The sequence below is a fragment of the Curtobacterium sp. MCLR17_043 genome (assembly GCF_003224215.1).
In the GTDB taxonomy this organism is placed as follows: domain Bacteria; phylum Actinomycetota; class Actinomycetes; order Actinomycetales; family Microbacteriaceae; genus Curtobacterium; species Curtobacterium flaccumfaciens.
In genome coordinates, this window is record NZ_QKLH01000019.1 from 1 (window position 1) to 57671 (window position 57671).

A 57671-nucleotide genomic window follows, 5' to 3' on the forward strand; every position below is an offset into this window, starting at 1 on the left:
CCCCACCCCCCGCACCACCCGTTCCCCCCGTTCCCCCCGAGGAGCCCGCTCCCGTCGTTCCCTCCGGAGCTCCCTCGCCCTGGTGGCGGCCTTCGCCGTCGCGGTGAGCGGCCTGACCTTCGGCACGGTGCTCGCGGAGCAGACCACGACCCAGTCGGCCTCGGCCGCGGTCGCCTCGGACTTCGACCCGGGCAACATCATCAGCGACGCGAACTTCTACAACGGCTCGGCGATGAACGCCGCCGCCGTGCAGTCGTTCCTGACGAGCGTCGCGCCGAACTGCCGGAAGTCGTCGAGCGGCCCCGCCTGCCTCAAGGACTTCTCGCAGAAGATGAGCTCGATCGGCGCCGTCTCCGGCCGGTGCGCGGCCATCGCGGGTGGCACCAAGTCGGCCGCGACGATGATCGCCCAGGTCGGTGCCGCGTGCGGCATCAGCCAGAAGGTGCTCCTCGTGCTCCTGCAGAAGGAGCAGGGCATCGTCACGACGTCCTCGCCGACGTCCTACATGTACCTGCACGCCACCGGCTTCGCGTGCCCGGACACCGCCCCGTGCGACCCGGCGTACTTCGGCTTCGGCCAGCAGGTCTACGCAGCGGCCCTGCAGTTCAAGCGGTACCAGGCGTCGCCGACCTCGTGGGCGTACCAGGCGGGCCGGACGAACTCGATCCTGCTCAACCCGAACGCGGCCTGCGGTCGGAAGTCCGTCTACATCCAGAACCAGGCCACCGCGAGCCTGTACATCTACACCCCGTACACCCCGAACGCCGCGGCCATGTCGAACCTCTACGGTTCCGGTGACAGCTGCTCCGCCTACGGCAACCGCAACTTCTGGCGCATGTACACCGACTGGTTCGGTGCTGCGGCCGGCGGCGGCAACCCCTACGGCGACGTCGACTCCGTGACCGCGACCTCCACCTCGTCGATCACGGTCACCGGCTGGGCGGCCGACCCGGACACCACCAACGCCCTGCGCGTCGCGTTCTACGTCGACGGCACCGGCGCGAAGACCGTCACGGCGGACACGACCCGGAGCGACCTGGCCGGCACCCTCGGCGCGAACAACACCCGGCACGGGTTCTCGGCCGAACTGACCGGGCTGAGCCTCGGCGCGCACTCCGTCTGCAGCTACGCCATCAACCAGGGCCGCGGGGCGAACACGCTGCTCGGCTGTTACACCCGGACCATCACGAGCGCGGCCCCCAAGGGCGTCCTCGACTCGGTGACCGGCGGCGTCGGCACGATCTCGGCCACCGGCTGGGTCCTCGACCCCGACTCGTCCAAGCCCGGCTCGTGGAAGATCCTCGTCGACGGCGTGAGCAAGGCGACCGGCACGGCGGACAAGACCCGCACCGATGTCGCGAAGGTCTACCCGGGCGTCGGGAGCACCCTCGGCTTCTCGAAGACGATCGGCGGCATCAGCGCGGGCTCGCGCGCCGTGACGCTGTACGTGATGGACAAGCCCGGCACGAAGTACGTGAAGGTCGCGTCGAAGTCGGTCGTCGTGGACGCCCCGACCACCGGCAAGACCGGCAAGACCGGTGCCGTGCGCGGCTCGTACGACTCCGTCACCGGCGGCGTCGGCACGGCCACCGTGCGGGGCTGGGCGATCGACCCGGACGTGTGGGACCCGGTCAAGTACAAGATCCACGTCGACGGGGTGAGCACGAACAGCGGGGTCGCGGACGCCACCCGCACCGACGTCGAGGCGACGCACCCGACGTGGGGCTCCGACGTCGGTCTGACGCTCCGGCTCACCGGCCTGAAGGCGGGCAAGCACACCGTGCGCGTCTACTTCCAGGACCTGCAGGGCGGCAAGTACGTCAGCTTCGGCACCAAGTCCGTGACCGTGACCGCCGCGTCGACCGCCGAACCCGACGCGTCGGGGACGACCGGCAAGACGGGCAAGACCGGTTCGCTCAAGGGTGCGTTCGAGTCCGTGGTCGGTGGCGTGAACAGCGCCACGGTGCGCGGCTGGGCGATCGACCCCGACGTCTGGGACCCCGTCGCCTACAAGATCCACGTCGACGGTGTCGCCATCGCCCCCGGGACCGCGAACGCGAAGCGGACCGACGTCGAGGCCGTGCACCCCGCGTGGGGCTCCGACGTCGGCCTCTCGCTGAAGATCCCCGGGCTGACCGCCGGCACGCACACCGTGCGCGTGTACTTCCGGGAGCTGCCGAGCGGCACGTACAAGAGCTTCGGCACGAAGAGCGTGACGGTCACCGACCCGCCGACCACCGGCAAGACGGGCAAGACCGGCTCGGTCAAGGGCCTGTACGAGTCCGTCACCGGCGGCACGGGCACCATCACCGTGGCCGGCTGGGCGATCGACCCGGACGTCTGGGACCCGGTCAAGTACAAGATCCACCTGGACGGCGTGGCCGTCTCGCCCGGAACGGTCAACGCGACCCGCACCGACGTGCAGGCCGTGCACCCGGACTGGGGTTCGGACGTCGGCCTGTCGCGGAAGCTCACCGGGGTGAAGAAGGGCACGCACACCGTGCGCGTCTACTTCCAGGACCTGCCGAGCGGCACCTACAAGAGCTTCGGCACGAAGACCGTCACCGTGCAGTAGACAGTCACCGTGCAGTAGACGGGCACCAGATGACGGACGGGAGGCCCGGTACCAGCTGGTACCGGGCCTCCCGTCCGTCTCCGGTCGCGTCGACCGCCGTCAGCGGCGCACGCGCCGCGCCATCAGGCCCACGCCGTGCAGCAGCCGGTACTCGGGGGAGCGCGTGAGGCCCTCGAAGCGGGCCGCGATCTGGTCGCGCTCCGCCTCGGCCAGGCGGCGGGCGGTGTCGTACGCGCCGACCTTCTGCTCCGACTCGACCAGGCGCGCGTTGATGTCGTGCACGCCGGCCAGGTGGACGTCGCGGTCGTGCTCGGTCTGCCGGAGCGTCTCGCGCTGGGCGGTGGCCCACCGCAGGAACGCGCCACGCTCGCCGCTCCGGCCCGAGGCGGCGGCGACGGCTGCGTCGAGCGACGGACCGACCTGCTCGGCTCGGCTGCGGAACGAGTGCCGCTCGACCACGACGGCGCGGAGCCGGGCGACCAGGGCGGTGCGCTCGTCGCGGGGCATCGCGAGCACGCGCTCGAGCGAGGCGGCGTCGTCGAACACCGGCACGTCGGACAGGCCGAGCTCGTCGAGCCCGAGCGCGCAGTCGGTGACGGGCAGCGCACCGGACGCGAGCGATTCGTACAGGCGGGAGTTCAGGGTGCCGTACTCGGCGGCCGGCTCGATGACGTCGTCGACGACGAAACCGGCGGCGCGGTAGACCTCGGGCAGGGCGAAGTAGGGCACGGCGGGGCGGAGTTCGACGCCCGCGGAGGCCTCGACGTGGTCGACGTTCGCGGCGAACCAGACGATCGGTTCGGCCGGGGCGACCTCGGCCAGGACGTCCTGCACACGGCGGCGGACGCCCCAGAAGTTGACCGTGGTCACGGCGCGGTCCGTGCGCTCGCGCGGTGCGGGGGCGTCGGTCGTGAACAGCTCGGTGTCGACGCCGATCGGCACCACCTCGACGGGGCCGGAGTACGCCGCCGCGATCGCGTCGCTGGCGATCCCGGACGAGGTCCAGACCGCGTCGAACTCGTCGAGGTACGGCAGGGCTGCCCACTTGGCGGTCCAGTTCCGCACCCACGCCACCAGGGCGGTGCCGGCGGGGACGTACCCGGGCACGAAGGACTCGATCATGCTGACCACGACGGCGGTGTCGGCGGGGAGCTCCTCGCCCCAGCGTTCGAGCGGCCACATCGCGACGCCCCAGCCCTCGGCCCGGAGCGCCCGCGCCAGCCCGAGCGCGACGAACAGGTCGCCCTTGCCCTCGGCCGGGTCGGCGGTCGACACCGCGAAGCGGATCGTGCCGCGGGGGCCCTCGGCGTGCTCGTCGGCCGCGAGGGCCGCGTAGTCCTCGCGGAGGGGAGAGGACATGGGGGTGCTCGGGATCACTGCGGTCACGCACGCCATTCTGCACGAATCCGCAGCGGCGGCAGGGAGTCCCTGGGCGCGCCTTGTAGGGTGTCATCGGCCCGCGGCACCCCGTCGGCCGACCCATCGACCCGCGCCCGGTGCGCGGCAGCTGCTGGAGGAACTCGCGTGACAGAGCGCAAGCCGGGAGTCGTGTCCGTCATCCTCGTGAACTACAAGGGCACGGACGACACCCTGACGAGCATCGCGGAACTCCGCAAGCAGGACTGGCCGCAGGACAAGCTCGAGGTGATCGTCGTCGAGAACGGTTCGGGCCCCGAGCACCTCGGGCGTCTGAAGGCCTCGAGCCTCGACTTCACCCTGATCGACGCGGGTGCGAACCTCGGGTTCACCGGGGGGTGCAACCTCGGCGTCGAGAAGTCCTCCGGCGAGGTCGTGGCGTTCCTCAACAACGACGCCCGCCCGGACACCGGCTGGGTGCGCGAGGCGATGGCCACCTTCGCCTCCGGTGCCGACATCGGCGCCGTCGCCTCGAAGGTCCTCGACTGGGAAGGCGTCAACGTCGACTTCACCGAGGCCGCGATGACCTGGTACGGCATGGGCTACAAGCCCTTCGCCGGGTCGCCGGACACCGGCCGGTGGGAGAGCGAGACCGACGTCCTGTTCGGCACCGGCGCCGCGATGTTCATCCGCGCGGAGCTCTTCGAGCAGCTCGACGGCTTCGACGACCGCTACTTCATGTTCTACGAGGACGTCGACCTCGGCTGGCGGCTCAACCTGCTCGGCTGGCGCTTCCGGTACCAGCCGAAGTCGGTCGCGTTCCACAAGCACCACGCGTCGATGAACAAGTTCGGCGACTTCCGCGAGACCTACCTGCTCGAGCGGAACGCACTGTTCACGCTCTACAAGAACCTCGGTGACGAGCAGCTCGCCGCGGCGCTGCCCGGTTCCCTGGCACTCGCCGTCCGCCGTGCCGTGGGCCGCGGGGAGCTCGACTCCACCGAGCTCGACCTGCGCAACCCCGGCGACGACAGCGTCCCGACCATCCCGGTGCCGAAGACGAGCATGGCGGGCATCTACGGTGTCGACCAGTTCGTCGAGCAGCTGCCGTCGATGACCGAGTCCCGCCGCCAGATCCAGGCGACCCGCGTCCGGTCCGACCGCGAGCTCCTCCGCCTGTTCGGCAACCGCGACGAGCCCGCGTACCCGATCGAGAACTACCTGGCCGGCTACGACAAGATCGTGCACTCCCTCGGCGTGCTCGAGGTCGGTACCCGTCGCCGCGTCCTCATCATCACGGGCGACTCGATCGGCGCGAAGATGGCCGGTCCGGCGATCCGTGCCACCCAGATGGCCAAGCAGCTGGCGTCCGAGCACGACGTCCGCGTGGTCAGCCTGACCCGCTCGTCGCCGATCGACCCGTCGTACGAGGTCGTCACGGTCCCGCACCGTCACCCGCGCCAGATGGTCGAGCACGAGGGCTGGGCCGACGTCATCATCGTGCAGGGCCACGCGCTCCGGCTGTTCCCGGTGCTCGAGTCGACCAGCAAGATCCTGGTCGTCGACGTCTACGACCCGCTGCACCTCGAGCAGCTCGAACAGGGCCGCAGCGACGACGTCGACAAGTGGAACCGCCAGATCCTCGACGCCTCGGACACGCTGAACCACCAGCTCGAGCTCGGCGACTACTTCATCTGCGCCTCCGAGCGCCAGCGGATGTTCTGGCTCGGGCAGCTCGCCGGCTCCGGCCGTGTGAACGCCCGCACGTACTCGCGCGACGCCGACCTGCGCTCGCTCATCGGCGTCGTGCCGTTCGGCCTGTCCTCGACGCCGCCGGTCCACGACCAGCAGCGTGTCAAGGGCGTCGTGCCGGGCATCGGCAAGAACGACAAGCTCGTCGTCTGGGGCGGTGGGATCTACGACTGGTTCGACCCGATCACCCTGGTCCGCTCGATCGCCCAGCTCGCCGAGCGCCGCCCGTCGGTGAAGCTCTTCTTCATGGGCGTGCAGCACCCGAACCCCGACGTCCCCGAGATGGACATCGTCGCGAAGGTCCGCGCCGAGGCCGACGCCCTCGGGCTCACCGGCAAGCACGTGTTCTTCAACGACCAGTGGATCCCGTACGAGGAGCGCGGCGCCTACCTGCTCGAGGCCGACGCCGGCGTCTCGACGCACTACGAGCACCTCGAGACCACCTTCTCGTTCCGGACCCGCATCCTCGACTACCTGTGGGCACGCCTGCCGATCGTCACGACGGCCGGCGACTCGTTCGGTGACCTCGTCGCAGAAGAGAAGCTCGGCATCGCGGTGCACGAGCAGGACATCGACGGTCTGGCCACCGCGCTTGAGACGGCGCTCTTCGACAAGAAGGCCCGCACCGAGTTCATCGGCAACGTCGACCGCGTGCGCGAGCAGTTCACGTGGGAGAACGTCCTGGCCCCGCTCGTCGAGTTCTGCCGGAACCCGATCCGCGCTGCGGACAAGTCGGTGCGCGACACCGCGTCGTCGATCGAGCCGCACAAGATGCGCGTCCGCGTCCCGGAGCGCAAGAAGCTCTCCGGCGTCCGCTACGACCTCGGCCGTGCCGTGCACTACCTGCGCACCGAGGGTCCGCGCAGCGTCGCCGGCAAGGTGAAGCGGCGCCTGAACCGGTGACCCCGGGGGAGACCACCGCCCTCGTCATCGTCCCGACGTACGACGAGGCCGAGAACATCCGTGCGATCACCGCCGCCGTGCTGGCGGCGGTGCCCGGTGCCCACCTGCTCGTCGTCGACGACGGCAGCCCGGACGGCACCGGGGACATCGTGCGGTCCCTGGCGGCCGCGGACGACCGGGTGCACCTGCTGCAGCGCTCCGGCAAGCTCGGGCTCGGCACGGCGTACGTCGCCGGTTTCCGGTGGGGTCTGGAACGCGGGTACCCGCTGCTGGTCGAGATGGACGCCGACGGCTCGCACCCGGCCGACCGGTTGCCGGCCCTGGTCGACGCCGTGACCGCGTCCGACGACGTCCTGCTCGCCATCGGGTCCCGCTGGGTCCCCGGTGGGTCGGTCGTCGACTGGCCGCTCCGGCGCCAGGCGCTCAGCCGCGGGGCCAACACCTACGCCCGCCTGGTGCTCGGGCTCGACGTGCGGGACATCACCGCCGGCTACCGCGTGTACCGCTCGTCGGCGATCGCGCGGATGGACCTCGGGTCGGTGGACTCGAAGGGGTACTGCTTCCAGGTGGACATGACGCTGCGCGTGGACGCCCTCGGCGGCCGCATCGTCGAGGTGCCCATCCGCTTCCGTGACCGCGTGCACGGCATCTCCAAGATGAGCCGGTCCATCGTCCTCGAGGCCATGCTCCGCGTCACCCAGTGGGGCGTGCAGCGCCGCCTCGGTCGCCGCACGCGCCCGTAGCGCGCTCGCGCGCTCGCTTCGTGAGCAGGAACGGTCGGGTCGCCTCCGCAGAAGCGACCGTTCCTGCTCACGATGCGCGGGCCCGGAACGCTGGGCGTGACGGCCTGGAGGCGCGGTGCGGGGCCGCCGCGGGCCTCCCGTCCGGCGGTGGGTCGCGCCGCACCGCCGCTTCGTGAGCAGCAACGGTCGGGTCGCCTCCGCAGAGGCGACCATTCCTGCTCACGAAGCGCCTCGGCGCGCAGCGCCCGCGCTAGACGCGCGGCAGGTGCCGGCGCCACGAGCGGCGCCGCGCGGCGATCACGAGGACCGTCACGAAGAACATCAGGCCCGCGCCGTGCAGCAGGTAGCTCTCCGCCGTGCTGGTGACGGCGAGCAGCACGAGCACGGCGGCCGGCCACACGTACGCCACCCCGGGGAACGTCGTCGCCGTCACCCAGGCGCGCGCGAAGGCGAGCAACGCGGTGATGCCGAGGATGAGCGTGCCCGCGAAGCCGATCTGCAGCCAGGCGTCCACGAAGGCGTTCAGGCCCGAGGTGAACCGGACGCCGGCGGGGTCGATGAGCGTGACGTAGGGCACGACGGGCTCGGTCGGCCACGTGCCCACCCAGCCCCAGCCCTGGATCGGGTAGCGCTCCACCAGGACCCGGATCTGCGACCACAGGTCCGTCCGCGTGGCGGTGCCGCCGGCCGCCCCGATCTCGGCGAGCAGACGGTGCCGGGCGAGCACCCCGACGGCGAGCGTCAGCAGGACGACCGCACCGAGGACGCCGTTGACCACCGGTCTGGTCGCCGGTCGTGCGTGCCGGAGTGACCAGAGCGCCAGCGCGGTGACGGCGAGCGCGATCATCGCGAGCCCGGTGATGGGGGACTGCACGAGCATCAGGGCGATGACGGCGAGCGAGGTCGAGGCGATCGCGCGCCAGACAGTGACCGACCGGGTGAGGAACTCGACCACGAAGGTGACCAGGGCCATCGCGGCGATGAAGCCCATGAAGTTGCGGGTGCCACCGATTCCCTGGATCGGGCCGCCGTACGCGATGTCACCGCGGATGCCGAACGCCGGGAACGGGACGTCGAGGACCAGGCCGGACAGGACCTCGAGTCCGAGGGCCGTCACGAGCAGGATCCGGAAGGCGTCGCCCGAGGCCCGGATCACCTGCACCAGGTCGCGGCCGAGGGCCAGGTACAGCCCGAGGCCGATGAAGCACACGGTCTGCACCAGTCCGCGGAGCGCCACCCAGGAGTACTCGCTCCAGAGCACGCTCAACGCGCAGTAGCCGACGAAGGCCAGCAGCGAGAGGGGGAGGACCCCGTGCCACTCGATCCGGTAGCGCTGGCCGAGCAGGCTCAGCCCCGCGAGCACGAACAGCGTCACGAGCACCGCCCAGGTCCCCGCCCGGCCGACCAGGGCCTCGACGGTGGGCTGGCCGAACCCGAACAGCACGATGACCGTCGCGAGCGCCTGGCTGAACCGTCCACCGGCCGAGAAGCCGATCCAGGCGGAGAGGTACCGGCGCCCGAGCACCTGTCTGCTCACCCGGCCGTCCGTCACGCGTCCATCTTGGCGCACGACCTTGTGACGAGCACACCGCATCGCGGTGTGGCTGTATCGACGATGCGCGATGACCGAACTATCCTCACCGGATGGACCTCGCGCGCAGGGTCGCCGGCGTCCCCCTCGTCGCGGTCGTCGTCGGCCTGCTCACGACCGCCCTGGCCTGGTACCGTCTCGGCCCGGTGCCGCGGAACACCGTCTGGGCCGAGGACGGTGGCGTGTTCCTGCGCGAACGGATCGCGATGGGGCCCGTCGACACCCTGCTGCACCCCTACGCCGGGTACGTGCACCTGCTGCCGCGCCTCATCGTCGACCTCGGGTACGCGCTGCCGCCCGAGCGGTACGCGCAGGTGGTGGCGCTCGCCGCGTGCGCGGTCGTCGGCGGGGTCTGCGCCCTGGTGTTCGTGCTCTCCCGCGACGTCGTCCGCCCGTGGCCGTTGCGGCTGGTGCTCGCCGCAGTCCCCGTCGTCCTGCCGCTCGCCCCGTACGAGATCAGCGGCAACGCGGCGAACCTGCACTGGTTCCTGCTCGTCCTGGTGCCGTGGGTCTTCGCGTGGCGCGCTCGGTCGTGGTGGGCGGCCGGGGCACTCGCCGTGGTCGCGGGTGCGGCCGTGCTCACCGAACCGCTCACCGCGCTGTTCGCGCCCCTGCTGCTCCTCGCCTGGACGCCGCGTGGCCGTGCGCCCGGGCCGGTCGGCCGGTGGACCGCGCTGCCGGTCACACTCGTCGTGGTCGTCGCCCTGGTGGTGCAGGGCGTGACGACCCTGACGAGTCCGCGCGCCCTCGCCACGGGGTCGCCGGCGGCGCGCGACGTGCTCGCGGGGTACCTGCTGCGTCCCGTGGCGGGCGCCTGGGACCCGGACCTCGGCGCGGTCCTGACGGCGGTGGTCGAGCACGGCTGGGCGGTGGTCGTGGTGCCCGCAGCCCTGCTGCTCGTCGTCCTGGTGGCGGCCGTCGTGGTCGGGCCAGCGCGCACCCGGTGGATGGTCGCAGCCCTCGCCGTCGGCTCCGTCGCGGTGTGGTGGGTTGCCCTGCTCGTGAACGGCGGCGACGGCATCCGCTGGTCGGCGCCGGTCGCCGCGATGGCCGCCGTGCCGCCGCAGCGCTACGCCGCGGCCGCCGGCCTGCTGCTGGTGAGCGCCGCGGTGGTCGCCGCAGCCGCGCTCGTGGACGCCCGCAGCTGGTCGCGTGCTGCCGGACGGACGGGAGGCCCTGGTCGCCTCGTCGGCGCGCTGGCCGGTTGGAGCGTGGTCACCGCCGTCGTCGCGTCGGCGGTCCTGCACGTCGCGCCGACGGACACGCGGCGGAGCGACGGGCCGGTGTGGGCGGGGCAGCTGCCGGCGGCGGTGGCGGCGTGCGACGCCGACCCGACGCTCGAGGTCGCCCGGGTGAAGTCGAACCCGTGGTCGTCCCCGGTGTCGTGCTCGTGGCTGTCGCGCTGAGGGAGCGTGCGGGTCAGCGCGTGCCGGCCCAGCGGAACTCGCGCTTGGCGGGCGGCGTGCGCGGACCGTCGCCGGTGGACACCGGTTCCTCGCCGGTCAGCACGATGCGCGTCTTGATGGCGAGCAGGGCGAAGAGCACCCAGTTCCCCTGGTAGAGCAGGCGGGACTCGGCGACGGACTGCACGAGCAGGGCGACGACGACCAGGAGCGGCAGGAGCGACACCGGGTCGAACGACCGCGGACGCAGCGCGGCGTCGTACCCGATGCGGGTCGCGCAGGCCCACGAGCGGGACAGCGTCGTGACCACGTAGATCGCGAAGAGCACCAGGCCGATGATGCCGGTCTGCATCCAGACGTCCAGGTAGGCGTCGTGGGCCTGCAGGTACGTGACGCCCTTGCGCTGCGCCAGGTCGGCGAGCGTCGGGATGCCCGGCCACCAGTACCCGATCCAGCCCCAGCCGCCCACGGGGTGCTGGTCGATCAGGCCGAGCACCTTGGCCCAGATCTCCCCGCGCCCGGTGGCGTCCGAGCCCTTGCCGAGCAGCTCGGACACCGGGCCGCGCAGCACGAACGCGGCGACGGCGGCGACGACGGCACCCACGGCCAGCAACAGGTAGCGCGGGGTGCGGCGCTCGGTCGGGACACGGCGCATCCAGACGGCGGCCAGTGCGACCACGGCGACCACGAGTGCGGCGGCGATGACCGTCGACGAGCGGGTGAGGACGAAACCGAGTGCCGCGACGACGAGCCAGCCGATGGCCTGGTTCCGGCGGATCCGACCCTCGGCGAACTGCACAGCGACCACGATCGCGACCAGCAGGGCCACCATCGCGAGCAGGTTGGCGTTGCCGGGCAGCCCCTGGATCCGGCCCCCGGTGAAGAGCTCGGCGCGCGAGAAGTAGAAGGCGTCGGGGACGTCGCGGTCGCCGTAGTCCGTCCAGATCGGGGCGATCGGGTGCCGGACGAACACCGCGACGGCGGCCTCGAACAGGAGCGAGAGCATGAGGACCCAGCGGAGCGCGAGGCTCAGGGCGTCGGTGATCCGGCGCCACGTCAGGGTCGAGGCGATCGTGAACGCGACGGCCGCGCAGATCACCTGCACGGTCAGGCTCGAGATCGTCGCGAAGCGCCAGTGCGACCAGACCAGGGTCACCAGGCACCAGCCGAGGAACGCCCAGAGCGCCCAGGGGGTGCGGACGAGCGGTGGCTTCGCCCGGACCAGGATCGTGATGCCCCACGCCGCGACGAGGGCCCAGAGGACGCCGGCCCCGACCCAGGTCAGGGTGTTCGGGACGGCGTCGCCCGCGAACAGCACGAACAGCGTCGTCGCCCCGAAGGCGAACGCCTCGCGCTCCGGTACGGTCCCGCGCGCCAGCGGCCAGGTGTTCGTCACGACGCCAGGCTACCGGCCGGTCGCCGTCCGCAGGACTCCACCGGCAGCGCCGGTAGGCTCTGGCCCATGTTCCTCGGCATCACGAACACCCCCCGCGACTACGCCTGGGGCTCGGTCACCGCGATCCCGGAGCTCCTCGGCCGCACCGTCACGGGTGCCCCGCAGGCGGAGCTCTGGCTCGGCGCCCACGCCGGCAGCCCCAGTGTCATCGTCAACCCGGCCATGGTCGGCGGGGCCGACACGCTCCGCGACTGGATCGCCGACGAGCCGGAGACCGCACTCGGTCCGGACCGCACCGGCCTGCCCTTCCTGCTCAAGGTGCTCGCGGCTGCGGCACCGCTCTCGCTGCAGGCGCACCCGACCCCGGAGCAGGCGGAAGCGGGGTTCGCCCGCGAGGAGCGCGAGGGGATCCCGCTCGACGACCCGGCCCGCAACTACAAGGACCCGTTCCCGAAGCCCGAGCTCGTCGTCGCGCTGAGCGAGCGGTTCGAGGCGCTGAGCGGCTTCCGCTCGGTCGAGGAGACCCTGGCCGAGGTCCGCGTGCTCGACGCCGGTACCGGCCGCCTCGGTCCGCTCGAAGTGCACCTGCTGCACGGGCTCGAGGACACCGTCCGCTGGCTCGAGACCGCCGACGAGTCCGCGCTCGCCGTGGTGCAGGCCGCGAGCGACCTGGCCGTCTCGCTCGACGACGACCTGCTCACCCCGAACACCGCGACCGTCCGCGACCTGGCGACCAGCTGGCCCGGCGACCCCGGCATCGTCGTCTCCCTGCTCATGCACCGGGTGACGCTCACCGCGGGGCAGGCCATGTACCTGCCCGCCGGCAACATCCACGCGTACCTCGACGGACTCGGCATCGAGCTGATGGCGCCGTCGGACAACGTGCTGCGCGGCGGGCTCACGCCGAAGCACGTCGACGTGCCGGAGCTCCTGCGGGTGCTCGACTTCACCGCGTACCCGGCACCGGTCCTCGAGCCCGAGCGCCTCGCCCCGGGCGTCGACCGGTTCGCGCCGGACGGCGTCGGCTTCGCGCTGCTGCGGGTGGACGGCGACGGTCGCCCGGTGGGACTGAGCACCGGCGGGGTCGCCCCGCTCGTGGGGCCGTCGATCGCGATCTGCACCGAGGGCGTCGTCACGCTCGTCGGCGCGCAGTCGGCGACCCTGCTCCGCAAGGGCGAGTCGTGCTTCATCACCCCGGACGAGGGCGACGTGACAGTCGAGGCGGACTCCTCCGACGGCATCACGTCGACCGTGTTCATCGCCACCGGCGCCTAGGGGCGCGGACCCGCACCGGGACCGGCGCGGGGCCGCACGCCGTGGCGTGGACCCGCACACCGCCACCGGGGCGTCGCCGACGTCCGCTAGCGTGGCGACCATGAGTTGGCTGGTCACCGGCGGTGCCGGGTACATCGGGTCCCACGTCGTCCGAGCACTGCGCTCGGCCGGCATCGACACGGTCGCGTTCGACGATCTGTCGAGCGGCTTTCGCGCGTTCGTCCCGGACGACGTGCCGTTCGTCGAGGGCACGATCCTCGACGGCGAGCTCGTCGCACGCACGCTGCGCGAGCACGAGGTCACCGGCGTGGTCCACGTCGCGGGGTTCAAGTACGCCGGCGTCTCGGTCGAGCGCCCGCTGCACACTTACGAGCAGAACGTCACCGGCATGGCGACCCTGCTGCGCGCGATGGCCGAGACCGGCGTCACCAAGGCGGTCTTCTCGTCCAGCGCGGCGGTCTACGGCACGCCGGACGTCGAGACCGTGGTCGAGTCCACCCCGAAGAACCCGGAGTCGCCGTACGGCGAGTCGAAGCTCATCGGCGAGTGGCTGCTGCGCGACATGGAGGTCGCCGCGGGCTTCACCACCACGTCGCTCCGGTACTTCAACGTCGTCGGTTCCGGGGAGCCCGACCTGTACGACGCCAGCCCGCACAACCTGTTCCCGCTGGTCTTCGACGCGCTGCTCGCCGGCCGGACCCCGCGGATCAACGGCGACGACTACGCCACCCCGGACGGCACCTGCGTCCGCGACTACGTGCACGTGGCCGACCTGGCGCACTCGCACGCGGTGGCCGCGCGGAAGCTCGAGGCGGGGGAGCCGCTCGAGCGTGCCTACAACCTCGGCAGCGGCGACGGCGTGAGCGTCCGGCAGATCATGGACGCGATGGCGGCGGGCACCGGGATCGCCTTCGACCCCGAGATCGCACCGCGGCGCCCCGGCGACCCGGCCCGCATCGTCGCGACCGGCGAAGCCGCCGCCCGTGACCTCGAGTGGGCCATGCGGCACTCCCTGGACGAGATGGTGTCGAGCGCCTGGGAGGCCCGTCGCAGCGCCTCGTGAGCGCCTGAAGACGAGTCAGTTGTCCCCCGGAAGGCCCACCCGAGCGGTGCGACACGCCCAAACGGGGGACATGACACGCTGGAGCGGTCAGTGCCTTCTATGATCCGCGACTTGACTCAGGCGAATGACACCGCTGTAATTACAGGCAACGGCCGCAAGAGTTGGGGTTCGTTGTCGAGGCGGCAGGGGTGATCAGGGTGAACGGTTCCGAGTTCCACGCCGGAGTTCCGGAGGACTGGCACGTCGATCCCGTGGCGCTCGGCGTCCCGGGTGTCCGACGTCCGGAGACCGACGACGAGGAGAACCCGCTCGCCTGGCAGGTCGACTCGCTCTGCGCGCAGACCGACCCCGAGGCGTTCTTCCCCGAGAAGGGCGGCTCCACGCGCGAGGCGAAGAAGATCTGCACCTCGTGCGAGGTCCGGGCACAGTGCCTCGAGTACGCGCTCGAGAACGACGAACGCTTCGGCATCTGGGGTGGCCTCTCCGAGCGTGAACGCCGCAAGTTGCGGAAAAGGGCGTAGGAGCGTTCACGGCGCGCCAGCGCCGTGCGACTGCGCCCCTGAGGAGCCTGCGACGAAGGCGCCGGAAGGCGACCACCTCCGCCCGTCCCGCACCGCGCAGTGAGCGCATCCAAAGGTTCACGGCGCGCCGCCGTCCGCAGCCGACACCGCGCCTCCAGACCGTAGAGTGACGCCCGTCATGCAGCCCAGAGTCACCGCGATCCTCGTCGCCGCCAACGGGGCGGCCCACCTCGACCGGACCCTGGACGCGCTCGCCGCCCAGACCCGCCACCCCGAGAACCTGGTGGTCGTCGACGTCGGCACGACCGACGGATCGACCGCCGAACTGTCCTTCGGCGGGTCCGCGCAGCTCGTCCGGCTGCCCGCCGGCACCGCGTTCGGTGACGCCGTCCGCCAGGGCGAGCGCAGCGCGCCGCCCGCGGCGACCGACGAGCCGGTCGACGAGTGGCTGTGGGTCCTCGGCCACGACAACGCGCCGGCACCGACCGCGCTCGCCGACCTGCTGTCCGCCGTCGAGATCGCGCCGTCGGTCGTCGTCGCCGGTCCGAAGCTCGTCGCCGACGACGACCCCTCGCTCATCCGCGCCTTCGGCGAGAGCATGACCCGCTTCGGCCGGTCGATCGTGCTGGTACAGGACGAGCTCGACCAGGGCCAGCACGACCGCAACACCGACGTGCTCGGTGTCGCCGCGGGCGGCATGCTCGTGCGCCGCTCGGTCTGGAACGAACTCGGCGGCTTCGACCCGGCGCTGCCGGACGTCGACGCGGCCCTCGACTTCTCGGTGCGGGTCCGCCTCGCCGGACACCGTGTCGCCCTCGTGCCGGAGGCCAAGGTCACCAGCGCCGGAGGGATCGAGGAGTTCGGCCGCAAGCGCGTGTCCGAGGCGCGGCGCGTCCGGATGCACCGGCAGGCGCAGCTGCACCGCCGGATGACCTACGCGCCCGCCGCGCTGGTCTGGCTGCACTGGCTCACGCTCGTGCCGTTCGCGATCGGCCGCGCGCTCGGTCACCTGGTCGCGAAGCACCCCGCCGCCGTCGTCCCCGAGCTCTCCGCCGCGTTCGCCGTCGCGTTCGGCGGCGGCACGAGGCGCGCGCGCAAGCACCTCGCCCGCACGAAGAAGCTCGGCTGGGGGGCCGTCGAACCGCTCCGCGTGAGCTGGCGTCGGGTGCACGAACACCGCACCACCTCGCGGGACGTCGAACTCGCCCGGGCCGAGGACGCCCCGATCGCCCGGGCGTCGTTCCTGAGCGACGGCGGCATCTGGGTGGTCCTGGCCGCGGCGGTCCTCAGCGTCGTGACGCTCTACCCGCTGCTCGGGTCGCCGGCCCTGACCGGCGGGGGACTCCTGCCGCTCTCCGCGACCCCCGGACAGCTCTGGCAGAACGTCGGGTACGGCTTCCACTCGCTCGGCACGGGCTTCACCGGCCCGTCCGACCCCTTCGCCGCGGTGCTCGCGGTGCTCGGCTCGATCGTGTTCTGGTCGCCGTCCACCGCGGTCGTGCTCGTCATGCTCGTCGCGTTCCCGCTGTCCGCCCTGGGTGCCTGGTTCGCGGTCCGCAAGGTCACGACCCGCACCTGGGTGCCGGTCATCGGTGCGTCGCTCTACGCGATCGCCCCGTCGCTCGTCGGCGCGGTGACGACCGGACACCTCGGCGCCGTGATCGCGCACCTGGTGCTGCCGTGGCTGTTCGTCGCCGTGCTCGAGGCGCACCGCTCGTGGGCCTGGGCCTCGGGAGCGTCGCTCCTGTTCGCCGTTGTCGCCGCCTCGGCACCGTCGCTGCTGCCGGTCCTGCTGGTCGGCTGGCTCGTGGCGCTCCTGGTCGGCTGGCGTCGGGCCCACCGTCGTCTCTTCATCCCGGTGCCGACCGCGGTGCTCTTCCTGCCGCTGGTCCTGGCGCAGGCCGCACGCGGCAACCTGCTCGCGGTGTTCGCCGACCCGGGTACGCCGTCCGCGACCCGGGCGCCGTCCGCGCTCCAGCTGGCCATCGGACAGCCCCTGCCCGACTGGAGCGGTTGGCTCCCCGCGACCTCCGGACTCGCGCTGGTCGCGACGGTCCTGCCGATCGTGATGGCCGTCCTCGCGCTCCCCGTGGCCGCCGCCGCGATCGGGGCGATGCTCGGCCACCGCTGGGCGGTCGCGGGCTCGGCGCTCGTCATCGCGCTGCTCGGCTTCGCCACGGCCTTCGCCGCCACCCACGTCACGGTCTCCGGTGTCGGTTCGACCACCACGATCGTCTGGCCCGGCAGCGGTCTGTCCGTGTACTGGCTCGCCCTCGTGGTCGCGGCCTGCATCGGCATCGACGTCCTGCCGAAGGCCGCCCCGGTCACCGGGCTCGTCGCGACCGTGCTCGCCGGTGTGGCCGTGGCTCCGGCCTTCGCGGCGTTCTACCTCGGCACCGCCACGATCGAGCCGACCACCGGCCGGGTGCTCAGCGCCTACGTGAACGCCGAGGCCCAGGCGAACCCCGACGTCGGCACGCTCGTGGTCGTCCCGCAGGACGACGGTTCGCTCGCCGTCACGCTCGAGCGCGGGCAGGGTTCCACCCTCGACGACCAGTCGACGCTCGACGCCACCGCACTCCGGCTGAGCGAGTCCGGCGCACGGCTGACGACGCTCGCCGGCAACCTGGCGAGCCGCAGCGGGTACGACCCCCGGCCGGCGCTCCGCGAGCTCGGCGTGAGCTTCGTGCTCATCGACGACGCCGGTGACGACCCCGAGGCGCAGACGGTGCACGACCGGGCCGCCGGTGCGATCGGTCAGAACGCGCTCTTCACGAGCATCGGCGAGACCACGAACGGCCAGCTGTTCCACTACGAGGGCGAGGTCGACCGCACCCGCTCCGGCTCCGCGGCGACCCAGGCCACCCACGTGCTCTACCTCGTGGTGCTCGGCGTGGTCTTCGGCGCCGCAGCACTCCTCGCGGTCCCGACGGCCCCGCGCCGCCGCCGTGCCACCTCGAACGTCATCGAGGCCGAGGAACCCGCCACCACCTTCGACGAGGAGCGCGACGAATGAGCACCAACCCCTCCTCGGTCCGGCGCTGGATCGTCCGCGGCACCGCCACGGCCGTCGCCGTCGTCGTCGCCGCGGGTGCCGTCACCGCGGCGCACGCCATCGGCACCGAGTCCGAACCGGGTCGACCGGCCGGGCGCACCGTCACGCCGGTCCCCGCCGCCGCCGAGCGTGTCTGCGCCGGCAGTGCGCTGCGCCTGTCCGACGACGCCGGCAACGACGCGACGCAGGCGAGCACCGTCGGCACCGCGACCGTCGCGACGGCGACGACCGGGTCGACGGTCGAGCGGTCCTCGCTCGACTCCTCGACCACCGGCGGCAGCGACCCCCGACTCCTGACGGCCCCCGCTGGCGAGACGACGCCGCAGGTCGCGGGCAGCAGCTTCCAGAGTGTGTCGAGCGGCGACCTGGTGGGGGCGGGCGCGGCCTCGTGCGACGACCCGACCCAGTCCACGTGGCTCGTCGGCGGCTCGACGGAGACCGGTCGGACGAGCCTCGTCACGCTCTCGAACCCGACCGACGTGAACGCCACGGTCGACCTGACGATCTTCGACGGCTCGGGGACGGTCAGCGCACCCGGGACCACCGGCATCGTCGTCGCGCCGAACACGCAGAAGGTCGTCCCGCTGTCGGGCTTCGTGTCCGACGCCGCCTCGACCGTCGTGCACGTCACGTCGTCCGGCGGCCAGATCGTCGCGCACATGCAGGAGTCCGTCGTCCGCACCCTCACCCCGGGCGGCTACGACATCGTCTCCGGTGGGGCCGCGCCGTCCCGCTCGCAGGTCATCCCCGCCGTCGCCCTCGCCGACGCGCAGGCCGCCCAGCGCGGCGACGACACGGCCGACGCGGCGCCGATCGTCCGGCTGTTCGTCCCCGGCACGAAGTCGGCGCGCGTCACCCTCGGCATCAGCACGGCCGACGGCGGCGGCACGACCGTCAACGCCACCGCAGAGCCCGGGGTCGTCACCGACGTCGCGCTCGACGACTTCCCGGACGGCCGGTACTCGTTCACCGTCACCTCGACCGAGCCGGTCGTCACCGGTGCACGCACCACGACGCCGACCGACGGTGCCAGCAGCGGCACCGACCTCGGGTGGTTCGCCTCGGCCGAGCCGCTGGGGGACCGGACGATCACCGCCATCGCCCCGGGCGAGGGCGTGCGGCTGAACTTCGTGAACCCCACCCGCCAGGACCGCTCCGTCACGGTGCGGTCGGGCGACGAGCGGCGCACGCTGAAGATCCTGTCCGGTGCGACCGTGACGCTCCCGGTGCAGACCGCGAAGCAGCTCACGCTGACCGGGACGGAGGGCATCGTCGCGGGCGTGACCTACCGTGGGGCCGACGGCATCGCCGGGTTCCCGGTGCGTCCGGCGACCGACGTCTCCACTCCGGTCCGCGTCTACCCCTGACGCCGGGCGCGGTCAGCCGAGCTCACCAGTGCCGGTAGCGGTCCGGCGCCAGGTCCCAGGGGTCCTTGCCGATCAGCTCGCCGACCGCGCGGAACACCGCGGTCTCGATGATGATGCGGCGGTCGGAGTCGTCCTTCTCGGGGCTCCGGTTCACCCGCTCGACGGGGATCCGGAAGACGGTCACGCGGCGGGTGTCGCGGTCGATCAGCCAGCGCGGCATCTCGTCCGGCAGGGTCGTGTCGCTCGGCATGTCCGCCACCTGGAACACGACGCCGGAGAGCTCCTCGGGCCAGAGTCCGAGCAGGTAGTGCGCGCTGTCGCCGACGATCCGGTCGAACGCCTCGGCGCGGGTGATGATCGGCGCGAGCTCGGGCCCGGTGACGCTCGAGCGCCCACCGCGGCCGTGCCGGGAGCGCCCCCGACCGCGGTCGACCGGGGTGACGAGGCGAGGCTTCCGACGCATCCCCACATCGTACGCGGGGACGGGTGCGCGCCGGACGCTCCGCTAGGCTCCCTGTCGAGATGGACGTGCGGATCTGCAGCAAGGTGGCGTGTGCCAACAGCGCTTCGTCGACCCTGACGTACGACTACGGCGACTCCATGGTGGTCGTCGGTCCGCTGTCGACCCGGGTCGAGCCGCACGGCTACGACCTCTGCGCCCGGCACGCTGCCGCCCTGCGTGTCCCACGCGGCTGGCAGGTGGTGCGGCGCGAGCCGCTCCCGCGCGACGTCGACTGACGGCTCGCGTCCGCGACGTGGGTGCGGGGGTCGGTCTGGAGGCCCGGGGAACGTGACCGGGATCGGCTGGTGATCCGCGCCTCCCGGCATGGAAGACTGGTGGGCATGCCCACCGAAACCCGCACAGCTGCTGCGTTCCGCGTCGCCGACCTGTCCCTCGCCGAGGCCGGTCGGCACCAGATCCGCCTCGCCGAGAACGAGATGCCGGGCCTGATGTCCCTGCGTGACGAGTTCGCCGCGGCGCAGCCGCTCGCCGGCGCACGCATCGCCGGGTCGCTCCACATGACGGTGCAGACCGCGGTGCTCATCGAGACGCTCGTCGCCCTCGGCGCGCAGGTGCGCTGGGCCAGCTGCAACATCTTCTCCACCCAGGACGAGGCCGCGGCCGCCGTCGCCGTCGGGCCCACCGGCACCCCGGACGCCCCCGCCGGCGTCCCGGTGTTCGCGTGGAAGGGCGAGACGCTCGAGGAGTACTGGTGGTGCACCAGCCGCATCTTCGACTGGAGCGACGAGGCCGCCGCGGCGGGTGCCGACTGGACCGGGCCGAACCTGATCCTCGACGACGGCGGCGACGCCACGATGCTCGTGCACACCGGCGCCGACGCCGAGGCGGCCGGTACCGCCCCGGTCGCCGAGCCGGACGCGAGCACCGAGTGGAAGATCGTGCTCGACACCGTCGCGCGGTCGCTCGAGACGTCGTCGGACCGCTGGACCCGCATCGCGGCCGACATCCAGGGCGTCACCGAGGAGACCACCACGGGCGTCCACCGCCTGTACGAGCTGTTCCGGAACGGCGAGCTGAAGTTCCCGGCGATCAACGTGAACGACTCGGTGACGAAGTCGAAGTTCGACAACAAGTACGGCATCCGGCACTCGCTGCCCGACGGCCTGAACCGGGCCACCGACGTGCTCATCGGCGGCAAGGTCGCCTTCGTCGTCGGCTACGGTGACGTCGGCAAGGGTGCGGCCGAGGCGCTCCGCGGGCAGGGCGCCCGCGTCATCGTCAGCGAGGTCGACCCGATCTGCGCGCTGCAGGCGGCGATGGACGGCTACCAGGTCGCGCGCCTGGCGGACGTCGTCGACACCGTCGACATGGTCATCACGTGCACCGGCAACCTGGGCGTCGTCGGTGTCGACGAGATGCTCGGGCTGAAGCACCTGGCGATCGTGGCGAACGTGGGGCACTTCGACAACGAGATCGACATGGCGGGGCTCGAAGCGCTGCCCGGCGTCTCGAAGGTCGAGATCAAGCCGCAGGTGCACGAGTGGCGGCTGCCGACCGGGCGGTCGATCCTGGTGCTGTCCGAGGGCCGGCTCATGAACCTCGGCAACGCGACCGGGCACCCGTCGTTCGTGATGAGCAACTCGTTCACGAACCAGGTGCTCGCGCAGATCGAGCTGCACACGCGGCGCGAGGAGTACCCGACCGGCGTGTACGTGCTGCCGAAGCACCTGGACGAGAAGGTCGCGCGCCTGCACCTCGACGCCCTCGGGGTGCAGCTGACGTCGCTGCGTCCGGAGCAGGCGGCGTACATCGGTGTGCCGGTCGAGGGTCCCTTCAAGCCGGACCACTACCGCTACTGAGCGCGGCGGGGCGGCCCGCTTCCGCTGAACACCGGTGTTCGCATGTTGAACCCCCGCACGCGGGTGTTCGGAGTGCGAACACCGGTGTCTTGCGAGCAGCCCGGTGGCGCGCCGCGCGTCAGCGCCGCGCTCCGCGTCAGCGCGGGAAGCCCGGCGGGGGCGCCGCCGCGGTCGCCCCCGCGGCGGTCAGCAGCTCGGCGCGGGCACCCAGCGCCCGGACGTCCCGACGACGCCGCAGCACGACGACCCCGGCCAGGAAGACCTCCGGCGGGACGGGCGGCACCGGGTGTGCGAACGCGGACACCTCGGCCGCCAGGGTCTGCGCCGCCGCCTCGCGCAGTTCGGGGCGCATCAGCGCAGCCCCGCGGAAGAACGCACCGAGGCGGTTCTCCAACCGCTGCGGCAGCGCCGAGACGTCCGCGACACCGGCCCAGGCCGTCAGCTCCGGGGGCAGCAGCACCTCGGGGTCCCGCTGCTTCGGCAGGCGCTCGTGCTGCACGATCGTCCCCGCCAGCAGGTCGCCGAGGCGCCGCGGCCGACTGCCGAACAGCGCGACGAGCAGGGCGACCGAGCCGAACGTCATCCAGAGCTCGAACAGGCCGACGAGCGACCGCGTGAAGGCGTGCCGGAAGCCGATCGCGCCGCCGTCGAGCCGGACGACCCGGGTGCCGGTGGCGAACCGTCCGACGCTCCGCCCCTTCGTCACGGTCTCGACCGCCGCGGGGACCAGCACCAGCACGACGACGAGCAGCACGATGTTGAGCGCAGCACCCCAGGCTGGCTCGAGCCCCCTCGGCCAGAGCCGCCAGACGCCGAACAGCGCGAGCACGAACAGGACGAGGACGCACAGGCCGTCCAGCAGCGCGGCCGCGAGCCGCAGCACGAGTCCGGCGGGCTGGACGTCGAGCGCGACGCCCTCGCCCACCACCAGCTCGTCGGCGCTCTCGTCGAGGTCGCGCGAGAACCGGGCGTCGGCGAGGTCACGCGGCGTGCGGGGCTTCGGCATGGGATCATTCTGTCGGAGATCGCGCGACCTGAGGGGGAACACGTGGACCTGGATGCCTACACCGAGGTGCACCGTGACCGGTGGCAGGAGCTCGACCGTCTGGCGCGTGCCCGGCACCGGTCCGGCGCGGACGTCGACCGGCTCGTCGCCGGCTACCAGGAGGCGGCGACCGACCTCGCCCGCATCCGGGGCGCCGCACCGCGCACCGTGACCGGCGACCGGCTCTCGCTCACGCTGTTCCGCGCCCGCCTGCGCTTCACCGGCACGCCCGTCGACCCGTTGACCGCCGTCGCCCTGTTCTTCACGCGCCAGCTGCCCGCGGCGCTCTACCGGATCCGCTGGGTGACCATCTGGGTCGCGCTCGCGACGGTGGCGATCGGGGCGATCGTCGCCGTCTGGATCACCACCACGCCGGGTGCGACGGCGACGTTCGGCAGCGAGGAGGCCCTGCGCCGGTACGCCACGCAGGACTTCGTCGACTACTACTCCGACCGTGGCCTCGGGGCCTTCACCGCGCAGGTCTGGACGAACAACGCCTACATCGCCGCGACGATGGTGGCGTTCGGCATCACCGGGGTCTTCGTGCCGTTCTCGATCATGCAGAACGCCGTCAGCCTCGGGGTCTCCGCGGCGATCATGCACTCCCAGGGCCGCCTTGCCGACTTCTTCCTCTACATCTCCCCGCACGGGCAGCTCGAGCTCTACTCGGTCTTCCTGGCCGGCGGTGCGGGGCTGATGATCTTCTGGTCGTGGGTGGCACCGGGGCCCGGACGCACGCGCGCCCAGGCCCTCGCCGAGGACGGCCGCGCACTCATCACCATCGCGATCGGCCTGACCCTGACCCTGCTGCTGTCCGGCATCGTCGAGGGCGTGGTGACGCGGCAGAACTGGCCGTGGCCGATCAAGATCGGCATCGGCACCCTCGCCCTGGTCGCGGTGCTCGCCTACCAGTGGGTGCTCGGCGGCCGCGCCTACCGAGCGGGGGAGCGCGGCGACCTCGAGGAGTTCGAGCGCGGCTCCACCGCCCTGGTGGCCGGCTGACGTCCGTCCCGGTTCAGAGCCGGCCGGTGGCCTTCGCCCGGATGTAGGCGTCGGCGACGAGCGGCGGGACGTCCGCCGGTGCGCCGCGCACGACCTCGGCGCCGGAGCGCCGTGCGACGTCGGCCGCACCGTCCGCGTCGAGCAGGGTGCGTTCGGCGGCCGCGCGTCGGTAGACGTCGCGCTCCGCGCCGGTCGGGAGGCCCGGCACCCGTCCGCCCCGCGCGGTGCGGATCGCCGTGGCCGGGTCCACCCCGCCGCGCGCCATCCGCTGGACGTCCGGGTCCTCGATGCTCGTCACGAGGACCGCGTGCCGTCGGGAGAGTCGGGGGAGTACGGCGAGCAGGTCGCCCGAGGCGCCGACGGAGTCGAGGCTCGAGGCGAGGACGACCATGGCGCGCGAGGTCGTGATCGAGTCGACGAGCGCGGGGACGGATGCCCAGTCGGTCGCGGCGAGCCCGGGTTCGGCCATCGCGAGTGCCTCGCCGAAGCGCTGCACGACGTCGGTGCGGGTGGCGCCGTGCACGCGGTCGTGTGCCGTGTCGTCGAGGACCACCAGGTCGACGCGGTCACCGGCGGCTGCCGCGAGGGCACCGAGGAGCAGCGCCGACTCGATGAAGGTGTCGAGTCGGGGTTCGTCGGCGACGCGGCCGGCACCCGCCCGGCCCGCGTCGACCACGACGACGACGCGCCGGTCGCGTTCCGGTCGCCAGGTGCGGACGACGAGGTCCTGCCGCCGCGCGGTGGCGCGCCAGTCGATCGACCGCACGTCGTCGCCGCGCACGTAGTCGCGCAGCGAGTCGAACTCGGTGCCGTGCCCGCGGAGCTGCAGCGTGGTCTCGCCGTTGAGTTCGCGGAGCCGTGCCAACCGTGACGGCAGGTGCCGCCGGGAGCGGAACGGCGGCGTCACGACGAGTTCGCCCGGTGCTGCGACGACCCGCTGCCGTGCGGCGAGGCCCAGGGGACCGAAGGACCGCACGGCGACCCCGGTGGTGCGGCGTCGACCACGACGGAACGGGGTGAAGCGCATCCGGGCCGTCCGTCGCTCCCCGGCGGGGACCGTCATCCGGATCCGACGGGGACGGTGGCCGGCCGACGGCTCCCACATGTCACGGACCACACCGCGGACCGTCCGGGAGCCGTCGTTGGCGAGCACGAGGGTGCCGTCCGCGGTGCTGTCGCGTCGAGCGAGCCGGGGCATCCGCCGCTCCACGCGGACCCGTCGCAGGTCGGCGGCGAGCACGACGTCGAGCGCCGCGGCGAGCAGCACCACCCCGACCCACGCCAGACCGGCCCACCCGCTGCCGAGCAGCACGGTGGGCACGAGGGCGACGGCGAGGAGCGCGACGAACCGGCCGGAGACCGCCACTAGATCGGCACCCGCACCTGCTCGAGCACCTGCTGGAGCACGCCGTCGGCACCGACGCCCTCGAGCTCGGCGTCGGCGGCGACCCGCAGGCGGTGCCGCCAGACCGGCAGGGCCATGGCCTGCACGTGGTCCGGGGTGATCGCGTCGTAGCCGGTGAGCCAGGCCCAGGCCTTGGCGGCCGCGAGCAGTGCCGTCGCTCCGCGGGGGCTCACCCCGACGCGGACGGACGGTGCCTGCCGGGTGGCCCGGGCGAGGTCGACGATGTACGCGAGCACGTCGTCGCGGGCCCCGACACCGCGGACGGCACGCTGCGCACGGACGACCTCGTCGACGCCGACCACCGGGGTGATGCCGGCCGACCGGACGTCGCGCGGGACGAACCCGTCGGCGTGGCGCCGGAGCACCTGCCACTCGACGTCGCGCGGCGGGATGTCGAGCGTCAGCTTCATCAGGAACCGGTCGAGCTGCGCCTCGGGCAGCGTGTACGTGCCCTCGAACTCGATCGGGTTCATCGTCGCGGCGACGAAGAAGGGGTCGGGCAGGGCCCGGGCGTCGCCGTCGACGCTCACCTGGCGTTCCTCCATCGCCTCGAGCAGGGCCGACTGGGTCTTCGGCGGCGTGCGGTTGACCTCGTCGGCGAGCAGGACGTTCGTGAAGACGGGGCCCTCGCGGAACGGGAACGTGCCGGTCGAGGCGTCGTAGACGAGCGACCCGGTGACGTCGCCGGGCATTAGGTCCGGCGTGAACTGGATGCGCTTCGTGTCGAGCGTCATCGCGGCGGCGAGGCTGCGGACGAGCAGGGTCTTCGCGACCCCGGGGACGCCCTCGAGCAGCACGTGCCCCTGTGCGAGGAGCCCGACGATCATGCCGGAGACCGCGCCCTCCTGGCCGACGACGGCCTTGGCGACCTCGGTGCGGACCCGCCCGAACGCGTCGCGCAGGTCGGAGCCGGCCGCGGTCGTGGGGTCGTGCTCCGGTGCGGTGTGCTCGGTGGTGGCAGGGGGCAGGTCGGTCACGGTCGTGCTCCTGGTCGGTCGGGGTCGGAGGTCGGTCGGTCACCGGAGGTCGCCCGGCGGACGGCGCGTTCGAGGTCCTCGAGCGCGGCGGTGCCGTCGACGAGTGCACGGTCGTCGTCGGTGGTCCCGCCGACGAGCACGGCGCCGACACGGGTGTGCGGGATGCCGGCGGCCTGGGCCGCGGTCCGGACGACCTCGTCGACGTGGGCCGATCGGGGAAGTCCGAGCATCCGGCCGATGCGGCGGACGGCGGCGACGCGCAGGGTGTCGAGGGCGTGGGTGCGGTCACGGGTGCGGGCGTACATCCGGGCACGCCCCTCGGTGGTCTCCGCGGCACGGACGACGACGGGCAACCGCTCGACGACGAGCGGGCCGAGCCGTCGGCCCCGCCAGACGCCGGCCGCCACGGCGACGAGGGCGAGCAGTGCGAGGGCGCTCGGGACCCACGGCGGGGCGAGCTCGCCGAGGGTCGGTGCGGCGTCGGGGGTGCCGACGGCCGGGGTGTACCAGACGAGTCGCTCGTCGGCGCCGAGCAGCCCGAGGGCGAGCGCGGCGTTCCCGGCGGTGGCGATCGTGTCGTTCCGGAACGCCGAGGTCGTGCCGAGCAGGGTGACGTCGCCGCCCTGGGTCGTGGTGCGCACGAGGCCCCAAACCCGGGAGCCGCCCTCGCCGGTCGGCGCACACCGTTCGGCGGTCGCGTCCTGCACGGTGTACCCGGAGCCGGCGGTGGTGACCCGGGCAGCCGAGGCCGCCGCCGGGATCCCGCACGAGGCCGTCGAGACGGTGGCGTCGCCGTCGACCTGGACGGCCGGGTCGACCGGGAACCCGAGCAGTGCCTCGAGTCCGGCGCCGCTCGTGCCGACGACCACGACGTGCCGCGCCGTGCGGGCGATCCGTTCCGCGACGTCGGGGTCGAGCGCCCCGTCGGCGTCGTCGATGAACACCGTGCCGCCGTCGATCCCACCGACGCCGTCGACGGTGTCGGTGACGGAGACCGCGGTGCCCCGCTGCTCGAGCACCCGGACCAGGGCGGCCGAACCACTGGCCGTCGTCGAGGTCGGGTCGAGCGCACGCGGTGCGTCCGGGTCGGTGCCCTGCACGAGGGCGGTCAGCGCGGCGAGCAGGACGCCGACCAGGACGATCGCGACCCAGAACCCGATGCGGAACCGGCGTCCCTCGGCCGGAGCCGGAGCCCGAGCAGGAGTCGGTCCGGCGCTCGTCCGCGTGGCGGTTTCGGTCGTCATGCCGGCACCACCGGTCCCTCGGCCCGGGTGGGCCGGGCCTGCCGGACGGTCCGCTCGGTGTCGAGCACGCGCAGGGCCGCGGCTTCGTCGGCCTCGGCACCGAGGTACCGGACCGCGTCGAAGGCGGTCGCTGCCGCGTCGAGTGCACCGGCCGACGCGGGGAACGGCACGGCGCCCCGTGCGGCGATCGTCCGCGCGGTGGCTCCGGGCACGTCGGGCACCAGGTCGCGCTCGCCGAGGCCCCTGGCGATCGCGCGGAACCCGTCGAGTACCGCTGCCGACCAGTCGGCGCGACGGACGGCGGCCTGGGCCGCTTCGAGGAGTTCCCGGGCGGAGCGCAGGTCGTCGGCGTCGAACACCCCGCCGGTGTCACCGTCACCGGCTCGCGCGCGCCGGCGGGGGAGTCCGCGGGCGACGACGACGAGCACGACGACCGCGACGAGCACCACGATCGCGATCACCAGCGCGGTGCGGGCCGCAGCGGGGGAGTCGATGCCGTCGGCGCGGAGCGACCCGAGCCAGTCGAGGAAGGAGCGCGAGGCACGGTCCCACCACGTCGGCCGGGCACCGTCGTAGGCGGACCGTTCGAGCTCGCGCTCGAGCAGGCGACGCGCCTCGTCCGGGTCGACCGCCGTCACGCCGAGCCGTTCGGCGGCGCCTGGCCCGGACCCTGCTGCCACGGCTGCTGCTGACCGGGCTGCCACGGTTGCTGCTGCTGACCGGGCTGCCACGGTTGCTGCTGCTGACCGGGCTGCCACTGCTGCTGCCCCGGCCACGGCTGCTGCTGCGCCTGCCACTGCTGGCCACCCCACTGCTGCTGCGGCGGCCACGGCGGGCGTGCGACGGGCTCGGACGGGGCGAACGGGTCGGTCGGCTGCCCGGAGTCCAGGTGCGATGCGATCCGCTGGTCGAGGGCCTCGGTGCGGATCCGCCGGTCGATGGCGAGGAACGTGGTGATCGAGGCGCTCAGCACGTCGGTGATGCACTGCACCGCGATCGCGAGCAGGCTGCCGACGACGATGGCGATGACCGCACCGGTGCCGGCTCCCGACGTGCCGCCCGTCTGCCCGAGGGGGTCGAAGGTGCCCCCGACGAGCACGGCGCCGATGGTGAGCGGGATCGACGCGATGGACGCCGCGAACCCGAACATCAGCTGCACGAGCAGCAGGATGCCGAAGGTCCGCCAGAAGGCCCCGCGGGTCAGGCGCCACGACTGTGCGGCTGCGGCGAAGACCGGCCGGCCCTCGAGCGCGATGGTCGGGACGGTGAGCACGAAGCGCGTGGCGAGCCACACGACGACGACACCGATGCCGAGCACGAACAGCACGAGCGCCAGCACGAACCACCCGGTGCCGGAGTCGGCGGCACCCATGGCCGCGAACACCCCGAAGAACACGAGCCCGGCCAGGATCGCGAGGACCGCGCCGGCCCCGATCTGCACGAGCATCCACGCGACGACGGACCACCGGCGGCCGGCGAGCAGCGCCCACAGCCCCCGGAACGTGGCGCGACGGCCGAGGACCCGCTGCCCGGTGTCGGCGGCGACCGGCGCCACCAGGAACCCGCGACCGAGGTAGGCGAGGAACGGCAGCACGACCGAGAGCAGTGCCGTGAGCGTCAGCGTGCCAGCGACCACCGAGTCGGCACCGCTGCCGCCGTCGAGGGCCGAGAACATCCGCGACTGCAACGCCTGCTGCCCGAAGGTGCTGGCCAGCGTCGAGAGCAGGCCGAGCACACCGCTCAGCAGCACGCTCCAGAGCAGCAGCACGCGGGCGTTCCGGCGGAAGACCGTGAACGCCCCGGCCAGGATGTCCCCGAGACCGAGCGGGCGCAGCGGGATCACCGGACGCGAGCCACCGGACGGACCGCCCGGTCGCCCCGGACCCGGCCCCGGGGCGGGCTGCGGCGGCACGGAGAAGCGGGGCGGGCCTCCAGGCTGGGGTCCTGGTCCCTGCGCCGGTCCGGACGCCGGCGGCGTCGGCGCACCCTGCTGCCCACCGCCCGGTGTGTGCCAATCGGACATGACTCCAGCCCCCTCGTCGTGTCGGACCGAGCCAGCGATGCACGGTCCACCCCCATCCTGGCGGAAAACCCGGCGCGGCGGGGCCTCGGCTATCGTGTGGGGACACGTGCCGACCACGGCACCCGCACGCCACCCGGAGTCCAGATCACATGACACCGCGCATCCTCGTCGTCGACGACGACCAGGCCCTCTCCGAGATGATCGGCATCGTGCTCCGCTCCGAGGGGTACGAACCCGAGTTCAGCGCCGACGGCAACGACGCCGTCGACGCGTTCCACGCCACCAAGCCGGACCTCGTCCTGCTCGACGTCATGCTGCCCGGCATCGACGGCATCGAGGTGTGCAAGCGCATCCGTGCCGAGAGCGGCACGCCGATCATCATGCTCACGGCGAAGAGCGACACCGCCGACGTCGTCCTCGGGCTCGAGAACGGTGCCGACGACTACGTCGTGAAGCCCTTCAACCCGAAGGAACTCGTCGCGCGCATCCGGACCCGCCTGCGGCCGAGCGCGTCCGACGCCACCGTGCTGCACGTCGGCGACGTCACGGTCGACGTCGCCGGGCACGAGGTGCGCCGCGGTGACACCGTGATCGCGCTCACGCCGCTCGAGTTCGACCTGCTCCGGGCGCTCGCCGAGAAGCCGAACCAGGTGTTCACCCGCGAGATGCTGCTCGAGCAGGTCTGGGGCTACCACTACAAGGCGGACACCCGTCTGGTGAACGTGCACGTGCAGCGGCTCCGCGCGAAGATCGAGCACGACCCGGACAACCCGAAGACCGTCACCACGGTCCGCGGCGTCGGGTACCGCGCCGGAGGAGCCTGAGCACCGTGCCGCCCTCGACGCGCCCGCCGGGCTCGGCACGCTCCGGCCGGGTCGGCGGCGTCGGCCGGGCCACCGGCGCCGGTGGGTCCGGCGGTGCCGGTGGGTCCGGCAGCACCACCGTCTCGATCGGAGTCGTCGACCGCAGCCGTCGCCGGATGCGGCGCTGGCTCCGACGCGCCTGGCGTCCGATCGCCTACCTGTGGCGGCGCTCGCTCATGTTCCGCTCGGTCGCCATCACCGTGATGACGACCGGGCTCGCGGTGGGGATCATCGGCACCGCGGTCATGGTGAGCATCTCGACGAACGTCTACTCGCAGCGCCGCGACCAGATCGAGTCCGAGTCCGCGCGGGCCACCATCGTCGCCCAGGGGATCTTCGACGCGGCGACGGCGGCCGAGGACAACAACCAGTCCGAGCTCGAGACCCTGCAGAACGAGGCGCAGCAGGCGATCCTGTCGAACACGACGAGTCCGGGCGGCACGAGCATCGCCATCGAGCGGAGCCCGGACCAGTCCACGCCGCAGACGCTGCAGACCATCGCCAGCCAGGACTTCCCGGACGCGGTGATCACCGATGCCCTGCGCAAGGAGGTCGCGCAGAACACCGGTCGGCTCAGCCTGCAGCCCGTGGAGCTCGACGACGACGGGCGCCGGGTGCCGGGCCTCGCCGTCGGCTCCACGCTGCAGATCCCGAGCGCCGGCCAGTACGAGCTCTACCTGGTCTACGACCTCTCCGACGCGCAGCAGACCCTGGACTTCGTCTCCCAGACGCTCTCGATCGGCGGAGTGGCGCTCATGGTGCTCATCGCCCTGGTCACCTCGCTCGTCGTCCGGCTCGTCGTCGTGCCGATCCGCGGTGCCGCCGAGACGAGCCGGAAGATCGCCGCGGGGCGCCTCGACGAGCGCATCCCGGTGCGCGGCCAGGACGACCTGGCGACCCTGGCACGGAGCTTCAACGGGATGGCCGAGGCGGTCAGCCGCCAGATCACCCAGCTCGCCGAGCTCTCCCGCGTGCAGCAGCGGTTCGTCTCCGACGTGTCGCACGAGCTCCGCACCCCGCTCACCACGATCCGGCTCGCCGGCGACATGCTCTACGACTCCAGGCACGCGTTCGAACCGTCGGTCGGCCGGTCCGCCGAGCTCCTGCACGCGCAGGTGGAGCGCTTCGAGATGCTCCTCGCCGACCTGCTGGAGATCTCCCGGTACGACGCCCAGGCCGTGCAGCTCGACACCGCACCCGTCGTGCCGGCCTCCCTCGCCGCGGACATCGTCGAGGAGTTCCGCCCGCTGGCCGAGCGCGCCGGCATCGACCTGCAGCTCGCGACCCCCGGCGGCCACACCACGATGCGGCTCGACGCCAAGCGGGTCCGACGGATCCTGCGCAACCTCGTCGGCAACGCCATCGAGCACGGCGACGCGAAGCCCGTGCAGGTCGTCGTCGACAGCGACGCACGCACCGTCGCCATCGCCGTCCGCGACCAGGGTGTCGGCATGCCGCCGGAGGACGCCGCACGGGTGTTCGACCGCTTCTGGCGGGCCGACCCGAGCCGCAAGCGCACCATCGGCGGCACCGGCCTCGGCCTCGCGATCAGCCTCGGCGACGCGAAGCTCCACGGCGGGCGCATCGACGTGTGGTCCCGACCGGGCGCGGGATCGACGTTCGTGCTCACCCTGCCCCGCAACGAGCAGGGCACCACCGCCACCTCGGCCATCCCGCTGCCCGAGCTCGACGAGTCGTACGACGGCCCCCGCGCCGTGCGAGAGGAGTCCTGATGCGCCACCGGATCCGCCACGTCCTCGCCGTCGCGCTCGCCGCGGTCAGCCTGCTCGCGGTCACCGCGTGCGCGGCCATCCCGACCGACGGTGCCGTGCGCACCGGGCAGACGATCAAGGACGAGTCGCTCTCGGGCGTCGACTTCCGGCCGGACAAGCCGATCACCGGGTCCGACCAGACGGCGATCCTCCGCGGGTTCATCGCCGCCGCCACCGGTGCCCAGGACAACTACGCGATCGCCCGGCAGTTCCTGGCCGCCGACTTCGCCCAGCGGTGGAACCCCCGGCAGGGCGTCACGATCCGGGACGGCAGCGGCACCGTCGAGCGCGCCGACGACCGCGAGCTCACCTACACGATGACGGCCAGCGCCACGGTCGACTCCGACGGGGAGTACACCCAGGCGGTCCGCCCGACCTCGTCGACGCTGACGTTCCAGTTCGTCCGCGAGGACGGCGAGTGGCGCATCGCCTACGCCCCGGACGGCATCATCCTGTCGCCGGTCAGCTTCGAGTCGGTGTTCCAGTCGCACGCCCTGTACTTCTACGACCCGACCTACCGCTTCCTGGTGCCCGACCAGCGCTGGTTCCTCGCTCGGTCCTCCACCAGCACCCGCATCGCCAGCGCCCTGCTCGCCGGCCCCGCCGACTGGCTGAAGGGCGCCGTCGTCTCGTCGTTCCCGGAGGGCACCCAGCTGTCCCTCAACGCGGTGACGATCGACAGCGGCACCGCGCTGGTCGACCTGTCGAGCGACGCCCTGCGTGCGAGCACCGTCGACAAGGTCCGGATGCGCGAACAGCTCAGCAAGTCCCTCGCCTCGGTCGCCACCATCTCGTCGGTCTCGATGACGATCGAGGGAGCGACGCTGTCGGTGCCGGACTCCGGGGGAGCGGACGCCCAGCAGAACCCCGACGTCGACCCCCGCCCCCTGGTCGACGAGGACGGCGTCGTCGGCTACGCCGCCTCGGGCACCGGCAAGGTCGCCGAGCTCGGCAGCGGCGTCGGGGCCGCGATCGCCGGCCTCGACCCGACCTCGATCGCCCTGTCGGCGTCCGGCACCACCGCAGCCGTCGGCAACCGGGACGGCGTCGTCGTCGTGCGTGGCAAGGACCGCCTGCGCGTCGACGCCCGCGAGGGCCTCGTCGCCCCCGCCGTCGACGACCTCGGCTTCGTCTGGGTGGGGCAGCAGTCCGACACCCGTCACATCACCGCCTACGGCCTCGGCGGCGACCCCCACCAGGTGCGCACCACCCTGCCGCGCGGCGACCTCGTGTCGTTCCAGGTGTCCCGCGACTCCACCAGGGCACTCGCACTCATCGAGACCGCGGACGGCCCCGGCCTGTACGTGATGGCGATCATCCGCGGGTCCGACCGGTCACCGACCTCGTTCGGCGCCCCGGTCCGGGTGCAGGCCGCCAGCGGCACCGCGGTCGACGCCACGTGGGTGAACGACACCGACGTCGCCTCGGTCGGGCAGACGCCGACCGGTCCGAACATCGTCCGCACCACCATCGGCGGCAAGTCGAGCACCCTGCCGAAGCCCGACGGTCGCGCCACCGCGATCAGCGGCGGCAGCGGCGGCGCGCTGCTGCTCCGGATGTCGAGCGGCGACGTCCTGCAGTCCACCGGGGGCGGCTGGGACTCGACGGGCGTCACCGCCGACGTGCTCGGCGTCCAGCGCTGACGCCACCGTCCTCCACAGCCCACCCGGCCTGGAGGCCCGTCCACCGTCCGGCTCGCCGGCCCACCGCCGTCGTCCGGTCACCACCACAGTCGTGGGCATGCCCCCTGACGACGCCCCCACCCCGTGGCGTGACGCCCTGCTCGCCGTGCTCGGGCTCTTCCTGCCCGTCGCCTGCCTGGGCTGCGGCCGCCCGGACCGCGCGCTCTGCCCACCGTGCCGCACGGCGCTCGCCGCACGGCCCCGGCGGGTCCGCCTGGTCGCCGGCGTCCGGCTCGACGCGGCCTTCGAGTACGAGGGACTGGTCCGCACCCTGGTGCTCGAACTCAAGCTCCGGGGCCGGGTCGACGTCGCCCGTCCGCTCGGCGTCCGCTTCGGTGTCCTCGTCCGCGCGGCGCTCGCCGCGGCCCCGGACGGCACCGTGGTGCTCCGGGTTCCGCCGTCCCGCGCGGGTGCCCGCCGCCGTGGGTTCGACCCGGTGGTGCTGCTGCTCGCCCGTGGTGGTGTGCGGCACACGGGGCGCCTCGGCCGGACCCCTGCCGGACGACGGCGATCCGGACCGGGGCAGAAGGAGCGGTCGGCGGTGGAACGCGTCGCCGCGACCGTCGGGACCCTGCGGGCGACCGGTGTCGACGGCCGCGACGTCGTGCTCGTCGACGACGTCGTGACGACGGGCGTCACGATGGCCGAGGGCGTCCGCGCGGTGCGGGCGGCGGGCGGTCGGGTGGTGCGCTGCGTCGCCGTGGCGAGCGTCGACGACTGATGCTCGGTGAACACCCGGTGGCCGCTGTGTGTCCGGTGAGTGTCCGACGGACTCGCCGCCTCGCCGTGACGCCGAGGGTGCGCCGGGTCTAGCCTCGCGACAAGGCGTTCGGGTCGCCGGACGGAGGCGACGCGCCGACACTGGATGGGAGCCGCCACATGGACGTGACGATCACGGGCCGGAACGTCGGGGTCACCGACCGTTTCCGCACCTACGTCGAACAGAAGTCCGAGAAGATCGACGTGCTCGCCGACCGCGCCCTCGCCTTCGAGGTGCGCATCAGCCGCCACCACGAGAAGTCGAGCGGCAGCCAGGGCGAGGACCGCGTGGAGCTCACGCTGATCGGACCGGGGCCGCTCGTACGGGCCGAGTCCGCGGCGTCGGACAAGTACGCCGCCTTCGACCTCGCCTTCGCGCGGATCATGGAACGCCTCCGTCGGGCGCGTGACCGCCGCAAGGTGCACCACGGCCGGCACCGCCCCACCTCGGTCGCCGAGGCCGCCGGCAGCGGGTTCGACGGCATGGGCGTCGTCCCGGCCGACGGCAAGCTCATCGAGGACGTCGCGACCGGTGCCGTCCCGGTCGTCGATCAAGAGGCCGCCGAGGACGAGAACGAGGTCTACAGCCCGGTCGTCATCCGGCACAAGGTCTTCGAGGCCGCCCCGATGACGGTCGACGACGCCCTGTACTACATGGAACTCGTCGGGCACGACTTCTACCTGTTCCTCGACGCCGAGACCCGCCGCCCGAGTGTCGTGTACCGACGCAAGGGCTGGGACTACGGCGTGATCGGCATCGACGAGGTGCCCGCCGGCCAGGCGCCGGCCGCGGTCGACACCGACGCGGAGCGCGCAGCCGCGATCGCCTGATCCGACTCGGGGCCTCCGGTCCCGCACCGTGTGCGCGGTCCGTTCGCGGGCCGCGCACACCCGTGTCCGCGACAGCCGCGCCGCTCACAGCGCCGTGGGTTCGCGGGTTGCTAGCATGACTGGTCGATCGGGCGTGCAGGTCGCGCGCGACGACCTCGTAAGGAGTTCACGTGGCAAACGTGCTGGAGAAGGTCCTCCGCATCGGCGAAGGACGAACCCTCCGCCGGCTGAAGGCGTACGCCTCGGCCATCAACGACCTCGAGGACGACTTCTCGAGCCTCACCGACGAGGAACTCCACGACGAGACCAAGGAGCTGCGCGAGCGGTACGCCAACGGCGAGACCCTCGACGACCTCCTGCCCGAGGCGTTCGCCGCCGTGCGTGAAGCCGCGAAGCGGACCCTGGGCATGCGGCACTTCGACGTGCAGCTCATGGGTGGCGCGGCGCTGCACCTCGGCAACATCGCTGAGATGAAGACCGGTGAGGGCAAGACCCTCGTCGCGACGACCGCCGCCTACCTCAACGCGATCCCGTCGCGCGGAGTGCACGTCATCACGGTCAACGACTACCTGGCGTCGTACCAGTCCGAGATCATGGGCCGCGTCTTCCGCGCGCTGGGCATGACCACCGGCTGCATCATCGCGAACCAGACCCCGGCCGAGCGCCGCGAGCAGTACGCCGCCGACATCACGTACGGCACCAACAACGAGTTCGGCTTCGACTACCTGCGCGACAACATGGCGTGGCAGGCGTCCGACATGGTGCAGCGCGGTCACTTCTTCGCCGTCGTGGACGAGGTCGACTCGATCCTCATCGACGAGGCCCGCACGCCGCTCATCATCTCCGGTCCGTCCTCGGGCGAGGCCAACCGCTGGTTCACCGAGTTCGCCTCGATCGCCAAGCGCCTCACCCCGGGCGAGGACTACGAGGTCGACGAGAAGAAGCGCACCGTCGGTGTCCTCGAGCCCGGCATCGAGAAGGTCGAGGACTACCTCGGCATCGAGAACCTGTACGAGTCGGCGAACACCCCGCTCATCTCGTTCCTGAACAACTCCATCAAGGCCGTCGCCCTGTTCAAGAAGGACAAGGACTACGTCGTGATGAACGGCGAGGTGCTCATCGTCGACGAGCACACCGGCCGCATCCTGATGGGCCGCCGCTACAACGAGGGCATCCACCAGGCGATCGAGGCGAAGGAGGGTGTCGAGGTCAAGGCCGAGAACCAGACCCTCGCCACCGTCACGCTGCAGAACTACTTCCGCCTCTACCAGAAGCTCTCCGGCATGACCGGTACCGCGGAGACCGAGGCGGCCGAGTTCATGTCGACCTACAAGCTCGGCGTCGTGCCCATCCCGACGAACAAGCCGATGCAGCGCATCGACCAGACCGACCTCGTCTACAAGAACGAGAAGGCGAAGTTCGAGCAGGTCGCCGAGGACATCGCGGAGCGCCACGAGAAGGGCCAGCCCGTCCTCGTCGGCACCACGAGCGTCGAGAAGTCCGAGTACCTGTCGAAGCTCCTCGCCAAGCAGGGCGTCAAGCACGAGGTCCTCAACGCGAAGAACCACGCACGTGAAGCCGCGATCGTCGCCCAGGCCGGTCGATTCGGCGCCGTGACCGTCGCGACGAACATGGCCGGTCGTGGTACCGACATCATGCTCGGTGGCAACGCGGAGTTCCTCGCCGTGCAGGAGATGCACGCCAAGGGCCTGTCGCCGACCGAGACCCCCGACGAGTACGAGGCCGAGTGGGACGACGTGTTCGCCCGCGTCAAGGCCGAGGTCGAGGAAGAGGGCGACAAGGTCCGCGCCGTCGGCGGCCTGTACGTGCTCGGCACCGAGCGCCACGAGTCGCGCCGCATCGACAACCAGCTGCGTGGTCGTTCCGGCCGTCAGGGTGACCCGGGCGAGAGCCGCTTCTACCTGTCGCTCACCGACGACCTGATGCGCCTGTTCAACTCCGGTGCCGCCGAGAGCCTGATGGGCCGCTCGAACGTGCCGGACGACCTGGCGATCGAGAACAAGCTCGTCGGCCGTGCGATCCGGTCCGCCCAGGCGCAGGTCGAGGGCCGCAACGCCGAGATCCGCAAGAACGTGCTGAAGTACGACGACGTCCTGAACCGCCAGCGCGAAGCGATCTACAGCGACCGCCGCCACATCCTCGAGGGCGACGACCTGCACGACCGCGCGCAGTCGTTCCTCAAGGCCGTCATCGACGACGTGATCGACAGCCACACCGGCGAAGGCTCCCCGGACGACTGGGACCTCGACGCCATGTGGACCGAGCTCGGCACGCTCTACCCGATCTCGATCTCCATCGACGAGGTCATCACCGAGGCCGGCTCGAAGGGCAAGGCGTCGCGTGACTTCCTGGCCCGCGAGATCCTCTCCGACGCCAAGTTGGCCTACCAGCAGCGCGAGGAACTCCTCGGCGACGAGGCGATGCGTGAGCTCGAGCGTCGCGTGGTGCTCTCGGTGATCGACCGCCGCTGGCGCGACCACCTGTACGAGATGGACTACCTCAAGGACGGCATCGGCCTCCGAGCGATGGCGCAGCGCGACCCGCTGGTCGAGTACCAGCGCGAGGGCTACGCCCTGTTCCAGACGATGATGGGGCAGATCCGCGAAGAGTCCGTGGGCTACCTCTTCAACCTCGAGGTCCAGGTGCAGTCCGACGGCGAGAACGCGGTGATCGAGGCCAAGGGTCTCGGCGAGGATGAGGTCTCCGGCCTCGAGTACTCGGCACCGTCGATCGACGGCGAGGTCGAGGTCCGCGACGAGAAGGGTCGCCTCGAGCAGGCCGCGACCGCTCGTGCGCAGCGCGCCCAGGCCGAGGCTGAGGCCGAAGCGGTCGCCGAGCCCGAGCAGGGCTCCGCGTTCGGCAACGCGGCCACCGCCTCCGGTCAGGCCGCGGCGAGCAACCGCGCCGAGCGTCGCCAGGCGGCCAAGAAGAACTAGCGACCGCGCGCGAGCGCATCGTGAGCAGGGGTGGTCGGGTCCCACGTCGGGACCCGACCATTCCTGCTCACCGAGCGTGACCGACGACGGACGGGAGGCCCGGTGCCAGCTGGCACCGGGCCTCCCGTCCGTCCGCCACTCGGCTACAGGACCCCGATCGCGGTCGCCTGCCAGCGTCCGTGTCGCTCTTCGAGCCGCATGGCGACCGCCCGCGCGTGGCTGCGCGCGTGCACGACCACCGTCGCCTCGGCGACGCCCGCCGCGGGGCGGCAGACGAGCACGCTGCCGACCCGGAGCACCGGGCGTCCGCGTGCCCGCCGACCGGAGCCCCGGGCGTGCGCTGCCACCGCGGCGCGCTGCTGCAGGTGGCGCTGCACGTCGTCGCTGATCCAGCGGGCGATGCTGTCGACCTCCCGCGCGCCGGTGAGCACCTCCGCGACGCAGAGCCCGAGCGCTCGTGCGGTCGTCGCCGGGTCCGGGGGACCGGTCACCGTGGCGGGCTCCGGCGCCGGTTCGACGATCCGCAGCGGCGGTGGGTGCGCCGTCGTCGTCTCGTGATCGATGCGGCGTGCCTGCTCTGCCACCCCTGCCCCTTCCGTCGTTGGAGCGAGCGTATGGGGCGTGCGACATACGAAATACACACCGGTCTACCCTGTGGAGAGGGCGACGTTCTCCACAAGGCAGCGGACCTAGACTGGCTGGGTGTCGACCCTCAGTGACCTCGTCCTCGCGCAAGGCCGTTCCTCGGAAGCAGACGTGGAGTGGCTCCACCTGCTCGTGGGGGACTGGCAGCTCCTCGCCGACCTGTCCTTCGCCGACATGGTGCTCTGGGTCCCGACCGCCGAGGACGGCTCGTTCGTGGCCGTCGCACACGCCCGGCCGAGCTCCGCGGCGACGTTGTTCTACCGGGACATCGTCGGCCAGGAGATCCGCGAGGAGTGGCGCGGCCAGGTGACCGAGAGCTTCGCCGGGTCACGGGTCGTCGACTCCGCCGAGCCGGACTGGTACGAGGACACCCCGACCCGTGTCCGCGCGATCCCAGTGCTCCGCCGTCTGAGCGCGAAGAGCGCCGAGACCACCGAGCGACCGATCGCCGTCGTCACCCGGCACTCCAACCAGGACGAGATGCGGACCCCGAGCCGCCAGGAACTCAACTTCACCGCGAGCGCGAACGACCTGTTCGGCATGATCGCCACCGGTGACTTCCCCGACCTCGGTGCACCGGCGGGCCCCCGTCGTGGTGCGCCCCGTGCCAGCGACGGCCTGCTGCGGCTCGACACCGCCGGCATCGTCACGTTCGCGAGCCCGAACGGCCTGAGCGCGTTCAACCGCATGGGCTTCGAAGGCGAGCTCGAGCGGAAGTCCCTCGCCGAGGTCACCACCGAGCTCATCGGCGCCCAGCTCGACGTCGACGAGTCCCTGCCGCTCGTCGTCACCGGCCGTGCACCGTGGCGGGCGGACATCGAGTCGAAGGGCGTCACGGTGTCGCTCCGCTCGATCCCGCTCCGCGACCACGGTGAGCGCATCGGTGCCATCGTGCTCTGCCGCGACGTGTCCGAGCTGCGGCACCAGGAGCGCGAGCTCATCACCAAGGACGCCACGATCCGCGAGATCCACCACCGTGTGAAGAACAACCTGCAGACCGTGGCGTCCCTGCTGCGGATCCAGGCCCGTCGTACGCACTCGGACGAAGCGCGGACCTCGCTGCAGAACGCCATGCGCCGCGTCGCCGCCATCGCCGTCGTGCACGACACCCTGTCGAGCGGGCTCAGCCAGACCGTGGACTTCGACGAGGTGTTCGACTCGGTGCTCAAGCTCGTGACCGAGGTCGCCGCGTCGCACAACACCACCGTGCACCCGAAGAAGACCGGCGAGTTCGGGGTGCTGCCCTCCGAGGCCGCGACACCGCTCGCCCTCGGCCTCACCGAGCTCGTGACGAACGCCGTCGAGCACGGGCTGGACGGCCGCGACGGCGAGGTCGAGATCGTCGCCCGCCGCTTCGACGACCACCTGGAGATCGAGGTCCGCGACAACGGCGTGGGGCTCCCCGAGGGCAAGGTCGGCTCGGGCCTCGGCACGCAGATCGTCCGCACGCTCATCCAGGGCGAGCTCGGCGGCACCATCGACTGGCACACCCTGACGGGCAGCGGCACCGAGGTGACGATCACCATCCCGTTCCGCTGGCTGACCGCCCCCGCCGCCTGACGCCGCCCGGCGGTTCGAGTCCGCAAAACACCGGTGTTCACCGGTCGCACACCCGAATTCCGGTGTTCGATGCGTGAACACCGGTGTCTTGCAGGACCGCCGCCCCGCACGCACGACGACGCCCGCCGCCCCCGAGGGGACGACGGGCGTCGTGGTGTCAGACGACCGGGGTCAGGACGCGCGGCGAGCGCGGGCGGCGCGACGCTTCAGCGCACGACGCTCGTCCTCGCTGAGACCACCCCAGACACCCGAGTCCTGGTTGTTCTCGAGTGCGTACTGCAGGCACATCTCGGTGACCGTGCAACGCGCACAGACCGACTTGGCCTTCTCGATCTGATCGACGGCGGGCCCGGTGTTCCCGACGGGGAAGAAGAGCTCGGGGTCTGCGGTGAGGCAGGCAGCCTTGTCACGCCAGTCCATGTGTGGTGCTCCTTGATGTCGATGCTCGAACGGCAGGCCGGGGCCGTGGTTCGGGGGATCGGACCGCTGACCATGCATGCGGCATGGAGGGGACAACTGTGGGGAGGAGTCCGCAGGAAGCGTGTCTGACGCCCGCGAGACGCTCGGGGGAGGAGCGATGAACCACGGGAGACGCACACCACATCGTGCCGTCCAAACGACCTCCAATATCGTTCCATACTGGTAGGGCCAAATCAAGGGTTCCGATGCTGGAGGATCACTGTGCACGACGACACCCCGAACGACACCGAACCCTCCACGCCCGTCGCGCGCCGGTCGCCGGCGATGCTGGGGCTGCTCGCCGTGGTCGGCCTCGAGTTCCTCGCGCTGGTGGTCGTGACCGTCGTCCTGGTCGTCGAACTGCTCGTCGCCCCGGCCACGAGCATCGCCTCAGGCATCGCCCTCACCGTCCTCGTCGCCATCGCTGCGCTCTGGCTCGGTGCGCTGCTGAACGGCCTGTGGCAGGGCCGGCCGTGGGTGCGCTCCGGGATCATCGTCTGGCAGGTCCTGCAGGGCGCCATCGCGATCGGGGCGTTCCAGGGCGTCTTCCGCGTCGCCGCGGTCGGCTGGGTACTGCTCGTCCCGGCCCTGCTCGGCATCACGCTGGTGCTGTCGCGGTCGGTGACGGCCGCGCTCGCGCGTCCGGCCGAGTAGACGGTCTGGTCCGCCACGCACTGGAGGCCCGGTGCCGGTTCTCGGAACCGGCACCGGGCCTCCAGTGCGTGGCCGGCCCTCAGACCAGGCCGAGCTTCTTCCGCAGGCTCGCCACGTGCCCGGTGGCCTTGACGTTGTAGAGCGGCAGCTGGACGGTGCCGTCCTCGTCGACCACGATCGTGGACCGGATCGTGCCGGTGACGATCTTGCCGTAGTTGTTCTTCTCGCCCCACGCCGCGTACGCCTTGTGCACGGCGAGGTCGGGGTCGCTCAGCAGCGGGAAGGTCAGCGCCTGCTCGTGCTGGAACGTCTTGAGCTTCGCCTGCTCGTCCTTCGAGACGCCGAGGACCTCGTAGCCGGCGGCCTGCAGCGAGGACATGTTGTCGCGGAAGTCGCAGGCCTCGGTGGTGCAGCCCGGGGTGGACGCCGCCGGGTAGAAGTACACGATGACCTTCTTGCCGCGGAGGGCAGCGAGGGAGTGCTCGACGCCGTCCTGGTCGGGCAGCGTGAAGTCGGGGGCGGTGTCGCCGGGGACGAGACGGTCGGTCATGGTGCTCCTGTTCGCGTCGTGCGCCCGCGAGTGGTCGTGGGCGCGCGAAACCCATGCTATTGTTGATTCCCGTTGCGGCACGGAAGCCGGAACATGCACCTCTAGCTCAATTGGCAGAGCAACTGACTCTTAATCAGTGGGTTCTCGGTTCAAGTCCGAGGGGGTGCACCGCAGGACGAACGCCCCGGCTCATCGAGTCGGGGCGTTCGTGCGTTCCGGGCAGGTTTCCACGCCGATGCCGAGACACGCCCGAGGTGTGCAGGAACTGCGAATTCAGTCGGCGCGGACGTCGACGATCCGCTCCTCGCCGATGACGGGTTCGAGCGAACCGGCCGACGCGGCGGCGAGGTCGGCGGTCAGGGCGCCGAGCGCCTCGTGGGGGACCCACACCTCGAAGGTCGCCGCCTGCCCGTAGTCGGTCGGGCCGAGCGTCGCGTGGTGGTGCCGGACCCAGTCGCGCAGCACGTTGTCGAGCCGCCCGGCGTCGGCGTGGTCGACGTCGAAGCGCACCTGCGTCAATGCCTCGCGACGGACGAGGACCGCCGTGTCGAGCGCCTCGGACACCGAGGTCGAGTAGGCCCGGACCAGTCCGCCGGCACCGAGCTTCACCCCGCCGAAGTACCGCGTGACGACCGCGACGACGTCGGTCAGCCCGCGGCGTCGCAGGACCTCGAGCATCGGGACGCCCGCGGTGCCGGAGGGCTCGCCGTCGTCCGAGGAACGGGCCTGGCCGCCGAGCACGCCGGTGACCATCGCCGTGCAGTTGTGCCGGGCGTCCCAGTACCGACGGCGGACCTCGGCGATCACGCGGTCGGCGTCCTCGACGCCGGAGACCGGTGCCACGGTCGTGATGAACCGCGACTTCGTGATGACGATCTCGTGCTCGACCGGTGCCGCGACGGTGGCGAGGAAGCGGCGGGGCATGCCCACGAGGGTAGCGGCGCGCGTGCCGGGCACCCGCGCTAGCATGGCGTCCACGCGCCGGACCCACAGGTCGCGCGGACACGGCTGGGGAGGAGTCCGAGATGGACACGGGTGATCTGAAGGGCGGAGCGCTCGACGCCGCCGAGCTCGCGCGCCGCCTCAACCTGCTCCTCGACTTCGAGGAGTCGCAGCGTGGTGCTCCGGTGCCGTTCTCCTCGATCGAGGAGTACGTCGCGGCGCACGGCGGGTCGCTGTCGCGGGCGAAGTGGACCTACATGCTCTCCGGCGACGGCCGCCGCAACCGCGACACCGAGCTCCTGCGCCTGCTGGCCGGGTACTTCGAGGTCGACGAACGCTTCCTGCTCGAGGACAGCGAGGTACCGGAACGGATCGGTGCCCAGCTCGCCCTCGTCCGGTCCCTGCGGTCCGCCCGCGTGAGCGGCTTCGCGGCCCGGACCTTCCCCGGTGAACTCTCACCCGACGCGCTGCGGCGCATCGCCGAGGTGCTCGAGGAGGAATCGCAGCGGGGGAGCGTCGCATGACCGAAGCCCTCGTCGAGGCGTTCTGGGCTCGTGGTGCAGCCGAGGGGTGGTCGGACGTCGACCAGGCCGTCGCCGCCGCCGCTGACGTCGTCGGCAAGCCGATCGTGGTGCGCGAGGAGTCGTTCCTGGCCGCCGAACCGGTGTGTGGCTTCGTGGCCACCCTCGAGCACGCGCACCTCGTGATGATCTCGCCGACGACCTCGCCGACGTTCCGCTCGTTCGTGATCGGGCACGAGCTCGGGCACGTCCTGCACCGGCACCAGGAGCACGCCCCGCAGAGCGCCTACATCCGTGACGTCATCCCCGACCTGCCCGAGTACAAGGTCGAGCGTGCGCTGGCCCGGGGGATGTTCTCGAACACCTACGAGCACGAGGCCGAGGTCTTCGCCGACCGCCTGGCCACCGTGATCCGCCAGCACCGCGGCCGCCCGAGCGCCTTCCGCGGGGTCTTCGGGTGATCATCGCCGTCGTCCAGGCGGTGCTGCTCATCGTCGGGACGATCGTGCTGTTGGTCCTGCAACGCGGGCAGGACCGCACCCTGGCGTTCACGTTCCTGCTCTTCGCCGCCACCATCGTGACGAACGTCGACCCGCTGTACCGGTGGCTCGACCCGCTGCTCGGCGGGTTCAACGTCGTCACCGTCATCAGCGACTGCCTCATGGTGGCCGGCACGAGCACGCTGCTGTGGGGCGTGGCGAAGGCGGTCGGCGCGGCGCGGCCCTGGCTCCGGAACGCGGTCGTGGTGTCGTTCGCCGTGGTCGTCGTGGTGGTCGTCGTCGCGTTCACCGTGCTCGACAAGCCGGCGACGACGACGACCTTCATGCTCGACGCCGGCTCGCACCCGGCTGCCACCGTCTACTCGATCGCGCAGACCGTGTACCTCGGAGTGGCCCTCGGCGCGACGGGGTTCATCTGCGTGCTCCGGCTGCGCGAGGCCCGGACGACCACCGACCTGGTCGGGCTGTGGGTCCTGGTCCTCGGCGGGGTGCTCGGGGTCGTCCGCATGGTCGTGGTCGTCGTGATGGACGTCGCCCACGTCGCCGGCGACCTGGACGTCACGCACGCGCTCTCGCTGCCCTACGACGTCACCACGCCGGGAGCCGTGCTGTGCGTGGCGTCCGGCATGCTGCTGCTCGTCGTCGGGCACCGGATCTCCCGCCGGCGCCGTGCCCGCCGCGTGGACGAAGCGCTCCGCCGCCTGGCACCGCTGCACGAACGGATCGGCGTGGACAACGCCTACCCGCCCACCGACGACCCCGCGACCCGGCTCAGCCGCCGCATCGTCGAGATCAACGACGGCGTCCGGGGTGCACGAGCGTCCCTGACCGACGCCGAGCGTGCCGCCCTCGCCGACGCCGAATCCGCGCTCGAGACCGCGTAGTCCCTCGACGCTGTCGAACAGGCCGTGTACAGTCTGTAGCAAGTGCTACAGATCCTGTGGCCTGCCGGGTCGGGACTCGGCCGCGTTGGGGGCGGCCGAGCACCACCCGCCCGGCGTCGCCGTACCGGCATCGTCGCCGCGAACGTTCACTAGGATCGTCCCGTGCTCGTCTTCGCCGCAGTCGTCCTGTTCATCGGCGCCGTCTTCAACGTCGTCACCTGGCCGCGCTTCTTCCAGCGTGTCGCGAAGGACTCCCGTGCCCGCGACGCCGCCGGCAAGCCGACGACGTTCTACACGGTGCACCTCGTGCTCCTGCTCATCGCGCTCGCGATCGCCGTCGCGTCCGTGATCGCCGGGATCCTGCTGCTGGTCTGAGCGCGCCGGGTCGTCGCGGCCCTGGTCCGGACCACCGCCGGACGGGAGGCCCGTGTCGGCGCCGCCACGGGCCTCCCGTCCGCCCCGGTCACCGTCGCGAGCCGCGCTCGCGGGCCGCTTCAGCCCCGCTTCAGCGGGGCACGGCAGGATCGACCCCATGCGTGTGCTGGTGGTCGACGACGAGGTCCGGCTCGCCGACGGCGTGCGCCGCGGCCTCGAGGCCGAGGGATGGGCGGTCGACGTCGCGAACGACGGCGTGGACGGCTTGTGGCACGCGCGCGAGTTCCGCTACGACGCGATCGTGCTCGACCTGATGATGCCCGGCCTGAGCGGCTGGGCCGTGTGCGCGCAGCTCCGCGCCGACGGCGACTGGACCCCCGTGCTCATGCTGACGGCCAAGGACGGCGAGTGGGACCAGGTCGAGGCGCTCGACGCCGGCGCCGACGACTACGTCACCAAGCCGTTCTCGCACCCGGTGCTCGTCGCACGGCTGCGGGCGCTCGTCCGACGGGGTGCCCGCGAGCGCCCCACCGTGCTGACCCTCGGCGACCTGGTCGTCGACCCCGCGGCGCGCACCGTGGCGCGCGGCGAGACCCCCGTCGAGCTGACCAGCCGGGAGTTCGCCGTGCTCGAGTACCTCGCACGGCACCCGGGGCAGGTCCGGTCGAAGCGCGACGTCATCGAGAACGTCTGGGACGTCGACTTCGAGGGCGACCCGAACATCGTCGAGGTGTACGTCGGGCACCTGCGCCGGAAGCTCGACCGGCCGTTCGGGCGTGCCGCGATCGAGACGGTCCGTGGCGCCGGGTACCGCTTGGCGGCGGACGGTGGCTGAGCGGCCGAAGCCCGGTGCGAGCGGAGTCGCGCCGTCCAGGCCACGGCGCGCCCGGTCGGTCCGGGCCCGCACCACGCTCGGCGCCGGGGTCGTCGTCCTCGCTGCGCTGGTGATCGGTGCCGTCGCCTTCGTCGTCGTGCTGCGGCTCGTGCTGCTCGACGGCGTGCGGACCTCGGCCGAGGCGGGTCTCGAGCAGGTGTCCTCCCGGGTCGAGGCGGACGGTGCGTCCGCGGTGACCGGCTACGAGGACGTCCTGGTGCAGGTGATCGGCGACGGCGGGGCGGTCCTGGCGCACGGCGAGGACGCCGACGGGGACGCCCTCCCGACCGCCGACGAGTCCCGGTGGACCCACGACGGCGAACGCTGGCTGCTCGTGGCGGACGACGTGGACCTGCCCGGCGGCGGCGAGGCGACGCTCGTCTACGGCGCCACGCTCGACCAGGCCGACACCGCGGTCCGCACCGCCGTCGTGCTCCTCGCCGTGGGGGTGCCCGTGCTGGTGCTCCTGCTGGTCGCGGTCACCTGGGCCGTCACCGGGCGCTCGCTGCGGCCGGTGGAACGGATGCGCACCGAGGTCGAGACGATCCGGGCGGCCCGTCCGGACGCCCGGGTCGAGGTTCCGGACACCGGCGACGAGGTCGCCCGGCTCGCGAGCACCATGAACGCCATGCTCGATCGCCTCGAACGGTCCGCCGAGAGCCAGCGACGGTTCGTGTCCGATGCCTCCCACGAACTCCGGTCGCCGATCGCGTCGATCCGGCAGCACGCCGAGGTCGCCGTCGCGCACCCGGAGCGGACCGAGGTGGCGGACCTCGCCGACGTCGTGCGGTCCGAGGCGGTGCGCCTGCAGGACCTGGTCACCGGGCTGCTCGAGCTCTCCCGCCTCGACGAGGGCGGGATCCGCACGCGGCGCCCCGTCGACCTCGACGACCTCGCGCTCGACGCGGTGGCCCGCGCGCGGGCACGGTCGACGGCGGGTGTCGCGCCCGAGCGGGACGGCGACGCCCCGGTGGTGCGGGTGGACGGCTCGGCGATCTCGGCAGCGCGGGTCCTCGGCGACGAGCGCGTGTTGGCTGGGGTGGTCCGGAACCTCGTCGACAACGCCGTCCGGCACGCGAGCACACGCGTCGCCGTGTCGCTCACCGAGCACGACGGGTCCGCGGTGCTCACGGTCGACGACGACGGCACCGGCGTCCCCGAGGACGAGCGCGAGCGCGTCTTCGAGCGGTTCGTCCGTCTCGACGAGGCCCGCAGCCGGGACGCCGGCGGCGCGGGGCTCGGCCTCGCCATCGTCCGCGACGCCGTGCGGGCCCACGGCGGCGAGACGACCGTGGTCGCGTCCCCGCTCGGTGGCGCACGGTTCGTCGTCCACATCGCACTCGGCGGCTGAACAGGCGGCTTCAGGGCTGCTTCAGCACCCCGACGCGATGCTCGTCCACATGAACTTCCGTACCCAGCACCAGAAGCCCTCCGCCCGCCGCATCGCCGCGTTCGCCGCCCTGCCGATCGTCGCGGCGCTCGCACTCACCGGGTGCGCCAGCGACGACTCCGACGACGACACCCGCTCGGCCGGCTCCGGCTCGGTCGGCTCGTCGGCGACGGACTCGGCCGGCACCGGCACCGGTGCGTCCGGCGCCGCGTCCGCTGGCTCGAACAAGGCCCTGCTCGCCGCCGTCGCCACCGCACGCGGCGAGGTCGGCTCGGGCACCGTCATCTCGGTCGAGCAGGAGCAGGGCGCATCCGCCTACGAGGTCCTCGTCGTGACCAAGGACGGCACCGAGCACGAGGTGCACACGAACGCCGACGGCACCTCGGTCGCCGGCACCCCGCAGACCGAGGCCGCCGACGCGGACGACAAGGCCGAGCACGAGCGCTTCGTCGCCGCCGCCGACCTGAGCGTCAAGCAGGCCGTCGACGCCTTCCAGGACCTGCACGCGGGGACCGTGACCGAGCTCGGCCTCGACGACCACGTCGGCACGGTCGTCTGGGAGGGCGACGTGCTCGACTCGTCCGGCACCAAGCACAGCGTGCGCATCGACGCCGGCTCCGGTGACGTCGTCACCGACCGCGTCGACACCGACGACTGAGCCGGGCACCCGGGCACCCGGGCAACGGGGCAGCGGGCCCCGGCCCCGGCCCGGGCCCGGCACCGGCGTCCTCAGGACTCCAGCGGCGGGCCGAGCACCTTCCGGATCGCCAGCGCAGCGAGCTGCTCGTCCGGGGTGTCGAGCAGCACCCGGTAGGTGTCCTGCCCGGCGAGGAACTCGACGCAGACGGCGTCCTCGTCGCACGGTCCGAGGCGCCACCCCTGCACCGCGTCCATCGGCACCACCGTGCGCGTCTCGCGCTGGTAGTCGGTCTCGGCCTCGAGACGATCCGCGAACACCCGGAGGCGTCCGTAGGCACCTCGCCAGCTGAGCTGCAGGTCGAGGGTGGGAGAAGGAGAGCGGTCCGGCACCCGCTGATGGTAGCGACGGGTGCCGGACCGCTCGTGTTCGGCGCTGGGGCCTTGCGTTCCGGGGACAAGCGGAGCGCTAGCTCCCGTCGCCGTCGCGTCGCACCGAGGCGGCGGGGTTGCGGACGCCGATCGGGTAGGGGCCCGTGACGCCCTCGCGCAGGGCGGCGATGCGCAGGATGCGGTCACGCTGCAGGAACCAGCCGACGACGAGCAGCGGGATGATGATGACGAGCGACGCGATCGTGTACGTGCCGACCGGGTAGTCGATCGCCATCAGCACGATGACCGAGGCGAGGAACGCCAGGGTCAGCCAGGCGGTGACCGGAGCACCGGGCAGCTTGAACGAGGGTTCCTTCGCGAGCCCCTGCTTGGCCCACTGACGCAGTCGCATCTGGCACAGGATGATCGTGCCCCACGCGGTGATGATGCCGAGGCTGGCGATGTTCAGGGCGATCTCGAACGCCTGGCTCGGGACGAAGTAGTTCAGCACGACGCCCGCGACGGTGAAGGCCGCCGTGAGCAGGATGCCGGCGTAGGGGACGCCGCCCTTCGACATCTTCGTGGTCCACTTCGGCGCCGAACCGTTCATGCCCATCGAGTGCAGCGCGCGTCCGGTGGAGTACAGGCCGGCGTTCAGCGACGACAGGGCGGCGGTGAGCACGACGAAGTTCATGATGCCGCCGACGATCGCGCCGACGTGCGGGTTGCCGAGCGACGAGAAGAACGTCACGAAGGGGCTCTCGCCCTCCTTGTAGGCCGTGTACGGCAGCAGCAGGGAGAGCAGGACGATCGACCCGACGTAGAAGACCGCGATGCGGAAGACGACGGAGTTGATCGCGCGCGGGATGACCTTCTCGGCGTTCTGCGTCTCACCCGATGCCGTGCCGACGAGCTCGATCGCGGCGTAGGCGAAGACGACACCCTGGATCACGATGACCGCGGGGAGCAGCCCGTTCGGGAACAGCCCGCCGTTGTCACCCCAGATCGAGAAGCCGGTCCGGACCGCCTCGCCGCCGGCCTCGACCGGGAACGCGAAGACGAGCCAGATGATCGCGACGACGAGGAACGCCACGAGCGCGGCGACCTTGATCAGGGCGAACCAGAACTCGAGCTCGCCGAACACCTTCACGGCGACCATGTTCGCCGCGAGGACGACGATCAGGGCGATCAGCGCCAGCAGCCACTGCGGCGCCGCGGTGAAGGCCGACCAGTACTGCAGGTAGATCGCGACGGCGGTGGTGTCGACGATCGAGGTCATCGCCCAGTTCTGGAAGTACATCCAGCCGGCGGCGTAGGCGAACTTCTCGCCGTAGAACTCGCGGGCGTACGAGATGAACGACCCCGAGGACGGGCGGTGCAGCACCAGCTCGCCCAGGGCACGCAGGATGAAGAAGGCGAAGATCCCGGCGACCAGGTAGGTCAGCGCGAGCGCGGGGCCCGCGGTGTGCAGGCGTCCACCGGCACCGAGGAAGAGGCCGGTGCCGATCGCGCCGCCGATCGCGATCATCTGCAGTTGCCGGGGCTTCAGACCGTGCTGGTAGCCCTCCTGCTCGTGCGAGAAGTCGTTCGCCGGCGCTCGGTTGCCACCCGTGTCGTTCTGCGCTGTCATGCGAGAGAACCTACATGCGCACCGGACCGGGGCGTCACGCAAACCCCGGTTCGGGCGAACCGCAGCTGCTGAACGTCCGCACAGCCGACAGCGGCCCAATCCTGAACGACGACCGTCGTCCGTTGCTTGCATGGAGGGATGGACATCCTCCTCCGACTCCTCGTCGCGATCGGGTTCGCCCTGCTCGTCACCGCCGTCGTCGCCCTCGTCCTGCACCTGGTCCTCCGGGCGATCGCACGCCGGGAACGGTGGGCCGGCGTGCTCTCGCGCCGGACGAGGCACCCCTTCCGCACGGTGCTGCTGGTGGTCCTGCTCTGGATCGCCTTCACGTCGAGCATCCCGCGGAACGCCGACGCCTACCCCTGGCGGGACGAGGTCGTGCACGGCTTCCTCATCGTCACGATCGCGGTCGGTTGCTGGCTCGCGTGCCAGGTCGCGATCTTCCTCGAGGACCTCGGGCTGCACCGCTTCCGCATCGACGTGCCCGACAACCGGCAGGCGCGTCGGATCCGCACCCAGGTGCTCATCATCCGGCGGCTCACCGTCGCCGTGCTCGTCATCATCGCGGTCGGGGCGATCCTGTTGACCTTCGACGGGGTCGAGGCAGCCGGCGCGAGCGTGCTCGCCAGTGCCGGCCTCATCTCCGTGGTCGCGGGCCTCGCCGCGCAGTCCACGCTCGGCAACGTGTTCGCCGGCATGCAGCTGGCGTTCTCCGGGTCGATCCGCGTCGACGACGTCGTCGTGGTCGAGCAGCAGTGGGGACGGATCGAGGAGATCACGCTGACCTACGTCGTCGTGCACCTGTGGGACGACCGTCGGTTCGTGCTGCCGTCGACGTACTTCACGAGCACGCCGTTCGAGAACTGGACCCGGACCGGCAGCGAACTGCTCGGTGCCGTCGAGTTCGACCTCGACTGGCGGGTGAGCCCGGCCGACATGCGGGCGGAGCTCGACCGGATCCTCGACACCTCGACGATCTGGGACCGCCGCGTCAAGGTGCTGCAGGTCACCGATGCCGTCGGGGGACTGGTCCGGGTCCGCATCCTCGTGACCGCGCCCGATGCCGGCGGCCTGTTCGACCTCCGCTGCTACGTCCGCGAGGAGATGGTCGAGTGGATCCAGCGCACCCACCCGGACGCCCTGCCGGTCCAGCGGGTGCAGCTCACCCAGCCGGGTGCGGCGGCACCGCGCCGCCGCGGACGCCCGGCAGAGGGGGACTCGCAGCTGTTCGGTGACGACGAGCGCGGCGCGCTCTTCACCGGACCGATCCAGACCTCCGGCATCCCGGAGTCCGAGCGCTGACCCGCTTCCGGGGCCAGCCGGCCCCGGGACGGCTGCGGTGGACGACACGGACGACGGACGGGAGGCCCGATGCCAGCTGGCACCGGGCCTCCCGTCCGTCACGGGGTCGCGTCGGGACCTACTGGCGCGCCTTGACCGCGCGGTCGTCCTCGACGACCGTGCCGATCGCCACGATCGTCGTGGCGAGCCACGCGACCCAAGTCAGCGCGAGCCGCCAGTCACGCGGTCCCTGGCGGGTGGTCTGCAGCACGCTGTAGCCGCTGATGAGCGAACTCCACACCGCACCGTTGAACATGAACTTGCGCACAGAGGCCTCCTGTCGTCGTGCTGACAACGCTACCGGCCCGTACATTGGAGCGCCGCCGGTCACCCTGCCGCGGTGTCTGCCGGAGGAGTGTTCGTGCGTCAAGCGGTGATCGGTGCGGCCCTGCTCGTGGTCGGCGCGGTCTGCGTCGTGTTCGGGCTGCTGCCCCTCGACGACCTGGCCGTGCTCGCCGACCGGGTCCTGCCGGTCCTCGGGTTCGTGCTCGGGCTGACCGTCGTCGCCGAGCTCGCCGCGGACGCGGGGGTGTTCGACCGCCTCGCCGACGTTGCCGCCCGGGTCGGTGGCGGGCGCACGATCGGCCTCTGGGGCGCGGTCGTCGTGCTCGCCGTGCTCTGCACCGTCTTCCTGTCGATCGACACCACCGCGGTGCTCCTCACCCCCATCGTGATCTCGCTCGCACGGCGTGTGGGACTGCCCCCGATGCCGTTCGCCCTGACCACGGTCTGGCTCGCGAACACGGCCTCGATGCTGCTGCCGGTCTCGAACCTGACGAACCTGCTCGCCGTCGACCGGATGGGGCTCGGCGGCCCGCTGCCGTTCGCCGGGCTGATGGCCTGGCCCGCGGTCGCCGGGGTGGTCGTGCCGTGCGTCGTCCTGCTCGTGGTGTTCCGCGGCAAGCTGTTCGGCCGCTACTCGCCGGTGTCCGTCCGCACGCCGAAGGACCCGGTGTTCTTCTGGGCGGCCTCCGCGGTGCTCGTCGCCCTCGTCGTCGCCCTGACGGCCGGGGTGACCGTGTGGATCGCCGCGGTCCTGGCCGCCGTGGTGCTCGTCGTGGTCGCGGCGTTCCGGTCACCGTCCGAACTCCGGGTGTCCCGCGTGCCGTGGTCGACCCTGCTGTTCGCCGCCGGGCTCTTCGTGGTGGTCGAGGCGCTGCACACGACGGGCATCACCGACCCGATCGTGCACGCGCTGCAGGGCGGCACCGGGACCGGCCCACTGCTGCTGCTCGGCGGTGCGGGCGCGGTCGCAGCGAACGGCATCGACAACCTGCCGGCGTACCTGGTGCTCGAACCGGCCGCCGGGCACGAGGCCGTCCGGTACGCGGCGCTGCTCATCGGCGTCAACGCCGGCTGCCTCATCACGCCGTGGGCCTCGCTCGCGACGCTGCTGTGGCACGCACGGCTGTCGGCCGAGGGCGTGCACCTGTCCTGGGGCCGGTACATGGCGCTCGGGTGCGTCGTCGCGCCGCTCACCGTCGTCGCCGGGGTCCTGGCGCTCGCGCTCTGACGCCGGCGGAGCCCGGTGCCGAGCCGGTCCCGAGCCGGTGCCGGTGCCGTGCGCGGTCAGAGCCAGTCGCGGGTCTTGAAGACGCGGTAGAGCACGAGCGACGACGCGGTGATGATCGCGAGCGAGGCCCAGAGACCACTCCAGGCGCCCTCGCCCGGGAACTTCACGTTCTGCCCGAAGAAGCTCGTCACACCGGTCGGGATCGCGATGATCGCCGCCCAGCTCGTGACCTTCTTCATGACGGTGTTCTGCCGGTTCGACGCCAGGTTCAGAGTCGTGTCGAGCACGCTCGACACGGCGTCACGGAGCTGTTCGACGGAGTCGGCGATCGAGACCAGGTGGTCCTCGACGTCGCGGAAGTACGGCCGGATGCCGTTCGAGATCGTCTCCGCGTCACCGTGCAGCAACGAGGCGACGCTGTCCCGCGTCGGGACGACCAGCCGCCGGAGCACCCCGAGGGTCTTGCGGAGCCGGAACGACCGCCGCTGAATCTGCTGCTCGCTGGGGTCGCCCGGTTCGAACAGGTCGTCCTCGAGCGCATCGATCTGCCGCTCGAGGTCCTCGACGGTGTCGGTGGCCCGGTCGACGACCGCGTCGAGCAGCGCCCAGACGAGCCAGGGCACGCCGTGTTCGGCGATGTCGGAGTTCGCCGTGAGCCGGTGTTCCATCGGGGTGGTGTCGACGTCGGACCCGTGGATGGTGACGAGCGCCCGTTCGGTGACGAAGGCCTTGACCTCGTGCGTGATCAGGTCACCCTCGTCGTCCGTGCCGCCCACGTCGTAGACGACCAGGAACAGGCTGTCCCGGTACCGGTCGAGCTTCGGTCGCTGTCCGTGCTCGACGGCGTCCTCGACCGCGAGCGCGTGGATGCCGAGCTCCTCCTCGATCTGCTCGAGGTCCGCCGACGTCGGGTCCGTGTAGTCGATCCAGACGAAGGTGTCCGGATCGGCGACGAGGTCGGAGATCCGGTCGACGGGGAAGTCCCGCTCGACCGTGTCGCCCCTGCACCACGCCCGTGTCCTGACCATGCTCGCCAGCCTACTGAGACGGCCGACCCGGGAGATCCCGGGTCGGCCGTCGTGGTGCTGCGGAGCCGCTCGGTCGGCTCCTGCTCAGTAGGCGGAGACGAGCTTGCCGTCCTCCACCTTCAGGTACTGGTTCACACTGAACGAGTCCTCGCCGCGCTTCTTGTCACCCAGGTACGAGGTGTAGCCGTACGAGACGCTCCCGTCCTTCGTGCTCGTCACCATCACGGTGCCGGCGCGCGACGCCTCGACCTCCAGCTCGGGCATCGACGTGACGTCGTACTGCACGCCGCCGTCGGCGTCGTAGGGCCCGTACCAGGGGCAGCCGCTCAGCGCCCGGAGCTCGGTCTTCTCGGCGCAGTCGTCGATGAGGTCGGTCACGTACTGCTCGGCGTCCTGCTCGAGTGCCTTGGTCGCCTTCGGCGCGAAGTCGACGTAGCCCGACGTGACCGCGCCCACGGCGACCTTCTCGGTGCCGCCGGTGAAGTACTTCGTCCCGCCGACCGAGACCTGGTAGGTGCCGGGGTAGGCGAGGGACGTGAACTTGCCGTCGCTGATCTTCCCGATCTCCTTGCCGCCGACGGTCACCGGAGCGCCCTCGAGGACGTCGGAGGCCGTCAGGGTGACCTGCTGGGCCAGCGGCTGCGTGACACGCCACTCGTCCTTCACCAGGAACGAGGTGCCCGTGCGCCGCAGCGACACCTGGCCGGAGCGGTTCTTGCCGTCCTGGGTGTAGCTCAGGGTGGCGATGGCGGTGTCACCGGTCCGGGCGACCCGGCCGACGCGGATGTCCGACGGGCGGTCCTTCGCGCTCCCGAGGACCTTCGAGTCGAGCATCGCCGCGTCGTCGGGGATCTCGCTCAGGTCGGCGGCGGTGTCGGCGTCGCCGCTGGCGATGGCCTGCACGTAGGACTTCACGGTCGGGGCCGGACCCCAGACGTTGGCGCGGAGGACGCTCGTCGTGACCGCACCGGCGATGACGACGACGATGACGGCGCCACCGGCGATGAGCGAACGGACCAGGATCTTCTTGGCCCGCGGGGACATCGGTGCCGGAGCCGGGGCACCACCGCCGATGAACGGCTGCGACCCGTCGGCCGGTTGTGCGCCGTACGGGGGCTGCGTGCCGTAGGGCGGCTGCGACCCGGCCGCCGGCTGCGCGCCGGAGATCGACTGCACGCCGTACGCGGGTTCCTGGGCAGGCCCGGCCGGCGGGTACGGCACGTGCTGGTCAGCGGCCGGGGGAGTGTTCCACGCGGCGGCAGCCGGCGCATCCGCGGCGACTGGCGCGCCGGGTGCAACGGGAGCGCTGGGCGCACCCTGGGCTGCGGCGGGCCCGGCCTGGCCGGCGGCGGGCCCGGCCTGGCCGGCGGCGGGCCCGGCCGGGAACGCCGGCGGCAGGACGGGGCGGGGGTCCGCTCCGACCAGGCGGGACGTCCGGAGCACCACGGCTCCGCCGAGGCGGGGCAGGAGCACCGGGGCGAGGTACCGGGCGACGACCTCGATCGCGCCGCCCCACAGGGCGAAGACGATCGGCGTCCACGGCGTGATGCCGATCGACCCCGAGCCGTCCACGGAGCTCGTGCTGCTCACCTGGTACGAGACGACGCCGGTGCCGAGGACGAAGCAGAGCAGACCGAGTGCGAACCACACCAGCGGCGTGACGACCCAGTCGAGCGTGGTGCGGATCCGGTCGTTGCGACGGACGGCGAGGGCGAGCCCGGCCGCGACCGAGGTGACGACGACGAACAGCACGACGAGCCAGGTCCAGCCGCCGGCTCCGCCGAACACCGAGGCGGTGTCGCTGGCGGACCCGAAGCCGGACGTCCCCACACCACCGAAGAACCCGAGCGCGGTCAGTCCGATCGCGACGTTGCCGAGCAGCAGCGGCAACGCGGAGCCGTAGGACGGCTGGGCGATCAGGGCGACGACGATGACGACGAGGGTGACCAGCACGACGAGGACCGTGAGCTGCGACGCGGCGACCCGGAGCGTGCCGAGCAGCCGGGCGGCGAAGACGTTGCGCCCGGCGAGGACGGAGGGCCGGGCGAGGAGTGCCGCCAGGGCCCCGATGACGAACGCACCGATGATGCTGCCGAGACCGACGGCGTGCACCGGCTCGATGACCGCGCCGGACACCGACGGGAACCGGATCGCGAAGAGGCCAGCGGCGACGTTCGTGAGCACGGTGGTGACGAGGCCGGAGACCACCGCGGTGACGAGCACCTGCGTGCGGCCGAGGCCACGCGTGCGGATCCGGCGGGTGAGCACGACGGCCAGGACGACCTGCGCGGCGAGCACCAGCGCGGGCACCACGGCGAGCGAGCCCGAGCCGGAACCGAGGAACCCGATCGACCCGGACAGGTGCAGTCGGCCGAGGTCGGCGAGGGCCACGAGCTGCGCCGGCGCACCGAGCAGGACGCTCACGCCGGAGAGCAGCGACTCCACGTCGGGGGCCGAGCCCGCGCCGAGGTCGGTGCCGGACCCGGCGGACGGAGCGGCCGACCCGCTGCCGCCCGACGCGAGCAGTCCGACGGTGATGAGCAGCGAGAGCCCGGCGACGACGTACGCCGCGACCCAGCCGCCGACGGCGGCGAGCACGGCCGCCAGCCAGTCGCGACCGGACACGGACCGCAGGAAGCGACCGAACGCATCGGACGGCTGCGCGGCGGGGGCGGGCTGACCCGACCACTGCTGCGGGCCTCCAGGCTGCTGCTGCCAGGCGGGCTGGCCGTTCCAGGCGGGCTGGCCGGCACCGGGCTGGCCCGAAGCGGGCTGGCCCGATCCGGGCTGGCCGGCACCGGGCTGGCCCGGACCGGGCTGCGACGGCGGGACGGGCTGGTTGGGCGGGTTCTCGCTCACGGCTGGGGGTCCTCTCCGACCGGGAGGCCGGCGCCGCACTCCAGCACCCGTGTCCCCCCGACACGTGCCTGCAGCGTAGCGGAACCGCCGATCCGCCGTGAATGCGCTGTCCCCACGCTGGTAACTTCAGCAGCGCGCCCGGCGCACCACGCCGGCCGTCGCACCCGTCGCACCCGACGCACGACGCACCGACGCACCCGGCCCCGGCCGGGCGGAACGGAGATCACACCACCCCATGCCTGCAGACCGCACCGAACAGACCCGCTACTCGTTCGTCGTCGCCTCCAACCGACTCCCGGTGGACCGCGTCGTCGACCAGGACGGCAACGAGGGCTGGCGGCACTCGCCGGGTGGCCTCGTGACCGCCCTCGAACCCGTGATGCGCGCGAACGACGGAGCCTGGGTCGGCTGGGTGGGGCAGGCCGAGGTCGAGGTCGCACCGTTCGACAACGAGGGCATCCACATCGTCCCCGTCCCGCTCTCCGACGACGACGTCGAGGAGTACTACGAGGGCTTCAGCAACGACACGCTCTGGCCGCTGTACCACGACGTCATCGAGCACCCGAGCTACCACCGTGACTGGTGGAACGCGTACAAGCGCGTGAACGAGCGCTTCGCCGCGCAGATCGCCGAGATCGTCGAGCAGGACGGCATCGTCTGGGTGCAGGACTACCAGCTGCAGCTCGTGCCGGCCCTGCTCCGCGCCAAGCGCCCCGACCTGACGATCGGCTTCTTCAACCACATCCCGTTCCCGCCGGTCGGCATCTACGCGCAGCTGCCGTGGCGTGCGCAGATCCTCGACGGACTGCTCGGCGCCGACGTCATCGGCTTCCAGCGCCACGACGACGCCAGCGACTTCCTCCGAGCGGTCCGCCACATCAAGGGCTACACGACCAAGGGCACCACGATCGACGTCCCGGTGGACGATCCGGCAGCCCCGCGCAGCCGCAAGGGCATCACGGTCCGCCACGTCGAGGCCAGGCACTTCCCGATCTCCATCGACGCCGAGAGCTTCGAGGCGATCGCCCGCAAGCCCGAGGTGCAGGAGCGTGCGCG

General features: G+C 72.1%; 49 protein-coding genes and 1 tRNA gene (1 of these 50 running past the window's edge). 31 read left to right on the forward strand and 19 right to left on the reverse strand.

The features are described 5' to 3' along the window. Positions 1-2575, forward strand: a 2575-nt coding sequence (locus tag DEJ03_RS15770) for a hypothetical protein (protein ID WP_220034151.1), incomplete at its 5' end; no start/stop codon positions are given. Between the two features lie 99 nt (positions 2576-2674). On the opposite strand, the gene DEJ03_RS15775 is transcribed toward DEJ03_RS15770, so the two are convergent. Next, positions 2675-3961, reverse strand: coding sequence for a glycosyltransferase (locus DEJ03_RS15775; protein WP_146237760.1), 1287 nt, complete (start codon positions 3959-3961; stop codon positions 2675-2677). Positions 3962-4099: 138 nt separating this feature from the next. Between DEJ03_RS15775 and DEJ03_RS15780 the strand changes: the two genes are divergently transcribed. Both DEJ03_RS15780 and DEJ03_RS15785 read left to right on the forward strand, forming a co-directional pair. Next, positions 4100-6586, forward strand: a complete 2487-nt coding sequence (locus DEJ03_RS15780; RefSeq protein ID WP_071405761.1) for a glycosyltransferase — start codon at positions 4100-4102, stop codon at positions 6584-6586. Beyond that, positions 6583-7329, forward strand: a complete 747-nt coding sequence (locus DEJ03_RS15785; protein WP_110865365.1) for a polyprenol monophosphomannose synthase — start codon at positions 6583-6585, stop codon at positions 7327-7329. The genes DEJ03_RS15780 and DEJ03_RS15785 overlap by 4 nt, the downstream gene beginning before the upstream one ends. A gap of 250 nt (positions 7330-7579) precedes the next feature. Here DEJ03_RS15785 and DEJ03_RS15790 read toward each other — a convergent pair whose 3' ends face one another. Then, complete coding sequence (locus DEJ03_RS15790; RefSeq protein ID WP_128780653.1) at positions 7580-8866, reverse strand: O-antigen ligase; 1287 nt, start codon at positions 8864-8866, stop codon at positions 7580-7582. A gap of 107 nt (positions 8867-8973) precedes the next feature. On the opposite strand from DEJ03_RS15790, the gene DEJ03_RS15795 reads away from it, so the two are divergent. Beyond that, positions 8974-10326, forward strand: coding sequence for a hypothetical protein (locus DEJ03_RS15795; protein ID WP_110865367.1), 1353 nt, complete (start codon positions 8974-8976; stop codon positions 10324-10326). Positions 10327-10339: 13 nt separating this feature from the next. Here the strand turns inward: DEJ03_RS15795 and DEJ03_RS15800 are convergent, their stop codons facing one another. Further along, the gene (locus tag DEJ03_RS15800; protein WP_110865368.1) at positions 10340-11719 is read right to left on the reverse strand and encodes an O-antigen ligase; all 1380 of its coding nucleotides are present in this window, start codon (positions 11717-11719) and stop codon (positions 10340-10342) included. Between the two features lie 66 nt (positions 11720-11785). On the opposite strand from DEJ03_RS15800, the gene manA reads away from it, so the two are divergent. From manA to DEJ03_RS15825, 5 genes are all read left to right on the forward strand, one after another. After that, positions 11786-12994, forward strand: coding sequence for a mannose-6-phosphate isomerase, class I (manA, locus tag DEJ03_RS15805; protein WP_110865369.1), 1209 nt, complete (start codon positions 11786-11788; stop codon positions 12992-12994). 100 nt (positions 12995-13094) lie between these two features. Beyond that, on the forward strand, positions 13095-14057 hold the full coding sequence (galE, locus tag DEJ03_RS15810) for a UDP-glucose 4-epimerase GalE (RefSeq protein WP_110861386.1): 963 nt from the start codon (positions 13095-13097) through the stop codon (positions 14055-14057). A 188-nt stretch (positions 14058-14245) separates the two neighbouring features. Beyond that, complete coding sequence (locus DEJ03_RS15815; RefSeq protein ID WP_081827389.1) at positions 14246-14578, forward strand: WhiB family transcriptional regulator; 333 nt, start codon at positions 14246-14248, stop codon at positions 14576-14578. 178 nt (positions 14579-14756) lie between these two features. After that, the gene (locus DEJ03_RS15820; RefSeq protein WP_110865370.1) at positions 14757-17594 is read left to right on the forward strand and encodes a glycosyltransferase; all 2838 of its coding nucleotides are present in this window, start codon (positions 14757-14759) and stop codon (positions 17592-17594) included. Beyond that, positions 17591-19000: a DUF5719 family protein gene (locus tag DEJ03_RS15825; RefSeq protein WP_071405767.1), complete on the forward strand. Its 1410-nt coding sequence runs from the start codon at positions 17591-17593 to the stop codon at positions 18998-19000. The genes DEJ03_RS15820 and DEJ03_RS15825 overlap by 4 nt, the downstream gene beginning before the upstream one ends. A 22-nt stretch (positions 19001-19022) precedes the next feature. Here the strand turns inward: DEJ03_RS15825 and DEJ03_RS15830 are convergent, their stop codons facing one another. Then, entirely contained in the window at positions 19023-19463 is a 441-nt protein-coding gene (locus DEJ03_RS15830) for a metallopeptidase family protein (protein WP_110865371.1), read from the reverse strand. A 59-nt stretch (positions 19464-19522) separates the two neighbouring features. On the opposite strand from DEJ03_RS15830, the gene DEJ03_RS15835 reads away from it, so the two are divergent. Both DEJ03_RS15835 and ahcY read left to right on the forward strand, forming a co-directional pair. Further along, positions 19523-19738 (forward strand): DUF3499 family protein, encoded by a 216-nt coding sequence (locus DEJ03_RS15835; protein ID WP_071405769.1) that lies wholly within the window; start codon positions 19523-19525, stop codon positions 19736-19738. Positions 19739-19843: 105 nt separating this feature from the next. Continuing rightward, entirely contained in the window at positions 19844-21322 is a 1479-nt protein-coding gene (ahcY, locus tag DEJ03_RS15840) for an adenosylhomocysteinase (protein ID WP_110865401.1), read from the forward strand. 136 nt (positions 21323-21458) lie between these two features. Here ahcY and DEJ03_RS15845 read toward each other — a convergent pair whose 3' ends face one another. Beyond that, positions 21459-22328 (reverse strand): RDD family protein, encoded by an 870-nt coding sequence (locus DEJ03_RS15845; RefSeq protein ID WP_110865372.1) that lies wholly within the window; start codon positions 22326-22328, stop codon positions 21459-21461. Positions 22329-22370: 42 nt separating this feature from the next. Here DEJ03_RS15845 and DEJ03_RS15850 point away from each other — a divergent pair, with 42 nt between their 5' ends. After that, positions 22371-23369, forward strand: a complete 999-nt coding sequence (locus tag DEJ03_RS15850) for a stage II sporulation protein M (protein ID WP_110865373.1) — start codon at positions 22371-22373, stop codon at positions 23367-23369. A gap of 13 nt (positions 23370-23382) precedes the next feature. Here DEJ03_RS15850 and DEJ03_RS15855 read toward each other — a convergent pair whose 3' ends face one another. The 5 genes from DEJ03_RS15855 to DEJ03_RS15875 are packed head-to-tail and all read right to left on the reverse strand — an operon-like array spanning position 23383 to position 28838. Next, a complete protein-coding gene (locus tag DEJ03_RS15855; RefSeq protein ID WP_110865374.1) occupies positions 23383-24735 on the reverse strand; it encodes a DUF58 domain-containing protein in 1353 nt (450 codons plus the stop codon). Further along, on the reverse strand, positions 24735-25742 hold the full coding sequence (locus tag DEJ03_RS15860; RefSeq protein WP_372440167.1) for an AAA family ATPase: 1008 nt from the start codon (positions 25740-25742) through the stop codon (positions 24735-24737). Before DEJ03_RS15860 ends, DEJ03_RS15855 begins: the two co-directional genes overlap by 1 nt. A gap of 5 nt (positions 25743-25747) precedes the next feature. Next, on the reverse strand, positions 25748-26995 hold the full coding sequence (locus tag DEJ03_RS15865) for a DUF4350 domain-containing protein (RefSeq protein ID WP_110865375.1): 1248 nt from the start codon (positions 26993-26995) through the stop codon (positions 25748-25750). Then, entirely contained in the window at positions 26992-27675 is a 684-nt protein-coding gene (locus DEJ03_RS15870; protein WP_110865376.1) for a DUF4129 domain-containing protein, read from the reverse strand. Before DEJ03_RS15870 ends, DEJ03_RS15865 begins: the two co-directional genes overlap by 4 nt. Then, on the reverse strand, positions 27630-28838 hold the full coding sequence (locus DEJ03_RS15875; protein WP_110865377.1) for a glycerophosphoryl diester phosphodiesterase membrane domain-containing protein: 1209 nt from the start codon (positions 28836-28838) through the stop codon (positions 27630-27632). Before DEJ03_RS15875 ends, DEJ03_RS15870 begins: the two co-directional genes overlap by 46 nt. 329 nt (positions 28839-29167) lie before the next feature. Here DEJ03_RS15875 and mtrA point away from each other — a divergent pair, with 329 nt between their 5' ends. From mtrA to secA, 6 genes are all read left to right on the forward strand, one after another. Next, positions 29168-29842, forward strand: coding sequence for an MtrAB system response regulator MtrA (gene mtrA / locus DEJ03_RS15880; protein WP_017888813.1), 675 nt, complete (start codon positions 29168-29170; stop codon positions 29840-29842). Positions 29843-29847: 5 nt separating this feature from the next. Then, a complete protein-coding gene (gene mtrB, locus DEJ03_RS15885; protein WP_258370881.1) occupies positions 29848-31614 on the forward strand; it encodes an MtrAB system histidine kinase MtrB in 1767 nt (588 codons plus the stop codon). Continuing rightward, the gene (locus DEJ03_RS15890) at positions 31614-33296 is read left to right on the forward strand and encodes a GerMN domain-containing protein (protein ID WP_110865378.1); all 1683 of its coding nucleotides are present in this window, start codon (positions 31614-31616) and stop codon (positions 33294-33296) included. Before mtrB ends, DEJ03_RS15890 begins: the two co-directional genes overlap by 1 nt. Before the next feature lie 97 nt (positions 33297-33393). Then, positions 33394-34056 (forward strand): ComF family protein, encoded by a 663-nt coding sequence (locus tag DEJ03_RS15895; protein WP_146237761.1) that lies wholly within the window; start codon positions 33394-33396, stop codon positions 34054-34056. 158 nt (positions 34057-34214) lie between these two features. After that, on the forward strand, positions 34215-34925 hold the full coding sequence (gene hpf / locus DEJ03_RS15900; protein WP_071405776.1) for a ribosome hibernation-promoting factor, HPF/YfiA family: 711 nt from the start codon (positions 34215-34217) through the stop codon (positions 34923-34925). 170 nt (positions 34926-35095) lie between these two features. Then, positions 35096-37882 (forward strand): preprotein translocase subunit SecA, encoded by a 2787-nt coding sequence (gene secA / locus DEJ03_RS15905; protein ID WP_110865380.1) that lies wholly within the window; start codon positions 35096-35098, stop codon positions 37880-37882. A gap of 143 nt (positions 37883-38025) precedes the next feature. Here secA and DEJ03_RS15910 read toward each other — a convergent pair whose 3' ends face one another. Further along, entirely contained in the window at positions 38026-38466 is a 441-nt protein-coding gene (locus tag DEJ03_RS15910; RefSeq protein WP_110865381.1) for an Rv3235 family protein, read from the reverse strand. A gap of 118 nt (positions 38467-38584) precedes the next feature. On the opposite strand from DEJ03_RS15910, the gene DEJ03_RS15915 reads away from it, so the two are divergent. Next, the gene (locus DEJ03_RS15915; RefSeq protein ID WP_110865382.1) at positions 38585-40087 is read left to right on the forward strand and encodes a sensor histidine kinase; all 1503 of its coding nucleotides are present in this window, start codon (positions 38585-38587) and stop codon (positions 40085-40087) included. 171 nt (positions 40088-40258) lie between these two features. Here the strand turns inward: DEJ03_RS15915 and DEJ03_RS15920 are convergent, their stop codons facing one another. After that, positions 40259-40507 carry a WhiB family transcriptional regulator gene (locus DEJ03_RS15920; protein WP_017888820.1) on the reverse strand — a complete coding sequence of 83 codons (249 nt, stop codon included), beginning with the start codon at positions 40505-40507 and terminating at the stop codon, positions 40259-40261. A gap of 261 nt (positions 40508-40768) precedes the next feature. Here DEJ03_RS15920 and DEJ03_RS15925 point away from each other — a divergent pair, with 261 nt between their 5' ends. Further along, complete coding sequence (locus DEJ03_RS15925; RefSeq protein ID WP_110865383.1) at positions 40769-41200, forward strand: hypothetical protein; 432 nt, start codon at positions 40769-40771, stop codon at positions 41198-41200. A 79-nt stretch (positions 41201-41279) separates the two neighbouring features. Here the strand turns inward: DEJ03_RS15925 and bcp are convergent, their stop codons facing one another. Next, positions 41280-41750, reverse strand: coding sequence for a thioredoxin-dependent thiol peroxidase (gene bcp / locus DEJ03_RS15930; RefSeq protein WP_027466512.1), 471 nt, complete (start codon positions 41748-41750; stop codon positions 41280-41282). A gap of 95 nt (positions 41751-41845) precedes the next feature. Between bcp and DEJ03_RS15935 the strand changes: the two genes are divergently transcribed. Continuing rightward, positions 41846-41918: transfer RNA gene (locus DEJ03_RS15935), tRNA-Lys, on the forward strand. Positions 41919-42023: 105 nt separating this feature from the next. On the opposite strand, the gene DEJ03_RS15940 is transcribed toward DEJ03_RS15935, so the two are convergent. Then, positions 42024-42674, reverse strand: a complete 651-nt coding sequence (locus tag DEJ03_RS15940) for a YigZ family protein (RefSeq protein WP_375342299.1) — start codon at positions 42672-42674, stop codon at positions 42024-42026. Between the two features lie 101 nt (positions 42675-42775). Here DEJ03_RS15940 and DEJ03_RS15945 point away from each other — a divergent pair, with 101 nt between their 5' ends. From DEJ03_RS15945 to DEJ03_RS15975, 7 genes are all read left to right on the forward strand, one after another. After that, complete coding sequence (locus DEJ03_RS15945; RefSeq protein ID WP_051596928.1) at positions 42776-43216, forward strand: hypothetical protein; 441 nt, start codon at positions 42776-42778, stop codon at positions 43214-43216. Next, on the forward strand, positions 43213-43674 hold the full coding sequence (locus tag DEJ03_RS15950; RefSeq protein ID WP_110865384.1) for an ImmA/IrrE family metallo-endopeptidase: 462 nt from the start codon (positions 43213-43215) through the stop codon (positions 43672-43674). The genes DEJ03_RS15945 and DEJ03_RS15950 overlap by 4 nt, the downstream gene beginning before the upstream one ends. Continuing rightward, the gene (locus DEJ03_RS15955; RefSeq protein WP_110865385.1) at positions 43671-44597 is read left to right on the forward strand and encodes a hypothetical protein; all 927 of its coding nucleotides are present in this window, start codon (positions 43671-43673) and stop codon (positions 44595-44597) included. Before DEJ03_RS15950 ends, DEJ03_RS15955 begins: the two co-directional genes overlap by 4 nt. A 162-nt stretch (positions 44598-44759) precedes the next feature. After that, on the forward strand, positions 44760-44972 hold the full coding sequence (locus tag DEJ03_RS15960) for an SCO4848 family membrane protein (RefSeq protein ID WP_027466517.1): 213 nt from the start codon (positions 44760-44762) through the stop codon (positions 44970-44972). Positions 44973-45129: 157 nt separating this feature from the next. Then, entirely contained in the window at positions 45130-45807 is a 678-nt protein-coding gene (locus DEJ03_RS15965) for a response regulator transcription factor (protein ID WP_110865386.1), read from the forward strand. Beyond that, positions 45800-47197 (forward strand): cell wall metabolism sensor histidine kinase WalK, encoded by a 1398-nt coding sequence (locus DEJ03_RS15970; protein WP_110865387.1) that lies wholly within the window; start codon positions 45800-45802, stop codon positions 47195-47197. The genes DEJ03_RS15965 and DEJ03_RS15970 overlap by 8 nt, the downstream gene beginning before the upstream one ends. A gap of 49 nt (positions 47198-47246) precedes the next feature. Continuing rightward, entirely contained in the window at positions 47247-47894 is a 648-nt protein-coding gene (locus DEJ03_RS15975; protein WP_181422757.1) for a PepSY domain-containing protein, read from the forward strand. 71 nt (positions 47895-47965) lie between these two features. Here DEJ03_RS15975 and DEJ03_RS15980 read toward each other — a convergent pair whose 3' ends face one another. Both DEJ03_RS15980 and DEJ03_RS15985 read right to left on the reverse strand, forming a co-directional pair. Beyond that, a complete protein-coding gene (locus DEJ03_RS15980) occupies positions 47966-48265 on the reverse strand; it encodes a hypothetical protein (protein ID WP_146237762.1) in 300 nt (99 codons plus the stop codon). 76 nt (positions 48266-48341) lie between these two features. Continuing rightward, positions 48342-49874 carry an amino acid permease gene (locus DEJ03_RS15985; protein ID WP_110865390.1) on the reverse strand — a complete coding sequence of 511 codons (1533 nt, stop codon included), beginning with the start codon at positions 49872-49874 and terminating at the stop codon, positions 48342-48344. Positions 49875-50012: 138 nt separating this feature from the next. Here DEJ03_RS15985 and DEJ03_RS15990 point away from each other — a divergent pair, with 138 nt between their 5' ends. Then, the gene (locus tag DEJ03_RS15990) at positions 50013-51176 is read left to right on the forward strand and encodes a mechanosensitive ion channel family protein (protein WP_110865391.1); all 1164 of its coding nucleotides are present in this window, start codon (positions 50013-50015) and stop codon (positions 51174-51176) included. Between the two features lie 118 nt (positions 51177-51294). Here the strand turns inward: DEJ03_RS15990 and DEJ03_RS15995 are convergent, their stop codons facing one another. Then, positions 51295-51483 carry a hypothetical protein gene (locus DEJ03_RS15995; RefSeq protein WP_027466522.1) on the reverse strand — a complete coding sequence of 63 codons (189 nt, stop codon included), beginning with the start codon at positions 51481-51483 and terminating at the stop codon, positions 51295-51297. A gap of 93 nt (positions 51484-51576) precedes the next feature. Between DEJ03_RS15995 and DEJ03_RS16000 the strand changes: the two genes are divergently transcribed. Next, positions 51577-52728, forward strand: coding sequence for an SLC13 family permease (locus DEJ03_RS16000; RefSeq protein WP_110865404.1), 1152 nt, complete (start codon positions 51577-51579; stop codon positions 52726-52728). 56 nt (positions 52729-52784) lie between these two features. On the opposite strand, the gene DEJ03_RS16005 is transcribed toward DEJ03_RS16000, so the two are convergent. Beyond that, complete coding sequence (locus tag DEJ03_RS16005) at positions 52785-53756, reverse strand: magnesium transporter CorA family protein (RefSeq protein WP_110865392.1); 972 nt, start codon at positions 53754-53756, stop codon at positions 52785-52787. Between the two features lie 84 nt (positions 53757-53840). Beyond that, positions 53841-56615 carry a hypothetical protein gene (locus DEJ03_RS16010; RefSeq protein ID WP_110865393.1) on the reverse strand — a complete coding sequence of 925 codons (2775 nt, stop codon included), beginning with the start codon at positions 56613-56615 and terminating at the stop codon, positions 53841-53843. A 235-nt stretch (positions 56616-56850) separates the two neighbouring features. Here DEJ03_RS16010 and otsA point away from each other — a divergent pair, with 235 nt between their 5' ends. Further along, positions 56851-57671: the 5' portion of an alpha,alpha-trehalose-phosphate synthase (UDP-forming) gene (otsA, locus tag DEJ03_RS16015; protein WP_071405817.1), read on the forward strand. The gene runs 772 nt beyond the window's last position; only the first 821 of its 1593 coding nucleotides appear in the window; it begins with the start codon at positions 56851-56853; its stop codon lies beyond the right edge, outside the window.

Excerpts from the sequence above, each read along its gene's own strand:
- DEJ03_RS15895 (WP_146237761.1), top strand. The coding sequence starts at position 33,394 with ATGCCCCCTGACGACGCCCCCACCCCGTGGCGTGACGCCCTGCTCGCC.
- hpf (WP_071405776.1), top strand. The coding sequence starts at position 34,215 with ATGGACGTGACGATCACGGGCCGGAACGTCGGGGTCACCGACCGTTTC.
- DEJ03_RS15975 (WP_181422757.1), top strand. The coding sequence starts at position 47,247 with ATGAACTTCCGTACCCAGCACCAGAAGCCCTCCGCCCGCCGCATCGCC.
- DEJ03_RS15825 (WP_071405767.1), top strand. The coding sequence starts at position 17,591 with ATGAGCACCAACCCCTCCTCGGTCCGGCGCTGGATCGTCCGCGGCACC.
- bcp (WP_027466512.1), bottom strand. The coding sequence starts at position 41,750 with ATGACCGACCGTCTCGTCCCCGGCGACACCGCCCCCGACTTCACGCTG.
- DEJ03_RS15835 (WP_071405769.1), top strand. The coding sequence starts at position 19,523 with ATGGACGTGCGGATCTGCAGCAAGGTGGCGTGTGCCAACAGCGCTTCG.
- DEJ03_RS15940 (WP_375342299.1), bottom strand. The coding sequence starts at position 42,674 with ATGCCCCGCCGCTTCCTCGCCACCGTCGCGGCACCGGTCGAGCACGAG.
- DEJ03_RS15820 (WP_110865370.1), top strand. The coding sequence starts at position 14,757 with ATGCAGCCCAGAGTCACCGCGATCCTCGTCGCCGCCAACGGGGCGGCC.
- galE (WP_110861386.1), top strand. The coding sequence starts at position 13,095 with ATGAGTTGGCTGGTCACCGGCGGTGCCGGGTACATCGGGTCCCACGTC.
- DEJ03_RS15890 (WP_110865378.1), top strand. The coding sequence starts at position 31,614 with ATGCGCCACCGGATCCGCCACGTCCTCGCCGTCGCGCTCGCCGCGGTC.
- mtrA (WP_017888813.1), top strand. The coding sequence starts at position 29,168 with ATGACACCGCGCATCCTCGTCGTCGACGACGACCAGGCCCTCTCCGAG.
- DEJ03_RS15795 (WP_110865367.1), top strand. The coding sequence starts at position 8,974 with ATGGACCTCGCGCGCAGGGTCGCCGGCGTCCCCCTCGTCGCGGTCGTC.
- ahcY (WP_110865401.1), top strand. The coding sequence starts at position 19,844 with ATGCCCACCGAAACCCGCACAGCTGCTGCGTTCCGCGTCGCCGACCTG.
- DEJ03_RS15965 (WP_110865386.1), top strand. The coding sequence starts at position 45,130 with ATGCGTGTGCTGGTGGTCGACGACGAGGTCCGGCTCGCCGACGGCGTG.
- DEJ03_RS15945 (WP_051596928.1), top strand. The coding sequence starts at position 42,776 with ATGGACACGGGTGATCTGAAGGGCGGAGCGCTCGACGCCGCCGAGCTC.
- manA (WP_110865369.1), top strand. The coding sequence starts at position 11,786 with ATGTTCCTCGGCATCACGAACACCCCCCGCGACTACGCCTGGGGCTCG.
- DEJ03_RS15990 (WP_110865391.1), top strand. The coding sequence starts at position 50,013 with ATGGACATCCTCCTCCGACTCCTCGTCGCGATCGGGTTCGCCCTGCTC.
- DEJ03_RS15845 (WP_110865372.1), bottom strand. The coding sequence starts at position 22,328 with ATGCCGAAGCCCCGCACGCCGCGTGACCTCGCCGACGCCCGGTTCTCG.
- DEJ03_RS15865 (WP_110865375.1), bottom strand. The coding sequence starts at position 26,995 with ATGACGACCGAAACCGCCACGCGGACGAGCGCCGGACCGACTCCTGCT.
- DEJ03_RS16005 (WP_110865392.1), bottom strand. The coding sequence starts at position 53,756 with ATGGTCAGGACACGGGCGTGGTGCAGGGGCGACACGGTCGAGCGGGAC.
- DEJ03_RS15950 (WP_110865384.1), top strand. The coding sequence starts at position 43,213 with ATGACCGAAGCCCTCGTCGAGGCGTTCTGGGCTCGTGGTGCAGCCGAG.
- DEJ03_RS15985 (WP_110865390.1), bottom strand. The coding sequence starts at position 49,874 with ATGACAGCGCAGAACGACACGGGTGGCAACCGAGCGCCGGCGAACGAC.
- DEJ03_RS15920 (WP_017888820.1), bottom strand. The coding sequence starts at position 40,507 with ATGGACTGGCGTGACAAGGCTGCCTGCCTCACCGCAGACCCCGAGCTC.
- DEJ03_RS15830 (WP_110865371.1), bottom strand. The coding sequence starts at position 19,463 with ATGCGTCGGAAGCCTCGCCTCGTCACCCCGGTCGACCGCGGTCGGGGG.